The organism is Nitratireductor lacus, assembly GCF_056431025.1.
In genome coordinates this window covers 1-54,638 of record NZ_JBWKMB010000020.1, presented here as the reverse complement: position 1 = coordinate 54,638, position 54,638 = coordinate 1, and the positions used below count along the sequence as shown (strand labels likewise).

Annotated in this window: 60 protein-coding genes and 1 tRNA gene (1 of these 61 running past the window's edge); 31 read left to right on the top strand and 30 right to left on the bottom strand. The window is 62.3% G+C overall.

Annotated features, from left to right (window positions below; translation table 11 throughout):
• The 3 genes in view from AC07E3_RS16805 to AC07E3_RS16795 are tightly spaced (at most 8 nt apart) and all read left to right on the top strand, a layout consistent with a single transcriptional unit that may run on beyond the window.
• Positions 1-451: the 3' portion of an HpcH/HpaI aldolase family protein gene (locus tag AC07E3_RS16805; RefSeq protein WP_478363476.1), read on the top strand. It extends 353 nt beyond the left edge of the window; 451 of the gene's 804 nt are visible here — the last part of the coding sequence; the start codon falls outside the window, past its left edge; the stop codon is at positions 449-451.
• Between the two features lie 8 nt (positions 452-459).
• Positions 460-1,455, top strand: coding sequence for a dihydroxyacetone kinase subunit DhaK (locus AC07E3_RS16800; protein ID WP_478363474.1), 996 nt, complete (start codon positions 460-462; stop codon positions 1,453-1,455).
• Position 1,456: 1 nt separating this feature from the next.
• Positions 1,457-2,050 carry a dihydroxyacetone kinase subunit L gene (locus AC07E3_RS16795; protein WP_478363473.1) on the top strand — a complete coding sequence of 198 codons (594 nt, stop codon included), beginning with the start codon at positions 1,457-1,459 and terminating at the stop codon, positions 2,048-2,050.
• Between the two features lie 100 nt (positions 2,051-2,150).
• Here the strand turns inward: AC07E3_RS16795 and AC07E3_RS16790 are convergent, their stop codons facing one another.
• Positions 2,151-2,918 carry a sulfite exporter TauE/SafE family protein gene (locus AC07E3_RS16790; RefSeq protein ID WP_478363471.1) on the bottom strand — a complete coding sequence of 256 codons (768 nt, stop codon included), beginning with the start codon at positions 2,916-2,918 and terminating at the stop codon, positions 2,151-2,153.
• 9 nt (positions 2,919-2,927) lie between these two features.
• The gene (locus tag AC07E3_RS16785; protein ID WP_336070708.1) at positions 2,928-3,902 is read right to left on the bottom strand and encodes a complex I NDUFA9 subunit family protein; all 975 of its coding nucleotides are present in this window, start codon (positions 3,900-3,902) and stop codon (positions 2,928-2,930) included.
• Positions 3,903-4,123: 221 nt separating this feature from the next.
• Between AC07E3_RS16785 and gyrB the strand changes: the two genes are divergently transcribed.
• The 5 genes from gyrB (at position 4,124) to AC07E3_RS16760 (ending at position 9,100) form a co-directional block, all read left to right on the top strand.
• A complete protein-coding gene (gene gyrB, locus AC07E3_RS16780; RefSeq protein WP_478363470.1) occupies positions 4,124-6,571 on the top strand; it encodes a DNA topoisomerase (ATP-hydrolyzing) subunit B in 2,448 nt (815 codons plus the stop codon).
• Between the two features lie 155 nt (positions 6,572-6,726).
• The gene (locus AC07E3_RS16775) at positions 6,727-7,392 is read left to right on the top strand and encodes a dihydrofolate reductase family protein (RefSeq protein WP_478363469.1); all 666 of its coding nucleotides are present in this window, start codon (positions 6,727-6,729) and stop codon (positions 7,390-7,392) included.
• Positions 7,393-7,517: 125 nt separating this feature from the next.
• A complete protein-coding gene (locus AC07E3_RS16770; RefSeq protein ID WP_478363468.1) occupies positions 7,518-8,153 on the top strand; it encodes a CGNR zinc finger domain-containing protein in 636 nt (211 codons plus the stop codon).
• Positions 8,150-8,632, top strand: coding sequence for a hypothetical protein (locus tag AC07E3_RS16765; protein ID WP_478363466.1), 483 nt, complete (start codon positions 8,150-8,152; stop codon positions 8,630-8,632). The genes AC07E3_RS16770 and AC07E3_RS16765 overlap by 4 nt, the downstream gene beginning before the upstream one ends.
• Positions 8,633-8,740: 108 nt before the next feature.
• Positions 8,741-9,100, top strand: coding sequence for a hypothetical protein (locus AC07E3_RS16760; RefSeq protein ID WP_223005869.1), 360 nt, complete (start codon positions 8,741-8,743; stop codon positions 9,098-9,100).
• Between the two features lie 187 nt (positions 9,101-9,287).
• Here AC07E3_RS16760 and lepA read toward each other — a convergent pair whose 3' ends face one another.
• Positions 9,288-11,096, bottom strand: coding sequence for a translation elongation factor 4 (gene lepA, locus AC07E3_RS16755; RefSeq protein ID WP_478363464.1), 1,809 nt, complete (start codon positions 11,094-11,096; stop codon positions 9,288-9,290).
• On the opposite strand from lepA, the gene AC07E3_RS16750 reads away from it, so the two are divergent.
• Entirely contained in the window at positions 11,095-11,673 is a 579-nt protein-coding gene (locus AC07E3_RS16750; RefSeq protein WP_336070694.1) for a MarR family winged helix-turn-helix transcriptional regulator, read from the top strand. The two genes, lepA and AC07E3_RS16750, sit on opposite strands and share 2 nt — an antisense overlap.
• A gap of 22 nt (positions 11,674-11,695) precedes the next feature.
• Here the strand turns inward: AC07E3_RS16750 and AC07E3_RS16745 are convergent, their stop codons facing one another.
• The 3 genes from AC07E3_RS16745 to AC07E3_RS16735 all read right to left on the bottom strand — a co-directional run bounded on the left by AC07E3_RS16745 (position 11,696) and on the right by AC07E3_RS16735 (position 14,645).
• Positions 11,696-12,490 carry a DUF2189 domain-containing protein gene (locus tag AC07E3_RS16745; protein ID WP_478363461.1) on the bottom strand — a complete coding sequence of 265 codons (795 nt, stop codon included), beginning with the start codon at positions 12,488-12,490 and terminating at the stop codon, positions 11,696-11,698.
• A gap of 131 nt (positions 12,491-12,621) precedes the next feature.
• Complete coding sequence (locus AC07E3_RS16740) at positions 12,622-13,830, bottom strand: cation:proton antiporter domain-containing protein (RefSeq protein WP_478363459.1); 1,209 nt, start codon at positions 13,828-13,830, stop codon at positions 12,622-12,624.
• Entirely contained in the window at positions 13,830-14,645 is an 816-nt protein-coding gene (locus AC07E3_RS16735) for a YiiX/YebB-like N1pC/P60 family cysteine hydrolase (RefSeq protein ID WP_478363457.1), read from the bottom strand. The genes AC07E3_RS16740 and AC07E3_RS16735 overlap by 1 nt, the downstream gene beginning before the upstream one ends.
• 137 nt (positions 14,646-14,782) lie before the next feature.
• Here AC07E3_RS16735 and AC07E3_RS16730 point away from each other — a divergent pair, with 137 nt between their 5' ends.
• The 5 genes from AC07E3_RS16730 (at position 14,783) to mbfA (ending at position 19,576) form a co-directional block, all read left to right on the top strand.
• Complete coding sequence (locus AC07E3_RS16730; RefSeq protein WP_478363455.1) at positions 14,783-15,484, top strand: CerR family C-terminal domain-containing protein; 702 nt, start codon at positions 14,783-14,785, stop codon at positions 15,482-15,484.
• Complete coding sequence (locus AC07E3_RS16725; RefSeq protein ID WP_478363453.1) at positions 15,481-16,434, top strand: HlyD family secretion protein; 954 nt, start codon at positions 15,481-15,483, stop codon at positions 16,432-16,434. The genes AC07E3_RS16730 and AC07E3_RS16725 overlap by 4 nt, the downstream gene beginning before the upstream one ends.
• The gene (locus tag AC07E3_RS16720) at positions 16,431-17,348 is read left to right on the top strand and encodes an ABC transporter ATP-binding protein (RefSeq protein WP_478363451.1); all 918 of its coding nucleotides are present in this window, start codon (positions 16,431-16,433) and stop codon (positions 17,346-17,348) included. Before AC07E3_RS16725 ends, AC07E3_RS16720 begins: the two co-directional genes overlap by 4 nt.
• A complete protein-coding gene (locus AC07E3_RS16715) occupies positions 17,345-18,478 on the top strand; it encodes an ABC transporter permease (protein ID WP_478363449.1) in 1,134 nt (377 codons plus the stop codon). Before AC07E3_RS16720 ends, AC07E3_RS16715 begins: the two co-directional genes overlap by 4 nt.
• A 114-nt stretch (positions 18,479-18,592) precedes the next feature.
• Positions 18,593-19,576: an iron exporter MbfA gene (mbfA, locus tag AC07E3_RS16710; protein ID WP_478363447.1), complete on the top strand. Its 984-nt coding sequence runs from the start codon at positions 18,593-18,595 to the stop codon at positions 19,574-19,576.
• A 6-nt stretch (positions 19,577-19,582) separates the two neighbouring features.
• Here mbfA and AC07E3_RS16705 read toward each other — a convergent pair whose 3' ends face one another.
• From AC07E3_RS16705 to AC07E3_RS16695, 3 genes are all read right to left on the bottom strand, one after another.
• Positions 19,583-19,930: an antibiotic biosynthesis monooxygenase family protein gene (locus tag AC07E3_RS16705; protein WP_336070674.1), complete on the bottom strand. Its 348-nt coding sequence runs from the start codon at positions 19,928-19,930 to the stop codon at positions 19,583-19,585.
• Entirely contained in the window at positions 19,927-20,259 is a 333-nt protein-coding gene (locus AC07E3_RS16700) for an NIPSNAP family protein (protein WP_478363512.1), read from the bottom strand. Before AC07E3_RS16700 ends, AC07E3_RS16705 begins: the two co-directional genes overlap by 4 nt.
• A 63-nt stretch (positions 20,260-20,322) precedes the next feature.
• Positions 20,323-20,538: a DUF1127 domain-containing protein gene (locus AC07E3_RS16695; RefSeq protein WP_478363444.1), complete on the bottom strand. Its 216-nt coding sequence runs from the start codon at positions 20,536-20,538 to the stop codon at positions 20,323-20,325.
• A gap of 71 nt (positions 20,539-20,609) precedes the next feature.
• On the opposite strand from AC07E3_RS16695, the gene AC07E3_RS16690 reads away from it, so the two are divergent.
• The 3 genes from AC07E3_RS16690 to AC07E3_RS16680 all read left to right on the top strand — a co-directional run bounded on the left by AC07E3_RS16690 (position 20,610) and on the right by AC07E3_RS16680 (position 22,785).
• Positions 20,610-21,293, top strand: a complete 684-nt coding sequence (locus tag AC07E3_RS16690) for an ArsR/SmtB family transcription factor (protein WP_478363442.1) — start codon at positions 20,610-20,612, stop codon at positions 21,291-21,293.
• 99 nt (positions 21,294-21,392) lie between these two features.
• On the top strand, positions 21,393-22,439 hold the full coding sequence (locus tag AC07E3_RS16685; RefSeq protein WP_459439901.1) for a M42 family metallopeptidase: 1,047 nt from the start codon (positions 21,393-21,395) through the stop codon (positions 22,437-22,439).
• A 211-nt stretch (positions 22,440-22,650) separates the two neighbouring features.
• Positions 22,651-22,785: a hypothetical protein gene (locus tag AC07E3_RS16680; protein ID WP_255606418.1), complete on the top strand. Its 135-nt coding sequence runs from the start codon at positions 22,651-22,653 to the stop codon at positions 22,783-22,785.
• Between the two features lie 9 nt (positions 22,786-22,794).
• On the opposite strand, the gene AC07E3_RS16675 is transcribed toward AC07E3_RS16680, so the two are convergent.
• The 4 genes from AC07E3_RS16675 to dut form a co-directional block, all read right to left on the bottom strand.
• Complete coding sequence (locus AC07E3_RS16675; RefSeq protein WP_336070663.1) at positions 22,795-23,154, bottom strand: DUF1850 domain-containing protein; 360 nt, start codon at positions 23,152-23,154, stop codon at positions 22,795-22,797.
• Positions 23,151-25,268, bottom strand: coding sequence for a TRAP transporter permease (locus AC07E3_RS16670; protein WP_478363439.1), 2,118 nt, complete (start codon positions 25,266-25,268; stop codon positions 23,151-23,153). Before AC07E3_RS16670 ends, AC07E3_RS16675 begins: the two co-directional genes overlap by 4 nt.
• A gap of 160 nt (positions 25,269-25,428) precedes the next feature.
• Positions 25,429-26,385, bottom strand: coding sequence for a TAXI family TRAP transporter solute-binding subunit (locus tag AC07E3_RS16665; protein WP_336071144.1), 957 nt, complete (start codon positions 26,383-26,385; stop codon positions 25,429-25,431).
• A 226-nt stretch (positions 26,386-26,611) separates the two neighbouring features.
• Positions 26,612-27,097, bottom strand: coding sequence for a dUTP diphosphatase (gene dut / locus AC07E3_RS16660; RefSeq protein ID WP_336070659.1), 486 nt, complete (start codon positions 27,095-27,097; stop codon positions 26,612-26,614).
• Between the two features lie 200 nt (positions 27,098-27,297).
• Here dut and AC07E3_RS16655 point away from each other — a divergent pair, with 200 nt between their 5' ends.
• The 7 genes from AC07E3_RS16655 to AC07E3_RS16625 all read left to right on the top strand — a co-directional run bounded on the left by AC07E3_RS16655 (position 27,298) and on the right by AC07E3_RS16625 (position 32,096).
• Positions 27,298-28,887, top strand: a complete 1,590-nt coding sequence (locus AC07E3_RS16655; protein ID WP_336070657.1) for a peptide chain release factor 3 — start codon at positions 27,298-27,300, stop codon at positions 28,885-28,887.
• A gap of 188 nt (positions 28,888-29,075) precedes the next feature.
• Positions 29,076-29,735, top strand: coding sequence for a peroxiredoxin (locus AC07E3_RS16650; protein WP_336070656.1), 660 nt, complete (start codon positions 29,076-29,078; stop codon positions 29,733-29,735).
• A 150-nt stretch (positions 29,736-29,885) separates the two neighbouring features.
• The gene (locus AC07E3_RS16645; protein WP_478363436.1) at positions 29,886-30,236 is read left to right on the top strand and encodes an MliC family protein; all 351 of its coding nucleotides are present in this window, start codon (positions 29,886-29,888) and stop codon (positions 30,234-30,236) included.
• A 69-nt stretch (positions 30,237-30,305) separates the two neighbouring features.
• On the top strand, positions 30,306-30,701 hold the full coding sequence (locus tag AC07E3_RS16640; RefSeq protein WP_478363434.1) for an ArsR/SmtB family transcription factor: 396 nt from the start codon (positions 30,306-30,308) through the stop codon (positions 30,699-30,701).
• Complete coding sequence (locus tag AC07E3_RS16635) at positions 30,698-31,249, top strand: SRPBCC family protein (RefSeq protein WP_336070650.1); 552 nt, start codon at positions 30,698-30,700, stop codon at positions 31,247-31,249. Before AC07E3_RS16640 ends, AC07E3_RS16635 begins: the two co-directional genes overlap by 4 nt.
• A 34-nt stretch (positions 31,250-31,283) precedes the next feature.
• Positions 31,284-31,694 (top strand): VOC family protein, encoded by a 411-nt coding sequence (locus AC07E3_RS16630; RefSeq protein WP_478363432.1) that lies wholly within the window; start codon positions 31,284-31,286, stop codon positions 31,692-31,694.
• A 9-nt stretch (positions 31,695-31,703) separates the two neighbouring features.
• A complete protein-coding gene (locus tag AC07E3_RS16625) occupies positions 31,704-32,096 on the top strand; it encodes a VOC family protein (RefSeq protein WP_478363430.1) in 393 nt (130 codons plus the stop codon).
• A gap of 46 nt (positions 32,097-32,142) precedes the next feature.
• Here AC07E3_RS16625 and AC07E3_RS16620 read toward each other — a convergent pair whose 3' ends face one another.
• From AC07E3_RS16620 to ubiE, 7 genes are all read right to left on the bottom strand, one after another.
• Positions 32,143-33,060 (bottom strand): pirin family protein, encoded by a 918-nt coding sequence (locus AC07E3_RS16620; protein WP_336070644.1) that lies wholly within the window; start codon positions 33,058-33,060, stop codon positions 32,143-32,145.
• A gap of 81 nt (positions 33,061-33,141) precedes the next feature.
• Entirely contained in the window at positions 33,142-33,717 is a 576-nt protein-coding gene (locus AC07E3_RS16615; protein WP_478363428.1) for a GNAT family N-acetyltransferase, read from the bottom strand.
• Positions 33,714-34,958 (bottom strand): bifunctional phosphopantothenoylcysteine decarboxylase/phosphopantothenate--cysteine ligase CoaBC, encoded by a 1,245-nt coding sequence (gene coaBC / locus AC07E3_RS16610; protein WP_478363426.1) that lies wholly within the window; start codon positions 34,956-34,958, stop codon positions 33,714-33,716. Before coaBC ends, AC07E3_RS16615 begins: the two co-directional genes overlap by 4 nt.
• A gap of 14 nt (positions 34,959-34,972) precedes the next feature.
• A complete protein-coding gene (locus tag AC07E3_RS16605) occupies positions 34,973-35,398 on the bottom strand; it encodes a type II toxin-antitoxin system VapC family toxin (RefSeq protein ID WP_478363424.1) in 426 nt (141 codons plus the stop codon).
• Positions 35,382-35,636, bottom strand: a complete 255-nt coding sequence (locus AC07E3_RS16600) for a FitA-like ribbon-helix-helix domain-containing protein (protein ID WP_336070638.1) — start codon at positions 35,634-35,636, stop codon at positions 35,382-35,384. Before AC07E3_RS16600 ends, AC07E3_RS16605 begins: the two co-directional genes overlap by 17 nt.
• A gap of 269 nt (positions 35,637-35,905) precedes the next feature.
• Entirely contained in the window at positions 35,906-37,483 is a 1,578-nt protein-coding gene (ubiB, locus tag AC07E3_RS16595) for a 2-polyprenylphenol 6-hydroxylase (protein ID WP_478363422.1), read from the bottom strand.
• 10 nt (positions 37,484-37,493) lie between these two features.
• Complete coding sequence (ubiE, locus tag AC07E3_RS16590; RefSeq protein WP_478363420.1) at positions 37,494-38,270, bottom strand: bifunctional demethylmenaquinone methyltransferase/2-methoxy-6-polyprenyl-1,4-benzoquinol methylase UbiE; 777 nt, start codon at positions 38,268-38,270, stop codon at positions 37,494-37,496.
• 108 nt (positions 38,271-38,378) lie between these two features.
• On the opposite strand from ubiE, the gene AC07E3_RS16585 reads away from it, so the two are divergent.
• The 3 genes from AC07E3_RS16585 to AC07E3_RS16575 all read left to right on the top strand — a co-directional run bounded on the left by AC07E3_RS16585 (position 38,379) and on the right by AC07E3_RS16575 (position 40,835).
• Positions 38,379-39,359, top strand: a complete 981-nt coding sequence (locus AC07E3_RS16585; RefSeq protein WP_478363418.1) for an adenosine deaminase — start codon at positions 38,379-38,381, stop codon at positions 39,357-39,359.
• Between the two features lie 174 nt (positions 39,360-39,533).
• Positions 39,534-40,163 carry a uracil phosphoribosyltransferase gene (gene upp / locus AC07E3_RS16580; protein ID WP_025031130.1) on the top strand — a complete coding sequence of 210 codons (630 nt, stop codon included), beginning with the start codon at positions 39,534-39,536 and terminating at the stop codon, positions 40,161-40,163.
• 96 nt (positions 40,164-40,259) lie between these two features.
• Entirely contained in the window at positions 40,260-40,835 is a 576-nt protein-coding gene (locus AC07E3_RS16575; RefSeq protein ID WP_478363416.1) for a retropepsin-like aspartic protease family protein, read from the top strand.
• A gap of 19 nt (positions 40,836-40,854) precedes the next feature.
• On the opposite strand, the gene deoA is transcribed toward AC07E3_RS16575, so the two are convergent.
• The 6 genes from deoA to AC07E3_RS16545 are packed head-to-tail and all read right to left on the bottom strand — an operon-like array spanning position 40,855 to position 47,021.
• Complete coding sequence (gene deoA / locus AC07E3_RS16570; protein WP_478363510.1) at positions 40,855-42,174, bottom strand: thymidine phosphorylase; 1,320 nt, start codon at positions 42,172-42,174, stop codon at positions 40,855-40,857.
• 7 nt (positions 42,175-42,181) lie between these two features.
• Positions 42,182-42,988 carry a purine-nucleoside phosphorylase gene (locus AC07E3_RS16565; RefSeq protein ID WP_065816644.1) on the bottom strand — a complete coding sequence of 269 codons (807 nt, stop codon included), beginning with the start codon at positions 42,986-42,988 and terminating at the stop codon, positions 42,182-42,184.
• On the bottom strand, positions 42,985-43,380 hold the full coding sequence (locus tag AC07E3_RS16560) for a cytidine deaminase (RefSeq protein WP_007010600.1): 396 nt from the start codon (positions 43,378-43,380) through the stop codon (positions 42,985-42,987). Before AC07E3_RS16560 ends, AC07E3_RS16565 begins: the two co-directional genes overlap by 4 nt.
• Positions 43,380-44,351: an ABC transporter permease gene (locus AC07E3_RS16555; protein WP_478363414.1), complete on the bottom strand. Its 972-nt coding sequence runs from the start codon at positions 44,349-44,351 to the stop codon at positions 43,380-43,382. Before AC07E3_RS16555 ends, AC07E3_RS16560 begins: the two co-directional genes overlap by 1 nt.
• A 1-nt stretch (position 44,352) precedes the next feature.
• On the bottom strand, positions 44,353-45,492 hold the full coding sequence (locus AC07E3_RS16550; protein ID WP_478363412.1) for an ABC transporter permease: 1,140 nt from the start codon (positions 45,490-45,492) through the stop codon (positions 44,353-44,355).
• On the bottom strand, positions 45,489-47,021 hold the full coding sequence (locus AC07E3_RS16545; protein WP_478363410.1) for an ABC transporter ATP-binding protein: 1,533 nt from the start codon (positions 47,019-47,021) through the stop codon (positions 45,489-45,491). The genes AC07E3_RS16550 and AC07E3_RS16545 overlap by 4 nt, the downstream gene beginning before the upstream one ends.
• Positions 47,022-47,199: 178 nt before the next feature.
• On the opposite strand from AC07E3_RS16545, the gene AC07E3_RS16540 reads away from it, so the two are divergent.
• A complete protein-coding gene (locus tag AC07E3_RS16540) occupies positions 47,200-47,403 on the top strand; it encodes a SlyX family protein (protein ID WP_007008515.1) in 204 nt (67 codons plus the stop codon).
• 849 nt (positions 47,404-48,252) lie between these two features.
• Here AC07E3_RS16540 and rpsA read toward each other — a convergent pair.
• From rpsA to aroA, 4 genes are all read right to left on the bottom strand, one after another.
• Positions 48,253-49,956, bottom strand: a complete 1,704-nt coding sequence (gene rpsA / locus AC07E3_RS16535; protein ID WP_065816637.1) for a 30S ribosomal protein S1 — start codon at positions 49,954-49,956, stop codon at positions 48,253-48,255.
• 149 nt (positions 49,957-50,105) lie between these two features.
• The gene (gene cmk, locus AC07E3_RS16530; protein WP_478363408.1) at positions 50,106-50,756 is read right to left on the bottom strand and encodes a (d)CMP kinase; all 651 of its coding nucleotides are present in this window, start codon (positions 50,754-50,756) and stop codon (positions 50,106-50,108) included.
• 4 nt (positions 50,757-50,760) lie between these two features.
• Positions 50,761-51,465: an SDR family oxidoreductase gene (locus AC07E3_RS16525; protein WP_478363406.1), complete on the bottom strand. Its 705-nt coding sequence runs from the start codon at positions 51,463-51,465 to the stop codon at positions 50,761-50,763.
• Positions 51,466-51,492: 27 nt separating this feature from the next.
• Positions 51,493-52,830, bottom strand: a complete 1,338-nt coding sequence (aroA, locus tag AC07E3_RS16520; RefSeq protein ID WP_478363404.1) for a 3-phosphoshikimate 1-carboxyvinyltransferase — start codon at positions 52,828-52,830, stop codon at positions 51,493-51,495.
• Positions 52,831-53,131: 301 nt separating this feature from the next.
• Here aroA and AC07E3_RS16515 point away from each other — a divergent pair, with 301 nt between their 5' ends.
• From AC07E3_RS16515 to AC07E3_RS16505, 3 genes are all read left to right on the top strand, one after another.
• A complete protein-coding gene (locus AC07E3_RS16515; RefSeq protein WP_336070613.1) occupies positions 53,132-53,530 on the top strand; it encodes a TIGR02300 family protein in 399 nt (132 codons plus the stop codon).
• A gap of 175 nt (positions 53,531-53,705) precedes the next feature.
• Positions 53,706-53,781, top strand: a tRNA-Ala gene (locus AC07E3_RS16510).
• Between the two features lie 92 nt (positions 53,782-53,873).
• Positions 53,874-54,575 (top strand): DUF6538 domain-containing protein, encoded by a 702-nt coding sequence (locus AC07E3_RS16505; protein WP_478363402.1) that lies wholly within the window; start codon positions 53,874-53,876, stop codon positions 54,573-54,575.
• The last annotated feature ends 63 nt before the right edge of the window (positions 54,576-54,638 follow it).

Genomic DNA, 54,638 nt, shown 5'->3' with positions numbered 1-54,638 from the left:
TGCAGCTCCCATCGTGCGCGGCTCGCTTTACGGGCGCAGGGCCGATTATGCGCAGAAGGCTCATGAAGACCTGCTGGTGATGGTGCAGTGCGAGCATGTCGATGCTGTGGCGCATCTGAAGGATATCGCGGCTGTCGACGGGATCGACATGGCGTTTGTGGGCCCCAACGATCTGTCGGGCTCCATTGGCCTTCTGGAGCAGCTTGAACACCCCGAACTGAAGAAGCTGAAGCAGCAGATCGAACAGACCGCGCGAGAAGCCGGCCTGCGCCTTGGCACGATCACCGGTGGCGGCCGCAGCTATGCCGAACTGCGCGAAGCCGGTTACCGGTTCATTGTCGGGCCGAGCGATGTGGGCCTTCTGTTCGGTGCCGCGCGCCAGGCTCATCAGGAAATGCTGGCCGAACTTTCGCCGGGTGCCAAAGCCGTTTCTCCCAGCCTGACCTATTGAGGAATGTCATGAAGAAGATCCTGAACGATCCCCAGAACTATGTCGATGAAATGCTCGACGGGCTCGTCGCGGCGCATCCTGAAATTTATGCGAAACCGGCGCATCGGATCATCGTGCGCTCCGGTGAAAAGACCAAAGGCAAGGTCGGTATCGTGACCGGAGGCGGCTCCGGACATCTGCCGGTCTTTACCGGCTATGTCGGCAAGGGTCTGCTGGATGGCTGTGCCATCGGCAACGTCTTCGCCAGCCCGTCAGCGGACCAGATGGCGGAAACCATCCGCGCGGTCGATGCCGGGGCAGGGGTTCTCTGTCTCTACGGCAATTACGGCGGCGATGTCATGAATTTCGACATGGCGGCGGAGATGGTGTCCTTCGAGGATGACATCCGCACGGCCTCCCACGCGGTCAGCGACGATGTCGCCTCCGCGCCGCGCGGCGAGATGGAGAAGCGCAGGGGCGTTGCCGGCATGATCTATGCTTTCAAGATCGCCGGCGCAGCCGCCGAACGCATGGCGGATCTCGACGAGGTTGCCCGGCTTGCCAGAAAGGCTTCCGACAACGTCGTGTCGATGGGTATGGCAATGACGCCCTGCATCATCCCGCAGCTTGGAAAGCCAAGTTCCGTCATCGGCGATGACGAGATGGAGATGGGTATGGGCATCCACGGAGAGCCCGGCACCTGGCGCGGTCCGATCAAGCCCGCAGACGAAATCCTTGATGAGATGTTCGACACATTGCAGGCAGACCGTCCGCTCGGCAAGGGTGATCGCGTTTCCGTGCTGGTCAATTCTCTGGGCGCTACGCCGCACGAGGAACTGTACATTCTCTACCGCCGCCTCGCCGGGCGTCTCTCGGAGATTGGTGTGGATGTCGTCATGCCCCTGGTCGGGCGCTATGCGACCTCCATGGAGATGACGGGCGCCTCATTGAGCATTCTCAGGCTCGACGAAGAGCTTGAAGACCTGCTTACGGCACCCGCCAACTGTGCTTTCTGGAGAGTCTGAAATGGAGATCACCTCCAGTGAGCTGAAGGCGGCAGTCGCCCGCATTGCCGAGCATGCGCGCGAGAATCGCGAGTTTCTGTGCCAGGCCGATGCGCAACTGGGCGACGGAGATCTTGGAATCACCGTTGCCGAGGGCTTTTCGGCCTGCGTAAAGCTCGACCTGAGCGATGACGTTGGCCGGGCCTTCTTTGAGATGGCCAAAACCTTCCAGCAGGCGTCTTCATCTTCATTCGGTACGCTGGTGGCCACCGGGTTGATGGCGGCAGCGAAGGCCCTGAAGGACAGAACGGAGTTCAGGCCTGATGAAATTGCCGGGCTCCTGGCGCAGGCGCGTGATGCCATGCTGGCCCGGGGTAAGTCATCTCTGGGCGAGAAAACCGTTCTGGATGGGCTGGACGCCCAGGTTCGCGCCCTTGAGGCCGAACGGTCCGGCGCCTTGATCGAAACCGCTGTGACGGCCGCCAGGGATACAGTCGAGAAATTCACGCAAAAGCCCAATCAGGCTGGACGCGCGCGCATCTTTGCCGAGAAATCCGTAGGCCTTCCCGACCCAGGACAACTGGCGCTCGTGGTGATCACGGAGGGGCTTCGCTGAGGCGGAACCGCATACCCGCATTCATTCCTGTCGCCTTCGGATCAGGTCTAAAGGTGTGCGGTGTCGTGCTCTCGGTATTGAAGCGCGGGAAGTTACGGCTCTACACCATCCCCGCAAGGCCTCGGCGGATGAGATCGAGCGCGAGCAGCGTGAGGCCGATCCTGAACCAGCGCCGAAACGTCTCTTCCGGGAGTTTTTCAAGAAGCCTGCTGCCGTAAATGGTTCCCAGATAGCCCGAAGCGATCATCAGCGCGATGAAGGGAAGCCAGCGCCAGAAGGCGAAGCCGGCAAGCGCGAATGCGATCACCTTGAGGGCGTGCTGCACCGTCATGCCGGCGGCATGGGTGGCGATGAGCGCTTTGCGGTCGTCGGCAATGAGCTGCGCGAAGAAGGCCGAGAGCAGCGGTCCGGTGGCTCCGACAAACATTGTGGCAAGCGCGAGAACCGCGCTGCCGGCTGCAAGGCCTGCATGGCTGAGCTGCGCCGCTCCGGGAATTTTCGTCCAGGTGACGGCGATGACGAATACACCCAGAACGAGCTTCAACAGCGCGTCGGGAAGCTGCACCACGACATAAGCACCGACAGTGGCGCCGATCAGGCTGCCGACGATGAACGGCGTAGCGATCGCGAAGCGGATATGCGCGCGCTGATGCCAGGCGCGACCGGTGTTGGAGCCGAGCTGGACGGCGCCATGGACCGGAATGAGGGCTGCGACCGGGATGAAAAGGCCGAGCAGCGCCAGCATGGCCACCCCGCCGCCAACGCCGAAGGCAGCGGTCAGTGCCGAGGTGAAGAAGCTGGCGATGACGAGAAGAAGCGCCGGGACCGCGCCCAGCGTTTCCGGCAGAAGCGTCTCCCAGCCGCCCAAGGACCCGCCTTACAGGAACTGCTTGCGGGTAAACTGACCTGCCGGGCGGTAGCGCCACAGATAGGTGGGCAGAATGGCCGCCAGCGAATGCTTCTGGATGCCAAGACCGTCGAGCGTGCGCCCGGCCGCCTTCGCTTCCTCGGAAACGACATTGTCGGTCTTCAGCAGCTTCACCTGATCGAGGGTCAGCATGGGTTTGGGCAAAAGGCCAAGAATGCGGGCCTGAATGCGTGCGACGAACCAGGGCAGGGAAACGAACCAGCGCTTGCGGTAGGTCGCTTCGAGCATCTCCTCGAGGCATTCGCGGAAGGAGAGCACTTCCGGCCCGCCCAGCTCGTAGATCTGGCCACCTTCCAGATCGCCGTCAACGGAGCGGGCATAGGCCTCGGCCACATCGCCCACATAGACTGGCTGGAACTTCGTCTCGCCACCGCCGATGAGCGGCAGGAAGGGCGAGAAGCGCGCCATGTTGGCAAAGCGGTTGAAAAAGTCGTCTTCCGGGCCGAACACGATGGACGGGCGGATGATCACCGCATCCTTGACGGTTTCCAGCACTGCCTGTTCGCCGAGAGCCTTGGTGCGGGCATAGTCGGAGTCGGACTCAGGATCGGCGCCGATGGCCGAGCCATGGGTCAGCTTCGCACCGGCGGCGCGGGCGGCTTCCGCCACGGCGCGGGCGCCGAAATGCTGAATCGCATCGAAGGACTGGCGGCCGGATTCATAGAGGATGCCAACGAGATTGATCACATGGTCCGCCCCTTCCACGGCCCGGTCGACCGAGGCGCGGTTGCGAAGGTTCGCCTGCACGGTCTGCACCTGGCCGACATTGCCGAGCGGCTGCAGATGTATCGCTGTATTGGGGTTGCGGCATGCGACGCGCACCCGGTGGCCGCGCCTGGTGAGGGCCTGCACCAGATGGCGGCCGACAAAGCCGTTGCCGCCAAAAATGGTGATGAGCTTAGGTTTCTGGCTGATGGTGGCCATTTGCCTCGGTCTCCGATTTCTCAAGGGCTACATAATCGGTTTCGCGCCAAAGGCAAAGGGTGCTCGGGCGTTGTTTTCCTCCCCAGGCGGAAATCGCTGCAAAACTTGGAAAAAAGCCCTGAAACGCCTATATCTTGGGGGATAGGCGCCGGATGATTCGCGGCGTGGATTTCCCATGCCCTAAAGGGGGTTCCCCCAGGGCTCCTGAGCGAAAGAATTTGATGAGCGACACGCCCGAAACTCTCCCAGGCGAACCGGCCGAATACGGCGCTGAATCCATCAAGGTTTTGAAGGGATTGGACGCTGTCCGCAAGCGCCCCGGCATGTATATCGGCGACACGGATGACGGGTCCGGCCTGCATCACATGGTCTACGAGGTGGTCGACAACGCGATCGACGAGGCGCTGGCCGGCCATGCGACGCTGGTGACGGTAACGCTCAATCCCGATGGCTCCTGCACGGTGACCGACAATGGCCGCGGCATCCCGACTGACATGCACGCCGAAGAGGGCGTGTCTGCGGCCGAGGTTATTATGACGCAGCTTCATGCCGGCGGTAAATTCGACCAGAACTCTTACAAGGTTTCCGGCGGCCTGCATGGCGTGGGCGTGTCTGTGGTGAACGCGCTTTCCATCTGGCTCAAACTCAAGATCCGCCGCAAGGGCAAGATCCATGAGATGAGCTTTACCCATGGTGTGGCGGATGAGCCGCTTGCCGTGACGGGCGATGCCGGTGACGAGACGGGAACGGAAGTGAGCTTCCTGCCCTCACCCGACACCTTCACCATGACGGATTTCGACTACGGCACTCTGGAGCACCGCCTGCGTGAGCTCGCTTTCCTGAATTCGGGCGTGCGCATTCTTCTTACCGACAAGCGCCATGCCGACGAGAGGAAGCAGGAATTCCTCTTCGATGGCGGTATTGTCGAGTTCGTGAAATATCTGGATCGCGCCAAGAAACCGCTGATCGACGCGCCGATTTCCATCGGCGGCGAAAAGGATGGCATCACGGTGGAAGTGGCCATGTGGTGGAACGATTCCTACCACGAGAATGTGCTGGCCTTCACAAACAACATCCCACAGCGCGACGGCGGTACGCATATGGCCGGTTTCCGCGGTGCGCTGACGCGGCAGGTTACGGGTTATGCAGAAAAGTCAGGCCTGACCAAAAAGGAAAAGGTTTCGCTCACCGGTGACGATTGCCGCGAGGGCCTGACAGCGGTTCTCTCGGTGAAGGTGCCGGACCCGAAATTCTCCTCCCAGACCAAGGACAAGCTGGTCTCCTCTGAGGTGCGCCCGGTGGTGGAAAGCCTCGTCAACGAGGCGCTCGGCACCTGGTTCGAGGAACATCCGACGGAAGCCAAGACGCTGATCGGCAAGGTGGTGGAAGCCGCCGCCGCACGCGAGGCTGCCCGCAAGGCACGCGAACTGACACGCCGCAAGGGCGTGCTGGATATTACCTCGCTGCCGGGCAAGCTGGCCGACTGTCAGGAGCGTGATCCGGCGAAATCCGAAATCTTCATCGTCGAGGGTGACTCCGCTGGCGGCTCGGCCAAATCCGGCCGTTCGCGCAAGAACCAGGCGATCCTGCCGCTGCGCGGCAAGATCCTGAACGTGGAGCGTGCCCGCTTCGACCGCATGCTTTCCTCCGACATGATCGGCACTCTGATCACGGCGCTTGGCACGGGTATCGGCAAGGACGAGTTCAACGCCGAGAAGCTGCGCTATCACAAGATCATCATCATGACGGACGCCGACGTCGACGGCGCCCACATTCGCACGCTGCTTCTCACCTTCTTCTTCCGGCAGATGCCGGAACTGATCGAGCGCGGGCACCTCTATATTGCCCAGCCCCCGCTCTACAAGGTGACGCGCGGCAAGTCGGTCCAGTACATCAAGGATGAGGCGGCGTTTGAGGAATTCCTGATCGATTCCGGCCTTGAAGAGGCCTCGCTGGAACTCTCCAACGGCGAAGTTCGCGGCGGACAGGACCTGAAACAGGTGATCGAGGATGCGCGCGGCGTACGCTCGCTGATCAACGGCCTGCACACCCGCTACGACCGTTCCGTGGTGGAGCAGGCGGCGATTGCCGGTGCGCTCAACGCGGCGGTGCTGGCTGACCCGGGCCGGGCGGCCGAAGCTGTAAAGCACGTGGCGGAGCGGCTCGACATGATCGCCGAGGACACGGAACGCGGCTGGGAAGGGCGCGTGAACCCCTCCAACGAGGGCGCGGGCGGCTATCTTTTTGAGCGCACGGTGCGTGGCGTGCGCGAGGTGGTGGTGCTCGACTCGGCGCTGGTCGCTTCTGCCGATGCGCGCGCGATCGACCGCTACACCCCGCGCCTGCAGGAGATTTACACCAAATCGCCCGTACTGCGCCGCAAGGACAAGTCCGAAGTCATTTCCGGGCCGATGGCACTGCTTGACCAGGTCTTTGCGACCGGCCGCAAGGGCCTTACCATGCAGCGCTACAAGGGCCTTGGTGAGATGAATGCCGAGCAGCTCTGGGAGACGACGCTCGACCCCGATGCCCGCTCGCTGCTTCAGGTGAAGGTGACGGACGCGACGGACGCGGATTCGCTCTTCTCGCGCCTTATGGGCGACGAGGTGGAGCCGCGCCGCGAATTCATTCAGGACAATGCGCTGTCGGTGGCAAACCTCGACATCTGACTGTTTTCCATAGAGAAAATTATCGAGCGGCGCCGGGAGACCGGCGCCGTCTTTCGTTTCCGGCAGGGGAATTCCAGTGCCTTGTCGGGTTGCGTGCCCGATCCACGTCCTTGAGGGGAAGCCGGAATTGTCCGGCCCGGAACGGGAGAGAAGACATGCGAAAAGTCATCGTGAGTGCGATGGTCAGCCTCGATGGTGTCATGCAGGCGCCGGGCGGACCCGAGGAAGATCCGACGGGCGGCTTCCCTTTTGGAGGGTGGGTCGAACCGCTCGCCGACGAAGGGCTGGGTGAGGCCATCGGCGAGATGTTCTCAAAGCCCTTCGACCTGCTGCTCGGGCGCAAGACCTACGACATTTTTGCCGCCTACTGGCCCTATCAGGACGAAGGCGACCCGATCGGGAGTATTTTCGACCGCGTGACAAAATATGTCGCCACCCGCAATCCCGACCTGAAGCTCGACTGGCAGAACAGCCGGACCCTCGGCGCGGATGCGGTGGCTGCGGTAAAGGCGCTCAAAAGCGAGGATGGTCCGGCTTTGCTCACACAGGGGTCCACGGATTTCCTGCAGACCCTGTTTGCGCACGAGCTCGTCGACGAGCTGACCATCACCACATTTCCGGTGGTGCTGGGCAAGGGAAAGCGGCTGTTCAGGACCGGCACAGAAGTGGCTCCGGGCACGTTTCGGCTAACGGGCTCCAGAACCACCGAGGCCGGCACGCTGGTCAACCGATACACCCGCGCGGGCGAGGTGAAGACGGGAACCTTCGCGATAAAACCCCCATCAGATGCCGAAATCGAACGGCGTCGGACGCTGGTCTGAGCGAACAGTCGCAGCCGCAGGGTTACAGGACCGGCGACACCCGGGTGCGCCGGTTCTCCCGTCTTCGCGCTTTTGTTGACTAACCGGCAAAACTGCTTTAGCTGGTTGGGCTAAAGGAGCGTGCGATGCATGATGCCCGAATTGCCGCGTGGCCGGTTCCGTTCTTCTTCGGTGGTCGGACCTGCCTGGACTTCGTCAACACGGTCAACAGCCGCTCGCGGCCGGCAACGAAGGATTACCTGTCCGACTATGCTGCTCTGCTGGGCTGGTCCGGGCAGGTAGACCTCTTTGACGCGCCGTCGCTCGCGCGTCTGCGTACGCTGGCGGAGGCGGACAGGCGCGGGGCGGAGGCGTCCCATGTCAGGGCGATCCGGTTCCGTGAAACGCTCTTCGCCCTTTTTCGAAGCGTGATCGAGGGCTGCGATCCGCCGGAAGGCGGGCTGGAAGAGCTGAGCCGGCTTGCCGGCGAAGCCCGGCAGCGACAGCGGCTTGCACGGGAACCGGCCGGCTTTGCCTGGAACTGGGACGAGTGCCGCCTCGACCTCGATGCGCCGCTCCATGTGGTCGCGCTTTGTGCCGAAGCGATGCTTACAGGCGACGATCTTGCGCGGCTGAAGGCCTGTCCCGGACCGGAAGGCTGCGGATGGCTCTTCTTTGACGAAACAAAGAATGCGTCGCGCCGCTGGTGCAGCATGGATCATTGCGGCGGCACGGCAAAAGCGCGCCGGCATGCCGCCCGTGTAAGGGAGAAACGGGCGTGAAATCCATCTCTTTGCGAAGCATAATCATTGCCGCGCTGGCGCTCTGCGCCGTGCTTTTCGCCATCGGCTGGTTCACCCGCAACGACCCCTCTCAGGATCCCTATGTAAAGATCCTCGGTGGCGGCTTCATGTTCAACTATCGCGAGGCGGAGGTCTTCTACGGTTTTACCGCTCAGGTGGTGCGGCCGCTGGCCAGCGGCTCGATCATCGAAGCGACATTCGACGATCCGGCCGGCGGTGCGCCGCTCGTGGTATCGGAGCGGGTGAGCACGATGACCGACCGCTACGCGCTGCGCACGCCACCCGTTCGCGGGGTCGAGGCCAGGAAGCCCTATCATGTGTCAATCCGTGTCTACGACCGGCAGAAGACCTCTCTGCTCTGGCAGACCGAGATGGATTTCACGAGCCAGATCAGCGACCGGGTGGTGCCGGACAAACCGCTCACCATCGGTCCGGGTTATCATCTCAATCCGGATTGAGAGTCCGCAGCCTACCTGAATTTTTTCATGAACCTTTCTCCAGGCCACGGCAACTGACGGATGCCGGGGCGCGATTGCCCCATCCTGAAACCCGTACTGGAGATGACAATGCCCTACTCGTTCAAGACAAACCGGATCGCCGTGGCCGCAGCTTCGCTCGTGATGCTTTCGGCGACGGCCATACCGACCGCCGGCGTCGCCGGCCAGTTCGCGCTCGCCCCGCAGATGGCGGGCCCCTCGATGAACTGCTCGGTGCCCAACCATGTGGTGTGCACCATCAGCAGCACGAAGGGTCTGAAGCTGGTGAAGATCACCGCCAACACGCCGCAGGGAAGCGTGAACCTCGTCAACAAGACGTATCGCAGCTGTCCGAAGTCGGTGAAGGTTTCGTGGGACTCAGCCTACCAGATGGCCGGCAAACAGATCGTCGAATGTAGTGGCGGCGGTTTCAAGCTGAAAGCGCGCTGAACCGCCGATCCTTGACCAACACCCGCCAGAGCGCACGCGCTGCACCAGTAGCCAGGGTCAGCACTCCCGCTGAGCTGGACAAGAGACGATGTCGCCGGGCCCGGGTGGCGGGGCAGCCCGTATCAGCGGCATCGAGGGTGGGTTTGTCTGCCGTTGCAGCAAGCCCACCCGTTTTCGTCCTTAAGTGCTAGTCGCTCATCTTCAGCGCCTGGATGAAGGCTTCCTGCGGAATCTCCACCTTGCCGAACTGGCGCATGCGCTTCTTGCCCTCTTTCTGCTTCTCGAGCAGCTTGCGCTTGCGGGTCACATCGCCGCCGTAACACTTGGCCGTCACATCCTTGCGCATGGCCGAAATGGTCTCGCGGGCGATCACCTTGCCGCCGATCGCCGCCTGGATCGGGATCTTGAACATGTGACGGGGGATCAGCTCCTTGAGCTTCTCGCACATGACACGCCCGCGTTTTTCAGCGGCCTGCCGGTGCACCAGCATCGAGAGCGCATCAACCGGCTCTTCGTTGACGAGGATCGACATCTTCACCAGATCGCCTTCACGATAGCCGGTGAGCTGATAGTCGAAGCTGGCATAGCCCTTGGTGATGGACTTCAGCCGGTCGTAGAAATCGAACACCACCTCGTTGAGCGGCAGCTCATAGGTGACCATGGCGCGCTTGCCGACATAGGAAAGATCCGTCTGGACGCCGCGCCGCTCCTGACAGAGCTTGAGGATCGAGCCGAGATAGTCGTCCGGTGTGAGGATCGTGGCTTTGATCCAGGGCTCTTCGATGGAGGCGATCTTCACCACGTCCGGCATGTCGGCCGGATTGTGCAGCTCGACCTGATCGCCCGAGGTCAGGTTCATGCGATAGACCACCGAGGGGGCGGTGGCGATGAGATCGAGATTGAACTCGCGCTCAAGCCGCTCCTGGATGATCTCAAGATGCAGGAGGCCGAGGAAGCCGCAGCGGAAGCCGAAGCCGAGGGCAGCCGAAGTCTCCATCTCGAAAGAGAAAGAGGCGTCGTTGAGGCGCAGCTTGCCCATGGCGGCGCGCAGGTCTTCAAAGTCCGCTGCATCGACCGGAAAGAGGCCGCAGAAGACAACCGGCTGCGCCGGCTTGAAGCCCGGCAGGGGCTTGGCCGTCTGGCGCTTGTCTTCGGTGATCGTGTCGCCGACGCGGGTGTCTGCCACTTCCTTGATGGAGGCGGTAATGAAGCCGATCTCACCGGGACCGAGCTCTTCAACCATGACCATCTTCGGGGTCATGACGCCGACCCGGTCAACCGGGTACCTGGCGTCCGTGCCCATCATGCGGATGGTCTGACCCTTCCTGAGCTTGCCGTCGATCACGCGGACCAGCACGATAACGCCCAGATAGGCATCGTACCAGCTGTCGACGAGCAGTGCCTTGAGCGGCGCCTCCCGATCGCCGTCCTTCGGCGCCGGGAGACGGGTGACAATGGCTTCGAGCACCTCGTCGATGCCCACGCCGGTCTTGGCCGAAATCGGGATTGCATCGGAAGCGTCGAGGCCGATCACCTCCTCGATCTGCTCCTTGACGCGGTCGGTGTCGGCAGCCGGCAGGTCCACCTTGTTGAGCACGGTCACGATCTCATGATCGTTGTCGATTGCCTGGTAGACATTGGCAAGCGTCTGGGCTTCCACACCCTGGCTGGCATCGACCACCAGAAGCGAGCCCTCGCAGGCCGAGAGCGAGCGAGAAACCTCATAGGCAAAGTCTACGTGGCCGGGCGTGTCGATCAGGTTCAGCACATAGTGCTCGCCGTTGCGCGCGTCGTACTCCAGTCGCACGGTCTGCGCCTTGATCGTGATGCCGCGCTCGCGCTCGATATCCATCGAGTCGAGGATCTGATCCTTCATCTCGCGGTCTTCCAGCGAGCCGGTCATCTGGATCAGCCGGTCGGCGAGCGTCGACTTGCCATGGTCGATATGCGCGACGATGGAAAAGTTGCGAATATGGGAAAGTGGCGTGTTCGTCATGCCGCTGGCCTTAGCAGGCGGCCCGTTCTTCGACAAGCAGATTGCTGCAGGGGAGGAGCCGAGCGCCGTGTCAGGAGGAAAAAACAGCAACATTGCGGATGCGATCGGGCGACCATATATCCCGCGCATGTGCGATCCTGACCAAAACAAGCTGGGTTTCCTGATCCATGACGTTGCGCGCCTCATGCGCAAGCGCTTTCTGGAACAGGACAATGAATTCGGACTTTCATCTGCCCAGTGGCGGCTGCTTTTCCGGCTATTGAAGGAAGATGGTGTTCCGCAGGTGCGGCTGGCCGAGCTTCTGGAAGTGGAGCCGATCAGCGTTTCGCGAATGGTCGACCGGCTGGCAGAGAGCGGCTGGGTGGAACGTCGCCTTGCCAGAACGGATCGGCGCGTGCGCATGATCTATGCGACGAGAAAAGCAAGGGACGCCTGTGGCGGCATCCAGGAAATCAGCGCTTCGGTCTATGAAGAGGCCCTTTCCGGCCTGGCTGACGATGAGCGCCGGGTTCTTTTCGGGGCGTTGGGCAAGATGGCGCAGAACCTCTACGGACCTGAAGCCGCAGACAGGGCGTGACCGCGCCTTGCCGTCGCGGGTTTCAATCGGCGACCAGCTTGCGGTAAAGGTGCCATGTGGCGTGGCCGAGAATTGGCATGACCACGGCAAGACCGGCAAAGAGCGGCAGCGACCCGATGATCAGTCCACCCGCCACCAGCACGCCCCAGAGCGCGATGGGTAGCGGATTGACGCTGGCGGCTCGGACCGAGGTGACGATTGCGGCGACGGCGCCGCAGTCGCGGTCAAGCAGCATGGGGAAGGCGATGGCCGTGGTAATCAGCACCACGAGGGCAAAAATGAAGCCAATCGCATTGCCGAGCGTGAGCAGCATGAAGCCGGCGTCGGTGGTGAACAGGCTCTCAAGGAACAGCGAGATCGATGCCGGCGGTTCCGGACCGAGCAGGCGCACATAAAGCCCCTGAGCAACCAGCAGCCACGTCACGAAGATGGCGAACAGCATTGCCCCAACTGCGATGATGGATGGTATCGCGGGTGACTTGAGCACTGCCAGCGCGTGCCGCCAGGATGTATCGAGCCCGGCTTCGCGTCTTCGGCTGATTTCGTAGAGGCCGATGGCTGCAAATGGCCCGAGCAGCGCAAAGCCGGAGGCCAGGGGGAAGAGTAGCGGAAGCGCGTTTGCGTCCGAAGCCCAGTAGATCAACACCACCCCGACAAGCGGGTAGATGAGGCACAGGAACGCGTAGTGTGAAGGTTTCTGCCAGAAATCATCGAGCCCGCGCCCAAGCGCATCGATGACATCGGACGTGCTGATCTTGCGAACAGCCGGCAAGGACAGAGTCTTGTCGGTTCCGGCCATGACATGAAAATCCGCCATTTCAGACCTCCCGGATCTGCCGGGACGCAGACCGCACCCCGACGGCAAACCAAGCCCGGATTATAGGGCCTGAGCGGCATCGCGGCGAGACAGGCGTCGGTCACATCTTCTGGAGCGGGCAGTGAGCGGCGTCAGGATCGCGCGGGGAAGAATGTCCTTTTGGCGAAGGGTGCGGTGGCGCCGTGCAGGATGACGGACAGAAGGATCGTGAAGACGGCAATGTTGGTGATTGCGTCCGCCACGTCGAAGCCGGACTGGTCGACCACGAGAATGAGATAGAGCACGGAGGCGAGGCCGCGCGGGCCGAACCAGCCGACGAAAAGCCGTGCCCGTGTTCCTGTTCCGGTTCCCAGCATGGCGATGAAAACGGGAACGATGCGAATGACGGTGAGGCTGAGCACTGCATAGAACAGAGCCGGCAAGGCGGGCGCTTCCAGCGCCTGCGGCAGCATGGCCGCGCCGAACAGGAGAAAGGTGAGATTGGTGAGGATCGATCCCTCGGTCATGGCAAAATTGCTCGCCTTCTCCACCGTTTCGGCAGGCAGCCGCCAGCCAAAGGCCAGCCCCGCTGCAAAGGCGGCAAGAAACCCGTTGCCGCCTGCCAGTTCTGCGCCGAGATAGGCTAGCCCGGCTAGCCCGACCATGATGGGCGTGCGCCCGGCCGGGTTGGAAAAGGCGCGTGTAAAGGCAAAGTCGGCGGCGACTGCGCCGAGATAGCCAACGGCGAGCCCGACGAGCGGTCCGAAAACCACCTGTTTCAGAAAGAAGGCCGCGTGCCCGGCCATGCCTTCACCGCCACCGGTGTCGGCGGCGAGCGCCAGTGCAATGAGCAGCAGGGGCAGGCACAGCCCGTCATTGAGCCCGCTTTCCACGTCCAGGGCTTCGCGCTCGACTTCGGGCAGTCCGTCATTGCCGAAAACCGGCTGCGCCAGCGCCGCGTCGGTCGGGGTCAGGACGATGGCGAGCACAAGCGCGCCAAAAAGGCCGAGCGCGGGAAAGAGAAACATCCCCGCGGCAGTGCCGGCAAGGATGGTGAGCGGAATGCCGATGAAGAGGAGCCGTGCGGAAAGGAGGGCGGTCGCGCGCTCGGCCATCACGCCTGAAATTCGGATGTTCGCAGCATCGCGATAGAGGATAATCGCGAGCGTCGCCGTTGCGAGGAACTCGACGACCGAATTGTCGAGCGGTGAGGTCAGCGTGGCATCCGTGAGATGGAAGCCATAGCCCAGCGCGGTGAAGAGCATGGGGCCGGAGAGAACCGAGGCTTCAAGCTTTCGAGAGACCAGTGAGTAGGCGGTGAAAGCGATGAAAAGAAGAACCAGCGCCACGTGAACGTCCATCAGTTTGATCCCCTGTCTTCCGCAGCCGCGTTATCGCCCCGCGGTTTCCCCCAGTTCAGCGTCTTGTAGTCGAAGCCGAAAGCCAGGGTCGGTTTGACGATGGCGAAATAGGGCGAGAGATCGAAATCGCGCGGCGTGAAGAGGCTGTGGTGGCGGATGTGCAGGATTTCCTGCCGCGAATAGGTGGATTCGGCCGAGGCGTGCCCCTTGGCCTTGGTGATTTCAGGCAGGATCGGGTAGCCGACTTTCTGAAAAGCCTGAGCGATGAGCGAAGAGCAGATGGCGCGCGTCGGATCGCCCGAGCCGATGGCGATCATGCGCCGGCGCCAGCGTACTGGCACGGGGGGCGTCGGCAGGAAATAGCGCAGCAGGTCGAAGATGTTGCGCATGTCGTAGTGCAGGCCGAGCTTTTCGATCATGAAGCCGACGATCAAATCCCGATCGTCAGGCGTAAGGCCGTTCGCCCGGCAGATGCGCGTGTTGTAGGTCTTGTACTTGGAAAGCGGCACGGCAATGCAGCCATCGCCCAGGATGACCTCGACGAGACGGGGGCGTTCGGAGCCGTCTTCAGGCTCCGGCAGCGCATCGCCCACATAGAGCGCTGCATGGCTCCAGGTGGACTGGGTCAGATATTTGATCGCCGCCGAAATGCGCTGATTGCCTTCGATCAGCAGAATATCGCCGGGCTGCAGGGTGCGATGCAGCGTTTCGGGGTCGGACGGCGTGTAGGGTTGATACCCAGAGGATTCGCTTTGCAGCCGCCGTGCCAGAAAGCGGCCGAACCGGTCGAGCAGGGTGCTGGGTTGTTCGCTCATTCGCTCCCGTCCGCGATTCTTCGATCAATGGCAGGTGGAACTTAGAGGTTTTATCGCGTCGGGCAAACGGCCTGATGTGGCTCGAGGCAAACAGACACTGGCTTGACTTAATTCAAACGTTTGATTAAATCGAGGACATGATGCATGACAATGGCAGTACACAGAATGTCGAAACACGGCTTTCATCGGCGGATCACACGCGGCTTTCGCTCATCCGCGCGGGGCTGAAGCTCTTCGGCGAGAAAGGGTTCGACGGCACGACAACGCGCGAGATCGCGCGCGCGGCCGGTGCGAATATTGGCTCGATCTCCTATCATTTCGGCGGCAAGGAAGGCCTGCGCGCGGCTTGTGCCGATTACATCGTCGAATTGATCGGCAGGATTGCCGGCAGTGCCCTCAATCTCAAGCCGGATCACGGCGCAACCCTGACGCCATCCGAGGCCCGCGCCGTCTTGATGCAGGTGCTCGACACGATGACCGGGTTCATCGCCGCGCGGCCCGAAGCCGGGCTCATCGTCAAATTCGTGCTGCGGGAACTCTCCCACCCCACGGTCGCACTCGACCGCATTTATGAAGGCATATTCGCCCCGGTTCACAAGCGCCTCTGCGCGGTCTGGGAGGCGGCGACCGGAGAACCGGCGGAGAGCGACGAGACGCGGCTGACCGTGTTCACACTGATCGGCCAGCTCGTCTATTTCCGCATCGCCAGCGAAGCGGTGCAGCGGCGCATGGGCTGGAGTGAAATCGGCGCACGCGAAGCAGCGGCCATCACGGCCATAGCCGGGGGCAACCTCGACGCCATACTCGCCGCGCGGACGCGTGGAAAGGAAACATCATGAGCATGCTCTGCGCCATACCGGTTCTCGCCGGGCTGATTTCCGGTTGCGGTTCCGCGGAGCCACTGGCCGTGGGCTATGTGGAAGGCGATTATGTGCTGCTCGCACCCACGGAAGTAGGGCAGTTGAGCGCCGTTCCGGTGCGGCGCGGCGCCTTTGTGGAGAAAGGCGCGACGGTTGCCGTGATGGATGACACGGATGCGCGCATCGCCGTTCGGCAGGCTGAGGCGGGACTGGCAGAAGCGGAAGCACAGCTTGCCGACCTCAAGGAGCCGAAGCGACCCGAAGAGATCGCCGTTCTGGAGGCTGCCCTTGCATCGGCAAAGGCCGAGGCGGCGGAAGCCGGCCGCGTGCTCTCACGAACCGAAGATCTCTCGCGCCGCGGCATCGCTACGCAGGCCGAGCTCGACAAGGCACGCACGGCAAAGGAACTGGCGGACACGCGGGTCGGCCAGGCCGAGGCCAATCTGTCGGTGGCAAGACTGCCTGCCCGTGCTGAAGCGATCAAGGCTGCCGCCAGGCGCCGCGACCAGATGGAGGCAGCACTGGAACAGGCGCGCTGGCGCCTTTCGGAACGCGCCATCACAGCCCCATCCGCCGGCCGTATCGACGATGTGATCCGCAATGCGGGCGATGTGGCAGGACCCTCGGCGCCGGTCGTCTCACTGCTGCCCAATGGCGGCGTGAAGCTCAAGGTCTATGTGCCGGAAGCGGCGTTTTCCAGCCTGAAACCCGATGCGCTTCTGGCCGTGAACTGCGATGGCTGCGAGGCGGGTTTGACAGCGCGCATCACCTACATTTCGCCGGATCCGGAGTTCACGCCGCCGGTGATCTACTCGCTCGAGACGCGGCAGAAGCTCGTCTATCTGGTCGAGGCGCGGCCTGAGGGCGACGCGCGCAGTCTGCAGCCTGGGCAGATCGTGGATGTGCGCCTGAAGGCGAATGCGCCATGAACGCGATCGATGTCCACGGTCTTGTGAAACGCTTCGGCGACAAGACGGTCGTCAACAATGTGACAATGCAGGTGGCCAGGGGCGAGATTGTCGGCTTTCTCGGCCCGAACGGTTCCGGCAAGACGACAACGATCCGCATCATGTGCGGGCTTCTGACGCCGGATGAGGGCGATGGCACGGTGCTGGGCTTCAACCTGCGAACCGAGGGGCTGAAGATCAAGCGCGAAGTCGGCTACATGACCCAGCGCTTCTCCTTTTACGAAGACCTGACAATTGCCGAGAACCTGGCCTTTGTCGCAAGGCTCTATGATCTCAAACCGGTAGGCGCGCATGTGGACCGGACGCTGGAGGACCTCGGCCTTTCCTCGCGTCGCAACCAGCTGGCCGGCACGCTTTCGGGCGGATGGAAGCAGCGGCTGGCGCTGGCGGCCTGCATCATGCATCAGCCGAAACTTCTCCTGCTCGATGAGCCGACGGCGGGTGTCGACCCGAAGGCGCGGCGCGATTTCTGGGACGAGATCCACCGCCTTGCCGCAGACGGGCTGACGGTTCTGGTCTCCACCCACTACATGGATGAGGCCGAGCGCTGCCACCGCATCTCCTACATCTCCTACGGCACCATGCTGGCCACGGGGTCTGTGACAGATGTGGTGCGCGATGCCGGGCTTGTCACCTATCTCGTTGACGGGCCGAAGCTTGAAAAGCTGGCCGCCGAGTTGCGGGAGCGGCCCGGCGTGGAGCAGGTCGCGCCCTTCGGCGCAAGCCTTCATGTGGTGGGATCGGATGAAGAAGCGCTCAAGGCGGCGCTACAGGATCTCGACGGGCGCGAGGGCGTGAGCGTGTCACGCGGCGAAACGAGCCTCGAGGATGTCTTCATCCAGTTCATGGCCAATTCCACGGACAACATGCAATGAACGGCTTCTTTTCATTTAGTCGGCTCATGGCGCTGCTTATCAAGGAGTTCATCCAGATGCGGCGCGACCGCATCACCTTCGGCATGATGCTCGGCGTTCCGCTCATGCAGCTCGTCCTGTTCGGCTATGCGATCAATTCCGACCCCAAGGCGCTGCCGGCGGCACTCGTGTCGCTGAGCCAGGATCACTACAGCCGGGCGATGGTCTCGGCGCTAGAAAACACCGATTATTACCGCTTCGATCATGTGGTGGAGAGCGCGGCGGAGGCCGAGCAACTCATGGCGAGCGGCAAGGTGGTCTTTGTGGTCACCATCCCCTCGGATTTCGCCCGCCGTGTCGACCGGGGGCAGCGGCCGCAGATCCTGATCGAGGCGGATGCGACCGATCCGTCCGTCGCATCAGGAGCGATTTCCACACTCGGAACGGTTGCCTCGGAGGCGCTTTTGCGCGAGCGCGGCGTGCCGGCTTCGGAGGCAAATCCGACAGACCGGCTGGAGGTTATCGTCCACCGCCGCTACAATCCCGAAGGGCTTTCGCAATACAACATCGTGCCGGGGCTGCTTGGCGTCATCCTGCAGATGACCATGGTGATGATGACATCCATCGCGCTCACCCGCGAACGCGAGCGCGGCACGATGGAGAACCTGCTCGCCATGCCCGCCAGCCCGCTGGAGATCATGATGGGCAAGGTGCTGCCCTATCTCGTCGTGGGCGCCGTGCAGGTTGCCGTCATCCTTGGTGCGGCGAAGCTGCTTTTCGGTGTGCCCTTCGTTGGCAGCATATGGCTTCTCCTGACGGCGGTACTCATCTTCGTTCTGGCGCTCGTTCTGCTTGGTTACACGATCTCGACCGTCGCCCGCACGCAGATGCAGGCCCTGCAGCTCACCTTCTTCTTCTTCCTGCCGTCGATCCTGCTCTCCGGCTTCATGTTTCCGTTTCGCGGCATGCCCGAGTGGGCGCAATGGCTGGGAGAGATCTTTCCGCTCACCCATTTTCTGCGCGTCATCCGCGCCATCATGCTGAAGGGGGCAGACCTGCCAGCAGTGGCCTTCGAGACGGGTATTCTCGTTCTCTTCATCCTGATTTATGCCGGCCTGGCGCTGATGCGGTTTCGCCGGACGCTGGATTGAGATCGCCGGTTGGAGCCATGTGTGAATTCACATTTTAGAATGGTTCTAATATATTGACGGCGATAGAGCCGGCCCTTATCTTAGAATTATTCTAAATAACGGATTGCCTCTGTCATGTTTTCTCGCTTTTTCGGTTCCCACCGCCGTCCATTCTCCTCACTCGATGAACAGGAGATTCTCGCTCTTGCCATCTCTTCGGAAGAGGACGACGCGCGCATCTATCGCGCCTATGCCGATGGCCTGCGCGACGAATACCCGCATTCGGCGGCCGTGTTCGATGACATGGCGGAGGAAGAGGACGGACACCGTGCGGCGCTTATCGAGGCGCACAGGGAGCGCTTCGGCGAGCGCATTCCCCTGATCCGCCGCGAGCATGTGCGCGGCTATTACGACCGCAAGCCCGACTGGCTGGTGCGCCCGCTCGGGCTCGACACGGTGCGTTCGCAGGCCGAGCAGATGGAGGAGCAGGCGCATCGCTTCTACGTGGAAGCGGCCAAGCGGACCGAGGACGCCGGCATCCGCAAACTGCTTGGCGATCTGGCCATAGCCGAAAAGACACATGAATCTCTGGCGCACCGGCTTTCCGAGAAGCATCTGGGCGAAGACGAACGCGCCGAGGAAGAGCAGACCGAGCGCAAGCAGTTCATCCTGACCTATGTGCAGCCTGGCCTTGCCGGCCTGATGGACGGCTCGGTCTCAACGCTTGCGCCCATCTTCGCTGCCGCATTTGCCACGGGCGACACATGGCAGACCTTTCTCGTCGGTCTTGCCGCGTCCATCGGTGCCGGCATCTCCATGGGTTTCACGGAAGTGGCCTCCGACGATGGTGTCATCTCGGGGCGTGGCTCGCCGATCAAGCGCGGTCTTGCCACGGGCATCATGACGACCGTGGGCGGCCTTGGCCACGCGCTTCCTTATCTGATCCCGCATTTCTGGACCGCGACGATCATTGCATTCGTCATCGTTTTCATCGAGCTGTGGGCGATCGCCTGGATCCAGAACCGCTATATGGAAACCCCGTGGAGCCGCGCCACCTTCCAGGTGGTGCTTGGCGGTGCGCTGGTCTTCGCCACGGGCATGCTCATCGGCAATGCCTGACGCCGCTCATGCGTCATGCAGCGCGCGGCTGTCTTCCGGCGCTTCCGCGCGCTCGGCCATGCCATAGTCGCGCAGGACATGGGCGATGCGCAGACGGTAGCCGGCAAATATCCCGCCGCGACCCGCGCGCTGGGCCTGCCTGTGCTCCTCCGTGTTGCGCCAGGCCTTGACCGCCTCCTCGTCGCGCCAGAAAGACAGTGAGAGAATGCGGCTTTCGTCGTTGAGGCTCTGGAAGCGTTCGATGGAAATGAAGCCGTCGATCCTGTCGAGCAGCGGACGCAGATCGGCGGCGATGCCGAGATAGGCATCGCGCCTGCCATCAGCCGGCTCAACCTCGAAGATGACCGCGATCATGGCCGCACCCATTCGGCATGGGGCGTGGAAGCGCGTTTCAGGAACATGCGATCCTCCTTGAGAATAAAGCGCTCGCGCCTTGCGAACTCGTAATTCGCGCGACCCTCGGGGCTCGCCGCAAGCCGTGTCCGATAAGCCTCATAGGCAGCGAGACTGTCGATATTATAGACGCCATAGGCGGTCGTCGCCGACCCCTCGTGTGGCGCGAAATAGCCGATGAGGTCGACACCGGCGCGCGGGATCGCCTGCCCCCAGTTGCGGGAATACTCTTCAAAGGCATCCCGTTTGAACGGGTCGATCTCGTAGCGGATGAAGCATGTGATGGTCATGGGTATGATCCCTTTCTGCTGGCATGCTTCGATGAGCATGGAAGCGTTTTCCTGTTTTCTGTGTCAGACGTCCCAGAAGGGCTTTGCGCATTCGCGTTCCACGTCACGGCGGGTGAGGCCGACATCGCGGAGTTGCTCGTCGGTGAGATCGGAGAGGTCGCGCCGCTGGCGGTATCGCTCCGAAGCAAGCGCGAGCCGGTAGAACCACGACAGGATCGAGGTTCGGCGGTTTTTGGCCTGTTCCACGGGGGGAATGATCGATCTCTCATATGCCCGCATCGCTTCTCTCCCTGTTCGATGGTCCGAGAATAGCGCTTGTCGAACATTCATACTTTGGTTAGCATCGAACTATGAAAGCAGGAACGGACCTCGCCCAGATCGCAAGCCTCGTCGGCGACCCGGCGCGCGCCAATATGCTGGCGGCGCTGATGGGAGGCACGGCCCTCACGGCCAGTGAACTGGCGATGGAAGCCGGCGTCACTTTGCCCACAGCCAGTGCGCATCTCGCCAGGCTGTCAGATGGCGGGTTGCTGCGCATGACGCGGCAGGGCCGCCACCGCTATTACGCACTGGCGGATCATCAGGTGGCCGCCATGCTTGAATCCATCATGGGCGTGGCGGCGGCGCTGGGGCCGCGAAAGGTGTTGCCCGGCCCGCGCGATACGGCCATGCGCGAAGCCAGAATCTGCTACGACCATCTGGCGGGCGAGGCAGGCGTCGCCATGTTCGACGCCTTTGCCGGGCGCGGGTTGATCGCCATCGATGGAGACGACGTGAACCTCACGGACAAAGGTGCCGGATTCTTCAGCGATTTCGGTCTCGACATTGAGGCGATGCGCGGGAAACGCCGCCCGATATGCCGCTCCTGCCTTGACTGGAGCGTGCGGCGCTCGCATCTGGCGGGAAGTCTGGGAGCCGGGATGCTCGACCGGTTTATGGCGCTGAAATGGGCACGGCGGGAAAAGAACAGCCGCGTAATCCGCTTTACGCCGCCCGGACGCGCAGCCTTTGAGCGGCTACTGCGCGAAGCCTGAACCAGCGCGAAACGGAAACGTGGCCGTTTCCTTCGGCGATTGTTTGCGCCATGGTCGCGCTTCACGAATGATTCCAACACCTCTCTGCCGGGGACGCTGATGAACACCGAACTGCTGCGCAGGCTCTGCGAAACGCCGGGTGCGCCGGGCCACGAAACGCGCGTGCGCGCACTGATCGAAAAGGAGATCGAGGGTCTTTTCGATGAGGTGCGGACCGATCCGATGGGCTCGCTCCTGTGCGTGCGCAAGCCACGCAAGAAGGTGAAGGGCGACCCGCTCAAAATCATGCTTCTGTGTCACATGGACGAGATTGCCTTTCTCGTCACCCATGTGACGGAGAAGGGCTTCCTGCACCTCGACCCGGTAGGCGGCTTCGATCCGCGCAACCTGTTTTCCCGCCGCGTGCTCGTCTGTACCGAGAGCGGCGACTACAAGGGTGTGATGAACCCCGCCGGCAAGCCCATTCACATCCAGAGTGCGGAAGAACGCAAGAAGGTGCCCGAGCCCGGTGACTTTATCGTCGATATGGGGCTCGGCGAAAAGGCGCGCGATCTCGTTCAGGTTGGCGACTTCGTGGTGATGGACGAACCATTCCTTGAGATGGGCGAAAAGTTCGTTTCAAAGGCGCTCGACAATCGCGTCGCCTGCTGGCTCGGCATCGAGGCGATCCGTGCGCTGGAAGAAGCGGGCGAAAAGCATGCGTGCGAGATCCATGTGGCGTTCACCGCTCAGGAAGAGGTGGGGCTGCGCGGCGCGCGCACGGCTGCCTATGCGGTCAAGCCCGACATCGGCCTCGGCATCGACACGACGCTCTCATGCGACACGCCGGGCATCGGCGAGCACGAGGCGGTGACGAAGCAGGGAGAAGGCTTCGGTCTTCATGTGAAGGACTCTTCCTTCATCGCAGATCAGGCGCTGGTGCGCGAGGTCGAGCAACTGGCAAAGAAAAAGGCGATCCCCTATCAGCGCACGATTCTGGCCCGGGGCGGGCAGGATGGCGCGGCAGCCCAGCAGGCGGCCGCCGGCGCGCGCGCCGTGGGCATCGTGGTGGGCACCCGCTACATCCACACAGTGACCGAAATGATCGACCGCAACGACCTTCAGGCCGCGCTCGACATCATCGTCGCCTATCTCGGCGAAAACTAAAGCTGAAGCGCCGCCGCGCTGCATAAAACTGTGGCGCGGCGGCCACACTGCGCGCTCTTCCGCAACAAGACCCGATTTACGCCATCAAAGCGGCACAAATCCCGGCGAAATCCGGCCGGCATTCACGGAGCGTTCACTTCGTGCGTGTACTTTTGGCCCGATACTTCACACAGGCGGTTTTGGAGGAGCCGCCACCGGTTGGACATGACCCATGGCTCTGATTATTCGCCTCGTTGCCGTTCTTCGCGATTTCTTCGCCCCGCGCTATCACCCCGAGCGTCATTATATGCGTGGCCCCGGCCCTGCCTGCCAGAAACGTGGCGGCGGTTCGGCCACGGCAGCCTGACGGCAGCGCTCACTCACAATATCTGACGATCACCGGCTTTCCGGCTGCCGCGCCCAGTTCGTGGCATTCATCTGCTGCGCACAATTGCCAGCCGGAGCCTGTTGTGCCCGAAGCCGCAAGGGCAAGTTCGCTCTGCGGTGGCAGGGAAGGGCGATAGCGCCACCAGCCATCTTCAAAGTGCGCGTCAGGCGGCGGCTCCATGCCCGCGCCCGATCCCTGAACCCTCGCCTCGACAAGTTCGAGCCCGGCGGGACCTGCCCGCCAGTCTTCCTCCCAGCGGATTTTCTCCACCGAATGCGTCCATGACAGGGTGAAAAGCGCTGCCCCGAGGGTCAGCGCTTTTCCGCCCGCCAGAACGCATATGCTCATGCGTCGGCCTTTGTGTCTTCCGAAGCGTGCGCCGTGCGCGTGCGATACCAGTGCTGGCCGAGGAACAGGGCGGCAAGCGCGAAGCCGAGTTCATCGGTAATGGGAAGCGCCGCAATCAGCGTAAAGGCCGCTGCGGCTGCAAGAATGCGCTCCCAGACGGCAAGCTTCGAGCGCAGGAAGCCGATCACCGCCGCGCCCCAGAGCGCAATGGCGAGCAGCGCCTTGAAAACGATATAGACGACCGCCGGATAATAGCCCCAGGCCTCCGCCAGCGGTCCGCCGTCCTGCAGCATCAGCGCCGGTGTGTAGACCGCCATGAAGGGGATCACGAAGCCGGCGGCAGCCACCTTGATCGCTTCCATGGAAATCTTGAGGCCGTTCTCCTTGGCGATCGGACCGGCTGCGAAGCATGCAAGCGCAACGGGCGGCGTCAGGTCCGCCAGAATGCCGAAATAGAACACGAACATGTGGCTGACGATCAGCGGCACACCAAGCGCCAGGAGCGCCGGCCCGGCAATCGAGGATGTGATGATGTAGTTGGGAATGGTCGGGATGCCCATGCCGAGCACGATGCAGGTGATCATGGTCAGCACGAGCGAAAGGAACAGGCTGGTCTCGCCCACGGAGACGATGAACTGGCCGAACGTGTTGGCAACGCCGGTTAATGTCATCGTGCCGATGATGATGCCGACCACGGCGCAGGCCACGCCGACCGGAAGCGCCGTCTTGGCACCCTCGGCAAGGGAATCCCGGCAGACGACGAGCGTTCTGCGCCCGCCATCGACGAAGAGGTTGGCGAGGATCAGGGCAAGGGCGGCGATAAGGATGGCCGTGATGCCATAGCGAAAGAAGCTCGCGGCAACGAGACCAAGGCCAACCCAGAAGATCACCCGCAGCACCTGGCCGGGAAGACCGAGCGCGACCGAGCCGCCGAGGATCAGCAGCACTGTCAGCGACAGGCCGATCGTACCGGCGAAGAGCGGCGTGTAGCCGGAGAAGAGAAGGTAGACGAGCACGGCCAGCGGCAGGATGAGATACCAGCCCTTGCGCAGTGCCTTGCGTGGAGACGGTAGCTCCGAGCGCGGCAGGCCGTGCAGGCCGTATTTGCCGGCTTCCAGATGCACCATCCAGAAGGCGGAGGCGAAGTAGAGCACGGCGGGAATGATCGCCGCCTTGACCACTTCGTAATACTCGATGCCCAGCGTCTCGGCCATGATGAAGGCCACCGCGCCCATGACCGGCGGCATGATTTGCCCGCCCATGGAGGCGGTGGATTCCACGCCGCCGGCGAAGGCCGCGCGATAGCCGAAGCGTTTCATCAGCGGGATGGTGAACTGGCCGGTGGTCACCACATTGGCGACGCCGGAACCCGAGATCGTGCCCATCAGGCCCGACGAAATGACCGACACCTTGGCCGCGCCACCGCGCGCATGGCCAACAAGGCCGAGCGAGACATCGGTGAAGAGCTTGATCATGCCGGCGCGTTCGAGGAACGAGCCGAACAGGATGAACAGAAAGATGTAGGTGGCCGACACGTAGATCGGAATGCCGTAAATGCCTTCCGTGCCATAGGCCATGTGGTCGATGACCTGGCTGAAATCATAGCCGCGATGGTTCAGCGGCGAGGGCAGATACTGGCCGAACAGGCAGTAGGCGAGAAACGCGCCGGAGATGATCGGCAGGGCCGGGCCCATCAGCACATAGGCGGCGGCAAAGACGGTGACGAGCGCGATCACGCCGAAGACGATGTCGAGCGGCAGGGGATCGCCGGCGCGCAGGAGCAACGGCTTGTACTCGATGTATTGATAGAGCGCGACGGCCACACCGGCGAGCGCCAGTGCCCAGGCCAGCGCCTTGATGGGAGGGGCGCTGTCACGCGCCTGCGCCACCAGCGGGAAAACCAGGAGCGTCAGGAAACCGACGTGGAAGGCTCGGACGACCTGGCTCGGCAGGCTGATCACATGCGCGGCGGTGGCAATCTGGTACAGCGAGAAAACCACCGCGATCCAGAAGAGCAGCCGGCCGATGCGATCGGTCCCGAACTCACCATGCGTATGGTCGTGCAATTCAGCCTCGGCCGGGCTCGCGGCCTGGCCAGTTTCGGTATTGGTCATCGGGCGCTCCGCTTCCCATGCTACGCGTCAGGGCCTTGCCGATTGTCCGCTCGGGTGCATGGCACGCGCGAGGGCTCGACATTTCGGGCCTTCCTGTCACGCCCCGCCCCGGGATGTGACAGGAAGGCCCCGTCGCTGGACGGGGCCTCGCAGGACTGGCCTAGAGCAGGCCCTTTTCCTTGTAATAGCGCTCTGCGCCGGGGTGCAGCGGCAGCGGCAGGCCCTTGGGGCCATTCTCGGCAGAGATCGCCTTGGCAGCGGCGTGTGCGGCCACCATGTCGTCGAGATTCTCGAAGAGCTGCTTGGTCATCTCGTAGGCAACCTCGTCGGACACATCCGAATGGGTGACGAGAATGTTGGTGATGGCCAGCGTCGGCACGTCCTCGCTCTGGCCCTCATAGGTGCCGGCGGGGATGGTGGCGGCGATGAACGGCGCACCGAGCGTCTCGGCCACGCTGTTGGGCACCGACACGATGGTCACCGGGAGCGAGAGCGCGAGATCCTTGATCGAAGCAACGCCAAGGCCGGCCGACTGGAGGGTCGCATCGAGCTGGCGGTTCTTGATCAGCTCGACGGATTCACCGAACGGAAGATACTCGGTCTTGCCGAGATCGTCATAGCTCATGTCCATGGCGCCGAAGATGCGCTGCGCGTTGAGCTCGGTGCCGGACTTCGGCGCACCGACGGAAAGGCCCTTGCCCTTCAGATCCGCGAATTCCTTGATGCCGGATTCCTGCGAAGCGACGATCTGGATGTAGTTGGGATAGATCGCGGCGATGGCGCGCAGCTTGTCGAGCTTCTGGTCGAAACCCGCTTCCGCATCGCCTTCCCAGGCCGACTTGACGGAATCGCCGAGCGCGAAAGCAATTTCGCCACGGCCCTGCTGCAGCAGGTTGAGGTTCTCGACCGAAGCCTTGGTCGACTGCACCTGCGTGCGCACGCCGTCGATCTTTTCGCCATAGATTTTGGAAAGCTGAGAGCCGAGCGGGTAATAGACGCCCGAAGTGCCGCCGGTCAGCACGTTGATGAAGTCCTGCGCCACGGCGCCGGCGGGTGCAAGACCCAGCGACAACGCCACGGCACCGGCTGCGAGATACTTCCTGCTTGCATGTAACATCATGTCTCCTCCGCAATGTAGCTGCTCCGCAGGCATGACCGCCTGCGCTGCCCATGACTGTAGACAACCGCGCGCGCTTGCCAACAGGAAAGCGACCGGCAAGGGGGCGAACGGCCTGTGAAAGCCGATAATCGGACAAAAAACCGCGTGCAACCCCCTTCAGCTTCGCTAAGAGCCTGTACGTCTTATACCAAAGTCTAGGGCAAAAGCGGAAAGGAGCCAGGCGTCAGGCGATACCGGTCGAGCCAAACCCGCCAGCACCGCGTGCAGTGTCGCTGGCATGGCTGCGCTCTTCGAGCCTGGCCTGCACCACCGGGGCAATCACGAGCTGAGCTATCCTGAGGCCGCGCGTTATGGCGAAGTCGTCTTCACCATGGTTGATGAGGAGAACCTGAAGCTCGCCGCGATAGTCGGCATCGATGGTGCCGGGCGCGTTGAGGCAGGTGATGCCATGTTTGAGCGCGAGGCCGGAGCGCGGGCGCACCTGCCCTTCAAGGCCTTCAGGCAGTTCGAGGATGAAGCCGGTCGGAACCAGCACCCGCTTACCGGGAAGCAGCACGATGCGCCGGTCTTCCGGCACGGCGGCGCGCAGGTCCATGCCGGCGGCGGCCACGGTTTCGTAGGCCGGCAGCGGCAGTCCTTCTCCATGCGGCAGGCGGACGATGCCGGCGGTGGGGCCGATGACGGGCATGGAGGAAACGGTGTTGGACATGGCTTGATCCTGTGCGCTGCAATCCGGGGGCGGTGATCACGACCCTTTCCGTCTGGCCCGTTTTGCCGATGAATTCAACCGCGGCGTGGCTGGCAGGCGCATCTCTTCACCATTATGTGGACCGGGAGGCGTCCACTTTCTGTTCGACACGCGCCCTGCTGCTTGTTACAAGCGCCCGGCTTCAGGAAAACCAGATCAAGATGACCGACAAAATCGCCGATGCGGTGTCGCGCCGCCGTACATTCGCAATCATTTCGCACCCGGACGCGGGTAAGACCACGCTGACCGAGAAGCTGCTTCTTTTCGGCGGCGCGATCCAGCTTGCCGGCGAGGTGAAGGCGAAGAAGAACCGCGTCCAGACCCGTTCGGACTGGATGAACATCGAGCGCGAGCGCGGCATCTCTGTCGTCACATCGGTGATGACATTCGAGTATGGCGACCACGTCTTCAACCTGCTCGACACGCCGGGCCACGAGGACTTCGCCGACGACACCTATCGCACGCTGACCGCCGTCGACAGCGCCATCATGGTGATCGACGCGGCCAAGGGCATTGAGCCGCGTACGCTGAAGCTGTTCGAGGTGTGCCGCCTGCGCGACATCCCGATCGTCACTTTCGTCAACAAGCTCGACCGCGAAAGCCGCGATCCGTTCGAGATCCTCGACGAGATCGAGCAGAAGCTGGCGCTGGACACCGCCCCCGTCACCTGGCCGATCGGTCGGGGCAAGAGCTTTGTCGGCACTTACAATCTTGCCAACAATACGATGCGCCGCTCCGACGGCGATGTGGAGCCCATCGCTGTCAACGGGCCGGACTCCGATGCCGTTGCCGGGCTCCTGCCCGAACATGAGCGTGAGATGCTGGTGGAGGAGATGCTGCTGGGCAAGGAAGCCTGCCGCCCGTTCGACATGCGGGCCTTCCGCGAGGGGCATCTGACGCCGGTCTATTTCGGTTCGGCGCTGCGCAATTTCGGTGTGCGCGACCTGATCGAGGCACTTGGCAGCTTCGGTCCCGCGCCGCGCGCGCAGGATGCGGATTCGCGCAGGGTGGAAGCGACGGAGGAGAAGATGACCTCCTTCGTTTTCAAGATCCAGGCCAATATGGACCCCAATCACCGCGACCGCATCGCCTTCGTGCGCGTGTGCTCCGGCAAGCTCCAGCGCGGCATGAAGGCCAAGCTGGTGCGCACCGGCAAGCCGATCAGCCTGTCGGCACCGCAGTTTTTCTTCGCCAAGAGCCGCATCACCGCCGACGAGGCCTTTGCCGGCGATGTGGTGGGCATTCCCAATCACGGCACGCTGCGCATCGGCGACACGCTGACCGAGGGCGAGGAGCTTCTGTTCCGGGGCGTGCCCAATTTCGCGCCGGAAATCCTGCGACGCGTGCGTCTTGGCGACGCCATGAAGGCCAAGAAGCTGAAGGAAGCCCTGCAGCAGATGGCCGAAGAAGGCGTCGTGCAGCTCTTCACGCCCGAAGATGGCTCACCCGCCATTGTCGGTGTGGTTGGCGCGCTGCAGCTCGATGTGCTCAAGGAGCGGCTGAAGATCGAATATTCGCTTCCTGTGGATTTCGAGATGGCGCGTTTCAGCGTGTGCCGCTGGATTTCGTCCGACGAGCCAGGCGAAGTGGATCGATTCATCGCCAGTCATCGCGGCGACATTGCGCGCGATCTGGACGACGATCCGGTGTTTCTTGCGCCGCACGAGTTCGGTCTGAACTACGAGGCCGACCGCTGGAAGGCCGTGCGCTTCGCCACGGTGAAGGATTACCAGACGCGCAAGGCTGCCTGAGCGAACGGATTCGCTGATCATTCACCGGTCGGGATGAATTTTTCTCAATAGGCAGATTCTACGGAATTAAATTCCAAGCGAATGGTTCAAATAGCGCCTAGATGAGGTTCATCTGTGCGTGTGCGGGTTGCTATCCTGCAGCGTCAGGAACACCAATCGCGTTTCATCTCACCCAGGAGGAGAGAACGATGAGCCTTCGCATCAACGACACCGCGCCGGATTTCAGCGCCGAGACGACCCACGGAACGATCAACTTCCATGACTGGATCGGCGATGGCTGGGCCGTTCTTTTCAGCCATCCCAAGGATTTCACGCCCGTTTGCACGACCGAGCTCGGTACGATGGCGGGGCTCGAGGGCGAGTTCAAGAAGCGCAACACCAAGATCATCGGTATCTCGGTCGATCCGGTCGAAGACCATGTGCGCTGGAAGGACGACATCAAGTCGGCCACGGGCCACGCCGTCGATTATCCGATGATCGGCGACAAGGATTTGAAGGTCGCCAAGCTCTATGACATGCTGCCGGCCGATGCGGGCGACAGCTCCGACGGCCGCACCGCGGCCGACAATGCGACCGTGCGCTCGGTCTACGTTGTGGGACCCGACAAGAAGGTCAAGCTTGTGCTCACCTATCCCATGACCACGGGCCGCAATTTTGCAGAAATCCTGCGCGCGATCGATTCCATCCAGTTGACGGCAAAACATCAGGTGGCGACGCCCGCCAACTGGCAGCAGGGCGAGGATGTGATCATCACGCCTGCCGTTTCCAACGAGGACGCCGAAAAGCGTTTCGGGTCGTTCGAGACGATCCTGCCCTATCTGCGCAAGACCAAACAGCCTGCGGGCTGATCATTTAGCAGGACAGGTATCAGGAACATCGGCCCCGGAAGCCCGCTGCTTCCGGGGCTCTTCATATGCGCGCCAGGCCCGGCCTTGTCTTCAAATCGACACGCTGTCACGGTCTCATGATTCTGTGTGAAACCGTTACAGGAGCCCGCCATGCGCCACCCCGCTCTGTCACTGATCGCCCTCCTCGCAATCGGTTCCCCGACCCATGCGGCAACGCTTGAGATCGATCTGCCCGATGCGGAAAGCGTGGAGACCGTCGCGGTAACCTATGCGTGCCCGGACGGCGATATCGACGTCACCTATTATAATGCCGAAGACAATTCGCTTGCGGTGGTCATGATCGACGGCGGCCCGGTGGTGATGAGCAGCGTTCTTGCCGCCTCGGGTGCGAAATATGCCGGCGGCCCCTATGTCTGGTGGACCAAGGGTGACGATGCCGATCTCTACGATCTGATGAAGGGCGAGGGCGCGGAACCGGTGCCCTGCACCGCAAAAGACTGACCTGACCGGACGGTAAAGAAAGTAAACCATTAGGTTGACTATCTGCTTTGCGGCTGATAAATAAACCATATGGTTGAATATCAGTCGCCCCATCTCGATGCCGTTTTCCACGCCCTGTCGGACCCGACCAGGCGGGCCATGCTGCACCGTCTTTCCGGCGGTGAGCAAAGTGTCTCGCAGCTGGCGCAGCCCTTCGACATGTCGCTGGCCGGCGCCTCCAAACATGTGAAGGTTCTGGAAGGGGCGGGCCTCGTCAGCCGGCGCGTGGACGGCCGCACCCACTATTGCCGGCTGGAGGCGGCGCGGCTTGCCGAAGCACAGGCGTGGTTCCGCTACTACGAACGCTTCTGGTCCAACCGGCTCGACACGCTGCAGGCGATCCTGGAAGCGGAGGATCGGGAGAGTTCGCCGGAAGAGACTGACGTCCCGCTCCCTCAGCCACCTCAACCGTTGAGAGGAAGATGATGAGACAGATCGAGGAAAGTGATTATGGCGTCGCTACGGCACCCAATGAGGTTCGCTTCGAAAGATCTCTCCCGGGCCCTGTCGAGCGCGTTTGGGCCTATCTGACCGAGGCGGACAAGCGCCGGCAATGGCTGGCGGGCGGAGAGATGGAGCCGCGTGCAGGCGGTTCCGCAAAACTCCTGTTCCGCCATTCCGAATTCACCGACGAGGACCCGCCTGAGGTCTATAGGGAAATGAACGAGAAGGGATTTCTCTCCGAGGGGCGGATCATTGCCTGGGATCCACCGCGGCATCTGGCCATGACCTGGCCGGGAGACGGTGCCGATAGCCAGGTTGAGTTCGAGCTCTTTCCCGAGGGCGACAGGGTTCTCCTTGTCGTGACCCACAAACGCCTCGCCGACCGGGACGAGATGATCAATGTCTCTGGTGGCTGGCACGCGCATCTCGCAGTTCTGGAAGCGGTGCTTTCGGGCGAGAAGGCGCCGCCATTCTGGTCGCAGATCACGGCGCTGGAAGCCGCTTACACCGCACGCTTCAACGAACGGTGAGACCCCTTTCGCTATTGGCACCAAGGAGGATGACATGAACGTTTCCGCTACGCCTCCCAAGGCTGGCGCCCAGCCCGATACCGCACCGAAGCTTTCCGGCGGGCGCAACATCGCCATGAAGGTGCCGCCGCATCAATATGACGAGACGGTGCGCTTCTACCGGGATGTTCTCGGCATGGAGCAGATCGAGGAGCTTCTGCCCGCTGTCGGCTTCCGCTTCGGAGCCAACCAGCTCTGGATCGATAAGACCCCTGGCATGAGCCAGTCGGAACTCTGGCTCGAAATCGTGACCGATGACACGAAGGCCGCAGCCGCGCGGCTCGAAGCGGCGGGCATCGTGCGCTGCGACGAGATCGAACCGCTGGGCGAGAGTTTCGACGGGTTCTGGATATCGAGCCCCGCGCAGATCATCCATCTTGTCGACAATAAATCCGGCGCCTGGTGAGGAGGAGACATGCTCAGGATCGCACTGACGAGCATCCTTGTGGACGACCAGGACAAGGCTGAGGCATTTTACACGGACGTGCTCGGCTTTCGGAAGAAGCAGGACTTTCCGACCGGCGGTGCCCGCTGGCTGACTGTCGTGACACCGGGAGCCGAGAACGGCACCGAGCTGCTGCTGGAACCCATGGGGTACGACTTCGCGCGCACCTACCAGAAGGCGCTCTATGATGCCGGCATACCCTGCACGACTTTTGCCAGCGAGGACGTGCAGGCAGAGTATGACCGGCTGAAAGCGCGCGGCGTGGTGTTTCGCGCAGAGCCGACCCGGATGGAGGGGATGCCCACCATCGCCGTGTTCGAGGATACGTGCGGCAACCTCGTTCAGATGTTCGAGGCATCTTGAGAAGAAAGGGCGGACACAAGGCGTCCGCCCTCCATTCAGTCTGACGTCAGAACTTCGCGCCTTCGCGGATGAACGTGCCGGCATTCAGTTCGTTGAACGCCTGCACCAGTTCCTGGCGCGTGTTCATGACGATGGGACCGTGCCAGGCGACGGGCTCCTGGATGGGCTTGCCCGAAACGAGCAGAAAGCGGATGCCTCGTTCGCCGGCCTGCACCACCACCTCGTCGCCCGTGTCGAAAACCACGAGCGTGCGGTCACCGCTCATGTCGCGCAGATGCACTTCCTCGCCTGCGACCTCCTTTTCGACCAGCACCCCGAATGGTTTCGAGGCATCGCGGAACGTGCCGGACCCTTCGAAGATGTAGGCGAAGGCGCTGCGATAGGTGTCGACGGGCAAGACCTTGCGCTTTCCGGGCGGCACCCAGACATCGAGATATTGCGGGTCGGCGGCAATGCCGTCGACGGGACCGCGCTTGCCCCAGAACTCACCGACCACGACACGCACCCGCGTGCCGTCATCGTCGATCACTTCGGGAATGTCGCCGGCCTTCACGTCCTGATAGCGTGGCGTCGTCATCTTCTCGCTTGAGGGCAGGTTGGCCCAGAGCTGGAAGCCGTGCATACGGCCAAGCCTGTCGCCATGCGGCATCTCCTGATGAAGGATACCGCTGCCGGCCGTCATCCATTGCACGTCGCCGGCGCCGAGCGAGCCGGCATTGCCGAGACTATCGGCGTGATCGACACTGCCCGCCAGCACATAGGTGATCGTTTCGATGCCGCGATGCGGATGCCAGGGGAAGCCGGCCTGATAGTCTTCCGGCCGATCATTGCGGAAATCATCGAGTAGCAGGAAGGGATCGGCCAGCTTCGGATCGCCAAAGCCGAACGCTCGATCAAGTCGAACACCTGCACCTTCCATCGTGGGCTGGGCCTGCGAAATCTGCTTTACGGGACGAATGGACATGATCGTCTCTCCATCTGTTGCTTGCAGCCAAGATAGGCCGTGCATGCGGTCATCGCATCCGCAACAGCGAAGACATGCTGTTCACATATTGGAGACAATCGGCGGCATTGACGCTGTGCGTGGTCCAATGCTCTGGTCACGCCAGAACACGATTGTCGGGCGGTCCTTGTACTCGGTGCGCGCCTTTTCAACAAAGCCGAGGCGCCCCGCGAGCTTGCGCGACGGAGCGTTCTCCTCATCGATGATGCAGGTGATGGCCTTGTCTCGGTGTGCCCGCGAGCACCAGGAAAACACGGCTTCCATGGCTTCTCTCGCATAGCCCCTGCCGTGGACTTCCGGGAGGAAAACCCACCCGGCTTCGAGTGTGTCTTCCAGCGAGGGAGTGATGACGCGCCGCGCTTCCTGAACGCCGGCATCGCCCAGAAAAGAACCCGTCGCCTTCTCCGTCACGGCAAAATAGCCGAAACCCATCAGGTCCCACATGCCGCGATGCATGGCGAGACGGCGCCAGGCATCTTCGCCGGTGAGCGGCTTGCCGGAGGTAAAGCGCGTGGCTTCAGGCAGCGACCAGAGGCGCGCGAAGGCATCGAAATCTGCGATGGAGTGCGCACGCAGCACGAGGCGCTCTGTTTCGAGAACCGGAGTCTGCAGGGTCATTCTTTTGGTCCGAGCCGATCCGCGATCAGTTGTGCCAGGCGTTCTGCAACATCGTCCTTGCCCATCTCCGGCCATTCGTCGTGTCCGTCCTGGCTGACGATCACCACGCTGTTGCGGTCGCCACCCATCACGCCACCGGGGCCGACGCCGCTGTCATGCGAGACGTCGTTGGCGACGATGATGTCGGCACCCTTCTTGTTCAGCTTTGCGCGCGCATTCTTGAACAGGTCCTGCGTTTCGGCAGCGAAGCCGATGACGAGCGCAGGGCGCTTCTCATGGTGGCCGACACCGGCAAGAATGTCCGGGTTCTCGGTGAGTTCGAGCGTGGGGGCACCTTCGCCCTGCTTCTTCTTGATTTTTTCGGCGGTCTCGACAGCCGGACGCCAGTCGGCGACAGCAGCGACGAAGACACCGGCATCTGCCGGAAGTGCGGCTTCCACCGCTTCGCGCATCTGGCGTGCCGTCTCCACATGGGTGGTCGTGACACCCTGCGGGTCCGGAATGGAGACGGGGCCCGAAACGAGGTGAACCGAAGCCCCGAGGCGGGCAAGTGCCGCAGCGATGGCGTGTCCCTGTTTGCCCGAAGAACGGTTGGCAATATAGCGGACCGGGTCGATCACCTCATGGGTCGGTCCCGAGGTAACGATCACCTTGCGCCCCGCAAGCGGCTTTTCGCCGGTGTCGAGCAGGGTCTCTATGGCCGCAACAATCTCCAGCGGTTCGGCCATCCGGCCATCACCGGCTTCGCCGCTTTCGGCCATCTCCCCCCGGTTGGGACCAACGAAATGCACCCCGTCTTCCCGGAGCGTCCTGGCATTGCGCTGTGTGGCCGGGTGCTCCCACATGTGGGGGTTCATGGCCGGTGCCATGAGAACGGGCTTGTCGGTGGCAAGCAGCACCGTCGATGCGAGGTCATTGGCCTGGCCGGTGGCGAGCTTTGCCATCAGGTCGGCTGTCGCGGGCGCGACGACGAGAAGGTCGGCCTCGCGCGAAAGACGGATATGACCGACATCGTGTTCGTCCTGACGGTCGAACAGATCGGTGAAGACATGGTCCGCCGAGAGTGCGCCCACGGAAAGCGGGGTGATGAACTCCTGTGCGGCCTTGGTCATCACACAGCGCACGCTTGCCCCGCGCTCGCGCAGGCGGCGGATCAGGTCGAGGCATTTATAGGCTGCGATACCGCCCCCGATCAGAAGCAGGATGCGCGATTTGCGAAGGGTCTGCTGCGGGGCTGTCATGGATGCAGGCTCTCTTACGACGGCTTCATGGCTGGCTCGATATCGGTATGAACGAAATCGTCGCCCTTGAAAAGAAGCGGCAGGTTAGCGCTGCGGGCAAGCGCGTAAGCGAAGCAGTCTCCGATGTTGAGCGCGGCTTTGTGGCCGGTGCCCGGACCATAGATCGCGTATGCCTTGCGGGCGATGCTCAATTGCCGGTCGTCGAAGTCGATCGTTTCCGCGTCGAGAGCCTTGAGCAGCGTGTTGAGGCGTGCGGTTCCCTCGATCATCGCAATGTGCCTGGCAACGCAGTGCGCCTCGAAGGTGGTGGTGCTGCTAATGAGAATCTGCTCGGCCTGCACGAAAGCCTGCCGAAACATGTCCGCATCCGCATCGCCGTTCAGAACGGCGATCAGCGCCGACGTGTCGACGACGAATTTCGCTTCACAATGTACGGCCATTCCAGATCTCGTCGGTGATGGCTTTTAGGTCGAAAGGGCCGATGGGTCTGACCGAGATCGATTCGATCAGCTCGATGCGATGACGGATTTTCTGAGTGCGGGTATTCTGGTGAGGCTGCACACTTTTTGCGAGTATGCGACGGACCTCTTCCTCCATCGAGACGTCGTTTTCAGCGGCGCGTTTCTTCAGGGCGCGCCGAACCTTCTCGTCCACATTTCGAATGGTCAGTGTCGCCATTGTTACTCCGTTACAAAACACTTCAACCTCAACGCTGCGGCAGGCATGGTGCACGCCACCCCAGGCAGCCACATTCACGTCTGGGCATAACGCACTGACAGCATGACTGTCAGTGCTGGCGTTGCATTATGCACACTTCTTCGGCGTGGAATAATGAAGCGAATCCGTGCCTTAGGTGTGGTTTGCTAGCATTGCTGTCATTGCCTTCAGGGCAAGCCTGGCGCGACTGAAAGCCGATGCTCGAGCGAACGGATACGGGCTGGATTGGATCAGGACATCTGCCAGGCGATGGCGACAAGGGCGATCGCGATCACCCATAGCGCCAGGCGCCCGCCGCGCGAATGGCGCGCTTCCGCCCTGCCGATCGCCTCGGCCGTCTCGGGATCAAAACGCAGCCCCTTCTGGGCCATCGTGTCGATCTCGCGGGAGAGGCGCTCCGTACGGGCGGCCAGGTCCGGGGCCTGACGAACGAGCGCGACGAGCGCTCCCACCCCCTCGCGGGCATCGTTCAGCATGCCGCGCGGTCCGAGATTGGCGGCAATCCAGTCGGACACGACGGGCTCGGCCGTCTTCCACATGTTGAAATGCGGATCGAGCGTGCGCGCCACGCCCTCGACCACGACCATGGTCTTCTGCAGCAGCAGAAGCTCGGGCCGGGTCTGCATGTCGAAGAGCTCGGTGACTTCGAAGAGAAGTGTTAGAAGCCGCGCCATGGAGATGGTCTCGGCCGACTGGCCGTGGATCGGCTCGCCGATGGCCCGCAGCGCCTGCGCGAACGCGGCGACATCGTGATGCGCGGGAACATAGCCCGCCTCGAAATGCACCTCCGCCACCCGGCGGAAATCGCGGGTAATAAAACCGTAGAGGATCTCGGCCAGGAAATGCCGCTCTTTGCGTCCAATCCGTCCGGTGATGCCGAAATCGACGGCAACGATGGTGCCGTTATCCTCGACAAACAGGTTCCCGGGATGCATGTCGGCGTGAAAGAAGCCATCGCGCAATGTGTGGCGCAGGAAGGACTGGATCAGTGTCCGGGCGAGCGCATCGAGATCGTGGCCCGCCTCACGCAGCGCGTCGATGTTCGACATCTTCGTGCCGTTGACCCATTCGAGCGTCATCACGTCGCGACCGGTACGCTGCCAGTCCACAGCCGGTACGCGGAAACCCGGATCGTCCTTTGTGTTTTCCTGTATCTCTGAAATGGCGGCGGCTTCCAGTCGCAAATCCATCTCGATCTTCGTCACCTGCGCGAGCGTCTCCGCCACCTTCACGGGCTTGAGACGGCGCGTGGACGGCATGAACCGCTCCTGCAGATGCGCGGCCAGAAAATAGCTTTCCAGATCGTTCTGGAAGCGGCGCCTGACGCCAGGCCGAATGATCTTGACGGCCACCTTTCGCGGCTCGGCTTCGCCCGCATCGACGCGGGCCTCATGCACCTGCGCAATCGACGCGGCAGCAACCGGCCCGTCGAACTCGACGAAGAGTTCTTCGACGGGCAGGCCGAGTGAACTCTGAATGGCCATCCTTGCCTGGGCTTCTGGAAACGTGTCCATCCGGTCCTGCAGGAGGGAAAGGTCGCGGGCCATGTCATGACCAACGACATCGGGCCGTGTCGCCAGGAACTGGCCGAGCTTCACATAGGAGGGTCCGAGCCGGTTCACGGCCTGCGCAAGGCGTTCAGGTCGGTCGCGCCGAGCCGAGCGTCGCCGCGACATCAGCTTTGCGACACGCCAGCCAAAGCGCGGCATGCCTTCCAGCTGATCGCCGGGCATGGCTGCAACCACACCTTCACGAACGAGAATCCAGCCCGCGCGTGCAAGCCTCAGATATGCGCCGACCGTGCTCATGAATATGCCGTCAAATCTTCCAGCCGGAGTGCAGGGCGGCGATGCCGCCCGTGTAGTTGCGCCAGGTTACGCGCGAAAAGCCCGCATCGGTGATCATGGCGCCAAAATTCTGCTGGTTGGGGAACTTGCGGATGGATTCGATCAGGTAGCGATAGGGTTCGCCATCGCCCGTCACCGCCTGCCCGATGCGCGGAATGGCATGGAAGGACCAGTTCTCATAGACCCTGTCGAGAAGCGGCATCTCGACTTCGGAAAACTCGAGGCAGAGAAAGCGCCCGCCGGGTTTCAGAACGCGGAAAGCCTCATCCAGCGCCCGATCGATATGCGGAACATTGCGAATGCCAAAGGCAATCGTATAGGCGTCAAAACTGTTGTCCTCGAAGGGCAGTTCTTCTGCGTTGGCTTCGACAAAGGTCAGGTTTTCGGCAATGCCCTTCTTCTCGGCGCGTTCGCGGCCGACTTCCAGCATCGAGCCATTGATGTCGAGAACCGTCACCTCGGCGTTGCGGCGGGATGCCTCGACGATGCGGAAGGCGATGTCGCCCGTACCGCCAGCCACATCCAGCGCGCGATAGCCCGGCTGTTTTGAAGGGGCGAGCCATGAAATCATGGCATCCTTCCAGACCCGGTGCAGACCTGCCGACATCAGGTCGTTCATCACGTCGTAGCGTTTTGCAACGCGGTGGAACACAGTGTTGACCAGACCCTGCTTCTCGTTTTCGTCTACCTGACGAAAACCGTAGGCCGTCTCCATGCCGCCATGGGCGGTGGTCCGCTGATCTGACATTGTCACCCTTTCGAAATCGCCGGGACCATAGCTCATTGCCGCTTCTGGCGCTATTGTCAAAAGCGCGATGAACAGCCGCGCCGGCGGACTGGTTAAGACGGAGCCCACATGGTCCCCAAAGCCGAGCTTCACTGTCATATCGAGGGCGCGGCCTCGCCCGACCTCGTTCTGTCCCAGGCGCGCAAATACGGTGTCGATACATCGGATTTCCTGCGCGACGGGGCCTATCACTGGTACGACTTCACGAGTTTTCTTGCGGCCTATGACGCGGCGGCAAACCTCTTCCGAAGCGAAGAGGATTACGCGCTTCTGGCCGAGGATTATCTGACGGGCCTTTCAAGCGAGGGAGCCGTTTACAAGGAGATATTCACCTCGCCCGATCATGCCGAGCGTGCCGGGCTCTCCCGCATGGCCTACACAAATGCCCTGGGTGAGGGGATCGAGCGAGCGCGCAAGGCAACCGGCATTGAGGGGCGGATCATTATAACGGGCGTGCGCCATTTCGGAGCGGGTGCGGTCGAGGATGCGGCCCGCTTTGCCGCTGCCTGCGGGCACAGGCTGGTGACCGGTTTCGGCATGGCCGGCGATGAGCGTTTCGGCAATATGCGTGACTACGAAAACGCCTTCGAGATCGCACGCGAGGCGGGGCTCGGTCTGACTGTCCATGCGGGGGAGTTCAGTGGCTGGGAGAGTGTGGAGGCAGCGCTGAACCACATTCGCCCCGCGCGCATCGGTCATGGCGTGCGCGCCATCGAAAATCCCGATCTGGTGCGTCGGCTCGCCGGGGAAGGGGTGGTGCTGGAAGTGTGTCCGGTCTCCAACATCGTGCTGAAAGTCTTTCCGGACTATGCCAGTCACCCGCTGCCTGCCCTGCTCGGCGCGGGTTGTCGCGTTACGCTCAATTCGGATGACCCGCCCCATTTTCACACCTCGCTCGGTCACGAATATCAGGTGGCGCGGGAGCATTTCGGCCTTGACGATGCAGCATTGCGCGCCATGACACGCACCGCCATAGAGGCTGCCTTCGTCGATGAAACCACCCGCACACGCCTGCTCGGCATTCTTGACGACAAAACTGTGGCTCAATGAGGCTTGCGGTATGCGGAAACGTTTGCGGCGGTTAGATCGCCGTGCGTCCATCCGGACGCACAAAGGACGATCTAAACTATTGATGGAGCATCGGAACAGCCGAAAACCGGATTCCACTTTTCGGTCCGATGCTCTAGTATCGGCACCAAGAAATCAGCATCCGGGGAACATCATATGCAGGGCGTTACAGTCGTCGATCATCCGCTTGTCCAGCACAAGCTCACCATTATGCGCGACAAGGAAACATCGACTGCTGGCTTCCGGCGTCTCCTGCGCGAGATTTCGCTCTTGCTCTGCTATGAGGTCACGCGCGATCTGGAACTGACCACCAAGCGAATAGAAACACCCCTTCAACCCATCGATTCGCCGACGCTAGAGGGCAAGAAGCTCGTCTTCGCGTCGGTGCTGCGCGCCGGCAACGGGCTGCTCGACGGCATGCTGGACCTGGTGCCGGCGGCCCGCGTGGCGCATGTCGGCATGTATCGCGATCACGAGACGCTGGAAGCGGTTGAGTATTTCTTCAAGGCACCGAGCGACCTTGGCGACCGGCTGGTGATCGTCGTCGATCCGATGCTGGCGACTGCCAACTCCGCCATCGCTGCAGTCGACAAGCTCAAGGAGCGCGGCGCCACCAATCTGCGCTTCCTGTGCCTGCTGGCCGCACCGGAGGGTGTCGACAATTTCCGGAAATCTCATCCGGACGTTCCGATCTTTACGGCCTCGATTGACGAGTGCCTGAACGAGAAGGGCTATATCGTGCCCGGCCTCGGCGATGCGGGCGACCGCATGTACGGCACCAAGTAACCCGCACTTAACCAACCGGGACGGTTGTCGCTTCCGTTAAGCGAATGATCGGCGGCTCTTCTTATGGTTCTTCCGGACGCAGGCTGGAAGGAACCGATGTTTCGCAAGATGATCATGCTGGGGGTCGTGGTTGGCGCGGCAGCGGGCGTTCCCGCCCTCTATCAGAGCAATCCGGATTTCTACCGGGGCCTCCTGCAAGCGGCGCTGAGCGGAAGCGGGGACGACGCTCCAGAAGAGGTCGCAGTCGCGCGCCCGTCTTCCAGCGCTTCAAAGATGCGCGGTGAGACCTCCGTCCTCCTTGGCAAGAAGGTCAGCATAGCGGCTGACAAGACCGGTCACTTCGTGGGGCGTTTCAAGCTGAATGGCCGCGAGATGAGCGCTATGATCGACACGGGCGCGACCTATGTGGCGATCAATCGGGAAACGGCCCGCCGGATCGGCGTAAAGCTGAGCCCGTCCGATTTCAAATATGAGGTGAATACGGCCAACGGAAAGGTTCGCGCTGCAGCCGCCGCGATAGAAAGCCTCCAGATCGGCCGCATCTATGTCGAGAACATCGACGCCGTTGTGCTGGACGACCGGGCGCTGGACAAGGTTCTGATCGGCATGAGCTTTCTCGGGCGCCTCTCGCGCTTCGAGGTGGAAAACCGGGCTCTGGTGCTCGAGCAATAGCGATACATCTAAGGTATTGTCAGGCCTCGGCCGTCACGCGGCGCAGGATTGTCTTGCGCGCGCGCGGCTTGGTCTCAGCAATTTCATAGGCGTTGCGCACGGAACGCACTGCGCGCTGTGCGGCGTCTTCCGATGAGGCATGCACCATGCAGATCGGCTCACCGCGTCGGGCTTCCGCACCGACGGGGAGAAGGCCGGTCAGGCCGACCGAATGGTCGATCCTGTCTTCGGGCGTGCGCCGCCCACCGCCAAGCTCGATGACGCCAATGCCGACCGCCCGGGAATCGATCGCCCCGACAAATCCGTCCCTTTCGGCGGGAACAGGCAGGATGACTTTCGCACCCGGCAGGTGTTTCTGTGGGCTTTCGACAAAATCCGCCGGTCCGCCGAGGGCGGACACCATCTTGCCGAACCGCTCGGCAGCACGGCCGCTCTCGAGCGCATCATGGGCCCGGTCGAATGCCTCGCGCGTGGTTGCGGCAATACCGGTGGCAAGGAGCATTTCGCTCGCGAGTGCGAGTGTGACATCCTCCAGCCGCCGGTCACGTCCCCTGCCGGTCAGGAAGTCGACGGCATTGAGAACTTCAACCGCGTTGCCGGCGGCAGGGGCGAGCGGCTGGTTCATGTCGGTGACGAGTGCGGTGGCCGAAAGGCCGGCTTCGCCAGCGACACGCACCAGATTTTCGGCGAGTTTGCGCGCCGCCCGGGCATCGTCCATGAAGGCACCGTTGCCTGATTTGACATCGAGCACCAGCGAGGAGAGGCCTGCGGCAAGCTTCTTCGACAGGATCGACGCGGTGATGAGCGGGATCGATTCCACGGTGCCCGTCACGTCGCGCACGGCATAGAAGCGTTTGTCGGCTGGCGCGAGATCCGCTGTCTGGCCGATGATCGCACAACCCACCTGGCGCACGGTGTCGGCAAAGCGCTGCTGGCCCGGCTGGCTCGTGTAGCCGGGAATGGAATCCATCTTATCGAGCGTGCCGCCCGTGTGGCCGAGGCCGCGCCCGGAGATCATCGGCACGAAGGCTCCGCAGGACGCCACGATGGGAGCGAGCATGAGGGAGACATTGTCGCCCACGCCACCGGTGGAATGTTTATCGGTCACTGGGCCGGGCAGGTCCGACCAGTCAAGCACGGCGCCCGAATCGCGCATGGCGAGCGTGAGGGCCGCACCTTCCGAGGCATCCATACCGTTGAGGAAAATGGCCATGGCAAGAGCGGCGATCTGCCCTTCGCTCCATGTGCCACCGGCCAGCCCGCCGGCGAACTCGGCGATTTCCTCGCCCGTCAGCGCCTTGCCGTCGCGCTTTCTGCGGATGATCTCCTGCGGCAGCATCGCGCCCTCAGCCGGCTGGGAGGCCATCGGCGCACAACTGGCCGAGGATGGTGGCGAGCCGCTGCCCGCCAATGGGCGCCATATCCTTTGTTTCCTGATGCGAAAGCTCGCCCGCGCTCATGCCGGCACCCAGATTGGTGATGACAGAGCAGGCCGCGACGCGAAGGCCGAGATAGCGCGAAAGAATGACCTCGGGAACCGTCGACATGCCGACAGCATCGGCCCCCAGCGTGCGCGCCATGCGGATTTCCGCCGGGGTTTCGAAGGTGGGGCCGGAGAACCACATATAGACGCCCTTGTGCAATTGCGTGCCCGTCTTCTGCGCGGCTTTCTGAAGGCTCGTGCGCAGGCCCGCATCATAGGCCTCACTCATGCCCACGAACCGGCGGTCGCTGCCTTCACCGATCAGCGGGTTGGCGCCCGAGAAATTGATGTGATCCTCGATCAGCATGACCGAGCCGGGCGGCATGTCCTCACGCAGAGAGCCGGCGGCATTGGTGAGGATGAGTTGCGTGATGCCTATGCCCCATAAGGTTTCGAGTGCCGGGCGCATGGCGGCGGGGTCGCCGTGCTCGTAATAATGGGCGCGGCCCGCCAGCATCAAAACCGGTGTACCGGAAAGCCGGCCGGCGACGATCTCGCCCGCATGGCCGGTGACGCCGCTTTGCGGAAAGCCCGGTAACTCGGAATAGGAGATACGCACGGCATCGTCCACATCGTTGACAAGCCCGCCGAGCCCGGAGCCCAGCACCAGCGCAAGCTGCGGGGCAAGCCCGTTGAGCCGCTCCGTCAGACGATCGACCGCCTGTTTCATTTGCCATCCTCGAAGCTGAATCCGCGCGGAAAGACCGCAGAAAACGGCACCGTTTCCAGAACGCCGTTGGTGTCGCACAGATGCAGCACCGCATCTTCCGTAGCGAATTCCGCCAGCCGCTGCCGGCAGCCGCCGCAGGGCATGATCTTCGGCATCTTTTCCGCCACCACGGCGATCTCGGTTACGCGACCGCCGCCCGCCATGACGAGATGGCCGAGCGCGGTGGTCTCCGCACACCAGCCTTCGGGATAGGAGGCGTTCTCGATGTTGCAGCCGGCATGGATGGTGCCCGCCTCGGTCCTGACCGCGGCCCCCACGGGAAAGCGCGAATAGGGGGCGTAGGCGTTTTTCATGGCCGCACTGGCGGCGGAAAAAAGATCTCTGGCGCTCATCAACGCTCCTTCACATAGGGCACGCCACCGGCGCGCGGCGGCACGGCCTTGCCGATAAAGCCGGCCAGAAGCACCACGGTGAGGATATAGGGCAGGGCCTGCATGAATTGCACCGGCACCTGGCCGACAAGCGGCAGGGGCGTGCCCTGAATGCGGATTGCGAACGCATCGAGAAAGCCGAACAGAAGGCAGGCGAACATCACCGGCACGGGCTTCCATTTGGCGAAGATGAGGGCTGCCAGCGCGATGAAGCCCCGGCCTGCCGTCATGTCCTTCACAAAGCCGGCATTCTGCGCCAGCGACAGATAGGTGCCGGCCATGCCGGTGAGGATGCCGGTGCAGATGACGGCGCGATAGCGCAGCCATGAGACGGAGATGCCTGCCGTGTCGACCGCTGCCGGGTTTTCCCCCACCGCCCGCAGTCTGAGGCCGAAACGCGTTCGAAACAGCACCCACCACGTGAAGGGCACGAGCAGGAAGGCAGCATAGGTGAGAAGCGAATGGCCGGAGATGAGCTCGGAATAGATGTCACCCAGGATGGGCACGTCGCGCAACGCCTCGGCAAAGGGCAGCTCGATGGCGCCAAACCGGGCATCACCCGGCAGCGAGGGGGTGCGCCCGCCCTGCCGGAACCATGCCTGGCCGAGAATGATCGTGGAGCCCGCGGCAATGAAATTGATCGCAACGCCGGAGACGATCTGGTTGCCGCGATGGGTGATCGAGGCGAAGCCATGCATCAGAGCAAGGAAGATGGAGATCAGCATCGCGGCGCCGAGCCCGGCCCAGGCGGAGCCGGTGACGGCCGCCGCCGCGCCGGCCGCAAATGCGCCGGCCAGCATCTTGCCCTCAAGGCCGATGTCGAACACGCCCGACCGCTCCGAATAGAGCCCGGCGAGCGCCGCCAGAAGCAGCGGTATGGATAACCGTACCGTCGAATCCAGAACGAGGATCAGGGAATGAAAGAAATCCATCTCAGCCACCCTCTCCCTGCTGCGCCTCGATGCCTGCAGAGCGCGGGCTTAGGCTGGCGAAAAGCGCCTGTATCGAAGGCCGGAACATGTGCTCCAGCGCGCCGGCGAACAGGATGACGAGACCCTGAATGATGACGATCATGTCGCGTGAGATGTTGGGCATCTCGAAGGCGAGCTCGGCACCGCCCTGATAGAGCATGCCGAACAGGATGGCCGCCGGCACGATGCCCGCCGGATGCGAGCGCCCCATCAGCGCCACGGCGATGCCGACGAAGCCGGCCCCGGTGACGAAATCGATCTGCAAACGGTTCTGGTCGCCCATCACCGGGTTGAGCGCCATCATGCCGGCAAGCGCGCCGGAAATGAGCATGGTGATGATGATGATCTTCGTCTCGCTGACACCGGCATAGCGCGCCGCCTTGGGGCTGAAACCGCGCATGCGGATCTCATAGCCGAGCCGCGTGCGCCAGATCAGAACCCAGACGAAAAACGCCGCCAGAAGCGCCAGCAGAAAGGAGAGGTTGAACGGGGCGGAGCGGATGGAAAAGCCCATCGCCTCCAGCACCCAGTTGAGCTTGGGCAATTGCCCGCCTTCAAGAAAATTGCGGGTCTGCGGGGCCTGCGCGCCGGCTGGCTTCAGGACATTCACCAGCAGATAGACCATCAGGCTTGCGGCAATGAAATTGAACATGATCGTCGTGATGACGATATGCGAGCCGCGCTTTGCCTGGAAATAGGCCGGGATGAAGGCCCACGCCGCACCGAACAACGCAGCACCCACAATGGCCAGCGGAAACACCAGCCACCAGGGCAGAATGCTGTCGAAGGCGAGGCAGACCACCGCCACGCCCAGCCCGCCCACATAGGCCTGCCCCTCGCCGCCAATGTTGAACAGGCTGCAATGGAAGGCGACGGCCACGGCAAGCCCGGTGAAGATGAAGCTCGTCGCGTAATAGAGCGTGTAGGCGATGTTCTGCCCGCGGCCCAGCGCCCCTTCCACCAGAATGGCGGCGGCGCGAAAGGGGTTTTCCCCCACCAGCATCACCACGAGCCCGGCCACCAGAAAGGCGACGGCGAGATTGATGAGCGGGATCAGCCCGTAATCGGCCCAAGCGGGCAGTTTCGCATAAGGCGCACTCATTCCGCCGCCTCCTTCTCCTCGACGCCGGCCATGAGCAGGCCGAGTTCGCCTTCGCTGGCTTCGGGCCCGCGTTCGCCCACCACGCGGCCGGCGAACATGACCAGGATGCGGTCGGAGAGCGAGCGGATTTCATCGAGTTCCACCGAGACCAGAAGCACTGCCTTGCCCTGATCGCGCATGTCGATCAACCGTTTGTGGATGAACTCGATGGCGCCCACATCCACGCCGCGCGTCGGCTGGCCGACGATCAGCACCTTCGGGTCCTGCTCCATCTCGCGCGCCAGCACGATCTTCTGCTGGTTGCCGCCGGAGAAGTTCGCCGTCTTCAGCCGGCAGTCGGGCGGGCGGATATCGTATTTCTCGATCTTCTCGCGCGCATCGGCGCGGATCGCCTCGATGTTGAGGAAGGGTCCGTTGAGGTATTTTGCCTGCCGGTGATAGCCGAGCATGGCGTTCTCGTTTTCCTCAAAGGGCAGGACAAGCCCCACATGATGCCGGTCTTCGGGCACATGGGCCATGCCGCGCGCGCGCAGGTCTGCGGGGTCTGCCGCGCCGGTCAGGTCCACCGGCTCGCCATCCAGCGTCACCGTGCCGGAAACGGCCCTGCGCACGCCGGTGATGGCATCGAGAAGCTGCGACTGGCCATTGCCCGCCACGCCGGCAATGCCGACGATCTCGCCCGCGCGCACATCGAGCGATACATTGTCGACCATGGTGACGCCGCGCGAATCCTTCACGGTGAGATTGCGCACCGAAAGCAGCACCTCGCCTGGGCTTGCCTCGCCCTTTTCCACCTGAAGCAGCACCCGCCTGCCCACCATCAGCTCGGCCAGCTCCTCCACGCTTGTCTCGGCGGTCTTGCGGGTCGCCACCATCGCGCCCTGCCGCATGACCGAGACATTGTCGGTGATCGCCATGATCTCGCGCAGCTTGTGGGTGATGAGGATGATGGTTTTTCCCTCTTCCCTGAGCTGTTCGAGAATGCGGAAAAGGTGATCCGCCTCTGCCGGCGTCAGAACGCCGGTCGGCTCGTCGAGGATGAGGATGTCCGCGCCGCGATAGAGCGCCTTGAGGATTTCCACACGCTGCTGCAGGCCCACGGGCAGATCCTCGATGATGGCGTCGGGGTCCACCTCCAGCCCATAGTCGCGCTCCAGCCGCTCCAGCTCCGAGCGCGCCCTGGCGATGGAGGTGTTGAGCAGCGCCTCGCCTTCGGCCCCCAGGATCACGTTTTCCAGAACGGAGAAATTCTCGACCAGCATGAAGTGCTGATGCACCATGCCGATGCCGAGCGCGATGGCGTCGCTCGGCGTGTTGATCGCGGCCTGCCTTCCGCCCACATGGATCCGCCCGCGATCGGCCTGATAGAAGCCATAGAGGATCGACATCAGGGTCGATTTCCCGGCCCCGTTTTCGCCGATAATGCCGTGGATTGTCCCGGCTTCGATTTTCAGATCGATGTTGCGGTTTGCATGAACCGCGCCAAAGCTCTTGCTGATGCCCTTGAGCTCGATTGCCGTTTCAGCCATCGGCGGCCCGCTTCCCTGTTTTTATCGTTTGGTCAAATTTCTACCATGCCGGCCTGCCGCCTGCCAACCTGTGCGGGAGGCCCGGGCGAAAGGTACCTCAGGCACTCTCGACAAATCAGGCCTTGCTTGTCAATTTCCGCAGGCGAGAATGCACCGAAACCGCAGAAAGAAGCGCGCCATGAGCGAAGACCGCATCACCAAGCTGGAAATCCTGGCCGCCGAGCAGGAAAAGACCATCGAAGAGCTTTCCGCCGAGCTCACGCGCCAGTGGCGCGAGACGGAAGCGCTGAAGAAGAAGCTCGATCGGCTCTCGGAGCGTTTCATGGAGCTGGAGGAGCAGACGGCAGGCGATGTGCCGGTGACCAAGCCGCCGCATTGGTGAGGGGGTGCCGCCTGCTTTCCGGGCGGCAGTGCCTCCCTCGGGGGCGCCAGCCAAGTCCAGCACTTCAGGCAATGAGGTTCTGCGCTGATATCTGGCGTTGATTCACTGCCCAATCCTCACGATCAATGAGGATATCAGCGCAACCAGGCCGATGAAGATGTATCTGAACCCGCCGCTAATGTGGTAATTATCCGATATGTATAGCGCCGCTATAATGGATATTACGACAAATATTATCTTGTATGTCATGGGGAATATTCGGGCGTTTTTTGTAAAAGATATGAATTTTTCATCGTGACCGGCGCGAACAAAGCAATCGGATGTGTGCTGAGTAGCTCTGCTAAGGCTGCGGTCCGCCTATAGAAACGCCGGAACCAGGGCCGTATCCGCCCATGGGATCAGAGCCGATACTGCCGCCGACATCCTGACCTATCGAGGCCGCCGCAGCGCCGAGGCCAATCGCGCCGGCAGGCCCGATGCTGGCACCCAGCGTGGTGCCCACCAACCCGCCGATAGCGGCCCCTATATAGCCTCCTGCAGGATTGCCGGAACCGGGTCTTTCGTTGCCCGGCCTGCTTCATTGCCTGAGCCGCCGCCACCGCCAAAGCTAAAATCCGACGCAAGAGAGGTATCAAAAAATTCCAACGATATAATCATAAATAAAAATTCTCTAAACAATAAAATAAAATCTAGTATCTAGTGGTCATGTATAGGCTGTCAATGATTTTTATTGATTAACTCGTAACAAAATATTATTTTATATAAAATAAGATTTTTTCGAAGCATCAAAAAACCCCGCCGGATTGCTCCGGCGGGGTCTTTCATTGTCGTCCGAAAAAGCACTGAGGCTTATTCGTCGCCGCCCTTGTTCTTCAGGGCTGCGCCGAGGATGTCGCCGAGGGAGGCGCCGGAATCGGTGGAACCGAACTGCGCGACAGCTTCCTTCTCTTCCGCGATCTCCAGAGCCTTGATCGAGACGCTGATGCGGCGGGTCTTCTTGTCGAAGACGGTGACGCGGGCGTCCACCTTCTGGCCGACGGAGAAGCGCTCGGGGCGCTGCTCGGCACGGTCACGCGACAGGTCGGAACGCTTGATGAAGCTTTCGACGTCGTGATCGACAAGGCGAACCTCAAGGCCGCCGTCCTTCACGCCGGTCACTTCACAGGTCACCACGGCACCCTTGCGCAGCTCGCCGGAAGCGGCGGCCTCGCCAATGGCGTCATGGCCAAGCTGCTTGATGCCGAGCGAGATGCGCTCCTTCTCGACGTCCACGTCGAGAACCTGCGCCTTCACCATGTCGCCACGGTTGTACTCCTCGATCACCTGCTCGCCCGGACGGTTCCAGTCGAGATCGGAGAGGTGAACCATGCCGTCCACATCGCCATCGAGACCGATGAACAGGCCGAACTCGGTCTTGTTCTTGACCTCGCCCTCGACAACGGAGCCGACGGTGTGGTTGCGGGCGAATGCCTCCCACGGGTTCTCGAGCGTCTGCTTGAGGCCGAGCGAGATGCGGCGCTTCACCGGATCCACTTCCAGCACCACCACTTCGACTTCCTGCGTGGTGGAGAGGATCTTGCCCGGATGAACGTTCTTCTTCGTCCAGGACATTTCCGAAACGTGGATCAGGCCTTCGATGCCCGGCTCCAGCTCCACAAACGCACCGTAGTCGGTGATGTTGGTGACGCGACCCAGAACCTTCTTGCCAAGCGGGTACTTGCCGCCGATGCCGTCCCACGGATCGGCCTCGAGCTGCTTCATGCCCAGCGAGATGCGGTGGGTTTCCTGGTTGATGCGGATGATCTGCACCTTGACCGTCTGACCGATGTTGAGGATCTCGGTCGGATGGTTGACACGACGCCATGCCATGTCGGTGACGTGCAGCAGGCCGTCGATGCCGCCCAGGTCGACGAACGCACCATAATCGGTGATGTTCTTGACCACGCCTTCGACCACCTGACCCTCTTCGAGGTTCTGGACGATCTCGGAGCGCTGCTCGGCGCGGCTCTCTTCGAGAACCGTGCGGCGGGACACGACGATGTTGCCGCGGCGCTTGTCCATCTTGAGGATTTCGAAGGGCTGCGGGGTGTGCATGAGCGGGGTGACGTCACGGATCGGACGAATGTCGACCTGCGAACGCGGCAGGAAGGCCACGGCGCCGTCCAGATCGACGGTGAAGCCGCCCTTGACCTGGTTGAAGATGAAGCCCTCGACGCGCTCGCCGGCGTTGAACTTCGCTTCAAGCTTGACCCAGCTTTCCTCGCGGCGTGCCTTCTCGCGGCTCAGCATGGCTTCGCCAAGCGCGTTTTCGATGCGCTCGACATAGACTTCGACTTCGTCGCCGACCTTGAGATCGGATTCCTTGCCCTTCGCGCCGAATTCCTTGAGCGGGACACGGCCCTCGACCTTGAGGCCGACATCGACGATCGCCATGTCTTTTTCGATGGCGGTGACGAGGCCCTTTACGACGGAGCCTTCGGCGGCGTCGCGTTCGGTGAAGGATTCTGCGAGAAGGCTCGCGAAATCATCGCGAGACGGATTGAGTTCTGACATTGATGCTCCTGAAAAGCCCCTGTCATTCAAGCGGGGCAAAAGCGCCGGTGGTTCGTGTTGCGTTTGTCCGATCATGCATCCGAGCGGATCGCTCTAAGGCCGCGTGAAGCGGCAGATCCGGCGCAGAGAATGCGTGGCAGACGGTTCTTTCAGTCTTCGTTCCGGGCCGCCAGCCTGGCATCCACCAGTTTGCAGGCCGCCTCGAATGCCGTCTCTATATCCATTTCACTCGTATCGAGCAAGTGCGCATCCGCTGCCGGCCTCAACGGACTGTCCGCCCGGCCCATGTCGCGGGCGTCGCGCTGCTCGATATCGGCGAGGATCTGCGCATAGTCGGCGCTGCCGCCGCCGGCCTCGATCTCGCGCCAGCGGCGCGTGGCGCGCACCTCGGCGCCCGCGATCACATAGAGCTTCACATCGGCATCGGGGCACACCACCGTGCCGATGTCGCGCCCGTCGAGCACGGCGCCGGGCGGGGCGCTCGCAAAGGCGCGCTGCTTGTCCACCAGCGCGGTGCGCACCGATGGCATCACGGCCACTTTCGAGGCTGCCTCGCCGATGCCGTGTTCGGAAAGCACGGCCCGGTCGAGCGCGCCGAGATCGAGCGCGCGGGCGGCCTTTTCGGCAATCGCCTCGTCGTCCAGTGGCTGCCCTGCCTCGATCAGTGCCCGGGCGACACCGCGATAGGTGAGCCCGGTGTCGAGGTGGCGCAGGCCGTAATGCGCCGCCAGCCGCCGGGCGAGTGTGCCCTTGCCGGAGGCGGCCGGCCCGTCGATGGCGATGGTCAATCTTCCGTCCATGTCGTCAGACCGAGCGCGTGATGCCGCCATCGATGCGGATGTTCTGGCCGGTGATGTAGCTGGATTTCTCGTCGGCAAGGAAGGCGATGAGCTCGGCAACTTCCTCCACCGTGCCATAGCGGCCCATGGGGATGCGCGCGCGGCGGTCTTCCTTTTCCGGCAGGGAATCGATGAAGCCCGGCAGCACATTGTTCATGCGCAGGCCCTCGGCTGCGTATTTGTCGCAGAAGAGCTTGGTGAAGGCAGCAAGCCCGGCGCGGAACACGCCGGAGGTCGGGAAAGCCGCTTCCGGCTCGAAGGTGGCATAGGTGGAGATGTTGACGATCGCGCCCGATTTCTGCGCCTGCATGATGGGTGTGACGAGCCGTGTGGCGCGCACCACGTTGAGCAGGTAGACCTCCATGCCCTGATGCCAGTCTTCGTCGGACATGTCGAGCACATCGCCCTTTGGCCCGTGGCCGGCGCCGTTCACCAGCGCGTCGATGCGGCCGAAACGCTCCATCGTCGCGTCGGTGAAGCGTTTGAGATCGTCCGGTGAAAGGTTGGAGCCGGTGAAACCCAGCCCGCCGAGTTCCCTGCCGAGCGCCTCGCCCTTTCCGGAGGACGACATGACAGCGACCTCGAGGCCGCATTTTGCCAGTTTGCGGACCGCTGCGGCGCCCATGCCGCTGCCGCCGCCAATGATCATGGCTACCTTCAGTCCAGTCATCTTTTCTCTCCCATTCCGATCCGGGTGTCAGTCCAGCGTGGCGCCGAGCCGCGTCATGAGCGCGGTGAAATCGGGAAAACTGGTGGCGATCATCGTCTGATCGTCAATGGTCACTGGCTTTTCGGTCGCAAGGCCCATGACGAGGAAGCTCATGGCGATGCGGTGGTCGAGATGGGTCTTGACTGTGCCGCCGCCCAGCCCCTTGCCGCCGGGGCGTCCCGTGACCCTGAGCGAGGCCTCGCCCTCTTCGCAATCGACGCCATTGGCCTTGAGCCCTTCGGCAACGGCGGAAAGCCGGTCGGATTCCTTGACACGCAGCTCTTCCAGCCCCTGCATCACCGTATCGCCCTCGGCAAAGGAGGCCGCCACGGCAAGCACGGGATATTCGTCGATCATGGAGGGCGCGCGGTCTTCCGGAACGGTCACGCCCTTGAGTTCGGAGCCGCGCACGCGCAGATCGGCCACGTCCTCGCCGCCTTCGTTGCGGCGGTCGAGGATCTCGATGTCAGCACCCATTTCCATCAGCGTGGTGACGAGCCCGGTGCGCGTCGGGTTCATGAGCATGTTTTCGATGACCACCTCCGAGCCCGGCACGATCAGGGCCGCCACGAGCGGGAAGGCAGCCGAAGACGGGTCGCCGGGAACGGCGATGGTCTGGCCGGTAAGCTTCGGCTGGCCCTCGATGCGGATATGGCGCACGCCATCGGCGTCGGTCTCCACTTCCAGCGACGCGCCGAAGCCGGCCAGCATCTTCTCGGTGTGGTCGCGGGTCGCCACGGGTTCGATCACCGTGGTCACGCCCGGCGTGTTGAGCGCGGCAAGCAGGACGGCCGACTTCACCTGCGCCGAAGGCATCGGCACCCGGTAGGAGATGGGCGCTGCGTGTTTCGGCCCGCGCAGCGTGATGGGCAGGCGGTCGCCCGGCTCGGCGGAAACCACCTGCAGGCCCATTTCCTTCAGCGGATCGAGCACGCGGCCCATCGGACGCTTGGAGAGCGAGGCGTCGCCGATAAAGCGTGTCGTCATGTCATAAGAGCCGACAAGACCCATCGTCAGCCGCACGCCTGTGCCGGCATTGCCGAAATCGAGCGGCTCTTTGGGTTCCAGCAGGGCGCCGTTGCCGGTGCCGGTGGCGATCCATTCATCGCCGCGCTTTTCGATGGTCGCGCCCATGGCCTTCATGGCTTCTCCGGTGCGCAGCACGTCTTCGCCCTCCAGAAGACCGGTAATGCGCGTCTCGCCGGCCGCCAGGCCGCCAAACATCAGCGCCCGGTGCGAAATCGACTTGTCGCCGGGCACGCGGGCCCGGCCCGAAAGGGCGTCTGATCTTCTGGCGCTCATGGGGCGCGGCTCGGTCGTGTGCATTGTCTGGTCCCTGATGATAGGCGTTCTGCCGGGCGGCAGATTATTCGAGGATTTTGCCTGCTCGCTCTAGCATGATGAGGATAGTCGGTCATCCCCCGGTTGACGGATGGCCCCTGTCGGGGTTGTAAAGAGAGTGGACCTTGGGAGGAGAGGCCTTTCCAGGGTGCGTATTAGGCTTTGACAGGTGCGCGACTTGCCGTTATGGGGACCGAAATTTTCAGTAAGGCAGGAAGCGCTTCCGGTGCCGGCCGCGATGGAGCCGTCGCAGGCTGGGCCGACCGCAAGACGATGAGGCAGCAAGGTGGCTAAACCGGAACTCGGAACAAAACGCGTCTGCCCGGAAACGGGCCGCAAATTCTACGACCTGAACAAGGACCCGATTGTTTCGCCCTATACGGGCCAGACCTATCCGCGCAGCTTCTTTGAGGCCGGCGGCGATACCTCCATGGATGAAGAAGACGAAGTGGAGGAAAAGGAGCTGGACGGCGAGGAAGATGCTCCGGAAGTCGTGTCGCTTGAAGACGCCGACGATGAGGCATCGTCCAGCGACAAGGCCGAGATCCCGGATCTCGACGATGAAGACGATGATGTCGACCTCGGCGACGATGAAGACGACACGTTCCTCGATGACGACGAAGACGACGAAGACGATGATGTGAAGGACTTCATCGGCGTCGGTGACGACGACGACGAGAGCTGATTTTTCAGCACACGCGGGAAGAATGGCTTCGGCCCCCTGTCAAAAGTGACGCGGGGGCGCAAATCGGGGCTTGATCTTCCCGCCGGGCGGGTTTAGAAGCCGCCCACACGGTTGGCCCGGCGGGCCTTCCGGACCTCTTCGCCGGAGACGGCGACCGGCCATATTGCCGGAGTGTGGGGCCATAGCTCAGTTGGGAGAGCGCTTGAATGGCATTCAAGAGGTCAGGGGTTCGACTCCCCTTGGCTCCACCAATCCTCCTCTAAGTTAGTAAAATCTTTAACTTAGTTGGAAATTCAATCACTTGCATCAGGCCATTGGGTTACACGTGTGGTATACACGGGGCATGGAACCGGTGGCAGATACTCTACATCTTATGAAGCGTGGTGACGTTTGGCATTATTATCGTCGCGTCCCGAAGCATCTCGCGCCGATCATCGGTCGAACCTTTATCAAGAGATCACTCGGTGTAACTGCGCGCGCCGACGCGAAGCGGCTGCGTACCATTGAGGACCTGAAGGTCGAGGCCATGTTCGCTGCAGCAGAACAGGGACGCTTGCCTGCCGACCAACGCCCGAAGACTGCGGCTGTTTCACTTGCAATGCTCACCGAGCATATCCGTAGGACTGTTGCCGCACTGGATGAGCGGTCGATACAGCAATTCTGTGAGGAACCACCGGTAGATCGAGACGATCTTAAAGAGCGATTGGAGAGTGCATCAGTCGAACTGTCGATTTTAACCAACCCCGCAGACCCGCGCCGCGACGAATGGATTACCGGCATGTTTCAGCGGATCGTTGGTGAGCTCGGAATAACAGACTTAGATGCCAAAACCGAAAATCGTCTGGTGAACCTTGTTGAACGTGCACTTCTCGAGCTGGGACACAGAAGGATCGCCAGATACGAGCAGCGCTACGACCGGCCATACTTCGATAGCCTGTTTGACCCATCAAGAGCCCCTTCGGTTACCTTAGGTGAATTGAGCGACATTTTTCTCGCGGAGAAGGAGCGGGATGGCCTGCTGCCGGTTTTTCGGACACGAGGTTAAGCTAACATAGCTCGCTCCTCGAACTCCACGGGGCTCAGATAGCCCAGTGTCGAGTGCCTGCGC

Coding starts and splice junctions, on each gene's coding strand:
- AC07E3_RS16800 (WP_478363474.1), top strand. CDS start 460: ATGAAGAAGATCCTGAACGATCCCCAGAACTATGTCGATGAAATGCTC.
- AC07E3_RS16795 (WP_478363473.1), top strand. CDS start 1,457: ATGGAGATCACCTCCAGTGAGCTGAAGGCGGCAGTCGCCCGCATTGCC.
- AC07E3_RS16785 (WP_336070708.1), bottom strand. CDS start 3,902: ATGGCCACCATCAGCCAGAAACCTAAGCTCATCACCATTTTTGGCGGC.
- gyrB (WP_478363470.1), top strand. CDS start 4,124: ATGAGCGACACGCCCGAAACTCTCCCAGGCGAACCGGCCGAATACGGC.
- AC07E3_RS16775 (WP_478363469.1), top strand. CDS start 6,727: ATGCGAAAAGTCATCGTGAGTGCGATGGTCAGCCTCGATGGTGTCATG.
- AC07E3_RS16770 (WP_478363468.1), top strand. CDS start 7,518: ATGCATGATGCCCGAATTGCCGCGTGGCCGGTTCCGTTCTTCTTCGGT.
- AC07E3_RS16760 (WP_223005869.1), top strand. CDS start 8,741: ATGCCCTACTCGTTCAAGACAAACCGGATCGCCGTGGCCGCAGCTTCG.
- AC07E3_RS16750 (WP_336070694.1), top strand. CDS start 11,095: ATGCCGCTGGCCTTAGCAGGCGGCCCGTTCTTCGACAAGCAGATTGCT.
- lepA (WP_478363464.1), bottom strand. CDS start 11,096: ATGACGAACACGCCACTTTCCCATATTCGCAACTTTTCCATCGTCGCG.
- AC07E3_RS16745 (WP_478363461.1), bottom strand. CDS start 12,490: ATGGCGGATTTTCATGTCATGGCCGGAACCGACAAGACTCTGTCCTTG.
- AC07E3_RS16740 (WP_478363459.1), bottom strand. CDS start 13,830: ATGGACGTTCACGTGGCGCTGGTTCTTCTTTTCATCGCTTTCACCGCC.
- AC07E3_RS16735 (WP_478363457.1), bottom strand. CDS start 14,645: ATGAGCGAACAACCCAGCACCCTGCTCGACCGGTTCGGCCGCTTTCTG.
- AC07E3_RS16730 (WP_478363455.1), top strand. CDS start 14,783: ATGATGCATGACAATGGCAGTACACAGAATGTCGAAACACGGCTTTCA.
- AC07E3_RS16725 (WP_478363453.1), top strand. CDS start 15,481: ATGAGCATGCTCTGCGCCATACCGGTTCTCGCCGGGCTGATTTCCGGT.
- AC07E3_RS16720 (WP_478363451.1), top strand. CDS start 16,431: ATGAACGCGATCGATGTCCACGGTCTTGTGAAACGCTTCGGCGACAAG.
- AC07E3_RS16715 (WP_478363449.1), top strand. CDS start 17,345: ATGAACGGCTTCTTTTCATTTAGTCGGCTCATGGCGCTGCTTATCAAG.
- mbfA (WP_478363447.1), top strand. CDS start 18,593: ATGTTTTCTCGCTTTTTCGGTTCCCACCGCCGTCCATTCTCCTCACTC.
- AC07E3_RS16705 (WP_336070674.1), bottom strand. CDS start 19,930: ATGATCGCGGTCATCTTCGAGGTTGAGCCGGCTGATGGCAGGCGCGAT.
- AC07E3_RS16700 (WP_478363512.1), bottom strand. CDS start 20,259: ATGACCATCACATGCTTCATCCGCTACGAGATCGACCCGTTCAAACGG.
- AC07E3_RS16695 (WP_478363444.1), bottom strand. CDS start 20,538: ATGCGGGCATATGAGAGATCGATCATTCCCCCCGTGGAACAGGCCAAA.
- AC07E3_RS16690 (WP_478363442.1), top strand. CDS start 20,610: ATGAAAGCAGGAACGGACCTCGCCCAGATCGCAAGCCTCGTCGGCGAC.
- AC07E3_RS16685 (WP_459439901.1), top strand. CDS start 21,393: ATGAACACCGAACTGCTGCGCAGGCTCTGCGAAACGCCGGGTGCGCCG.
- AC07E3_RS16680 (WP_255606418.1), top strand. CDS start 22,651: ATGGCTCTGATTATTCGCCTCGTTGCCGTTCTTCGCGATTTCTTCGCC.
- AC07E3_RS16675 (WP_336070663.1), bottom strand. CDS start 23,154: ATGAGCATATGCGTTCTGGCGGGCGGAAAAGCGCTGACCCTCGGGGCA.
- AC07E3_RS16670 (WP_478363439.1), bottom strand. CDS start 25,268: ATGACCAATACCGAAACTGGCCAGGCCGCGAGCCCGGCCGAGGCTGAA.
- AC07E3_RS16665 (WP_336071144.1), bottom strand. CDS start 26,385: ATGTTACATGCAAGCAGGAAGTATCTCGCAGCCGGTGCCGTGGCGTTG.
- dut (WP_336070659.1), bottom strand. CDS start 27,097: ATGTCCAACACCGTTTCCTCCATGCCCGTCATCGGCCCCACCGCCGGC.
- AC07E3_RS16655 (WP_336070657.1), top strand. CDS start 27,298: ATGACCGACAAAATCGCCGATGCGGTGTCGCGCCGCCGTACATTCGCA.
- AC07E3_RS16650 (WP_336070656.1), top strand. CDS start 29,076: ATGAGCCTTCGCATCAACGACACCGCGCCGGATTTCAGCGCCGAGACG.
- AC07E3_RS16645 (WP_478363436.1), top strand. CDS start 29,886: ATGCGCCACCCCGCTCTGTCACTGATCGCCCTCCTCGCAATCGGTTCC.
- AC07E3_RS16640 (WP_478363434.1), top strand. CDS start 30,306: ATGGTTGAATATCAGTCGCCCCATCTCGATGCCGTTTTCCACGCCCTG.
- AC07E3_RS16635 (WP_336070650.1), top strand. CDS start 30,698: ATGATGAGACAGATCGAGGAAAGTGATTATGGCGTCGCTACGGCACCC.
- AC07E3_RS16630 (WP_478363432.1), top strand. CDS start 31,284: ATGAACGTTTCCGCTACGCCTCCCAAGGCTGGCGCCCAGCCCGATACC.
- AC07E3_RS16625 (WP_478363430.1), top strand. CDS start 31,704: ATGCTCAGGATCGCACTGACGAGCATCCTTGTGGACGACCAGGACAAG.
- AC07E3_RS16620 (WP_336070644.1), bottom strand. CDS start 33,060: ATGTCCATTCGTCCCGTAAAGCAGATTTCGCAGGCCCAGCCCACGATG.
- AC07E3_RS16615 (WP_478363428.1), bottom strand. CDS start 33,717: ATGACCCTGCAGACTCCGGTTCTCGAAACAGAGCGCCTCGTGCTGCGT.
- coaBC (WP_478363426.1), bottom strand. CDS start 34,958: ATGACAGCCCCGCAGCAGACCCTTCGCAAATCGCGCATCCTGCTTCTG.
- AC07E3_RS16605 (WP_478363424.1), bottom strand. CDS start 35,398: ATGGCCGTACATTGTGAAGCGAAATTCGTCGTCGACACGTCGGCGCTG.
- AC07E3_RS16600 (WP_336070638.1), bottom strand. CDS start 35,636: ATGGCGACACTGACCATTCGAAATGTGGACGAGAAGGTTCGGCGCGCC.
- ubiB (WP_478363422.1), bottom strand. CDS start 37,483: ATGAGCACGGTCGGCGCATATCTGAGGCTTGCACGCGCGGGCTGGATT.
- ubiE (WP_478363420.1), bottom strand. CDS start 38,270: ATGTCAGATCAGCGGACCACCGCCCATGGCGGCATGGAGACGGCCTAC.
- AC07E3_RS16585 (WP_478363418.1), top strand. CDS start 38,379: ATGGTCCCCAAAGCCGAGCTTCACTGTCATATCGAGGGCGCGGCCTCG.
- upp (WP_025031130.1), top strand. CDS start 39,534: ATGCAGGGCGTTACAGTCGTCGATCATCCGCTTGTCCAGCACAAGCTC.
- AC07E3_RS16575 (WP_478363416.1), top strand. CDS start 40,260: ATGTTTCGCAAGATGATCATGCTGGGGGTCGTGGTTGGCGCGGCAGCG.
- deoA (WP_478363510.1), bottom strand. CDS start 42,174: ATGCTGCCGCAGGAGATCATCCGCAGAAAGCGCGACGGCAAGGCGCTG.
- AC07E3_RS16565 (WP_065816644.1), bottom strand. CDS start 42,988: ATGAAACAGGCGGTCGATCGTCTGACGGAGCGGCTCAACGGGCTTGCC.
- AC07E3_RS16560 (WP_007010600.1), bottom strand. CDS start 43,380: ATGAGCGCCAGAGATCTTTTTTCCGCCGCCAGTGCGGCCATGAAAAAC.
- AC07E3_RS16555 (WP_478363414.1), bottom strand. CDS start 44,351: ATGGATTTCTTTCATTCCCTGATCCTCGTTCTGGATTCGACGGTACGG.
- AC07E3_RS16550 (WP_478363412.1), bottom strand. CDS start 45,492: ATGAGTGCGCCTTATGCGAAACTGCCCGCTTGGGCCGATTACGGGCTG.
- AC07E3_RS16545 (WP_478363410.1), bottom strand. CDS start 47,021: ATGGCTGAAACGGCAATCGAGCTCAAGGGCATCAGCAAGAGCTTTGGC.
- AC07E3_RS16540 (WP_007008515.1), top strand. CDS start 47,200: ATGAGCGAAGACCGCATCACCAAGCTGGAAATCCTGGCCGCCGAGCAG.
- rpsA (WP_065816637.1), bottom strand. CDS start 49,956: ATGTCAGAACTCAATCCGTCTCGCGATGATTTCGCGAGCCTTCTCGCA.
- cmk (WP_478363408.1), bottom strand. CDS start 50,756: ATGGACGGAAGATTGACCATCGCCATCGACGGGCCGGCCGCCTCCGGC.
- AC07E3_RS16525 (WP_478363406.1), bottom strand. CDS start 51,465: ATGACTGGACTGAAGGTAGCCATGATCATTGGCGGCGGCAGCGGCATG.
- aroA (WP_478363404.1), bottom strand. CDS start 52,830: ATGCACACGACCGAGCCGCGCCCCATGAGCGCCAGAAGATCAGACGCC.
- AC07E3_RS16505 (WP_478363402.1), top strand. CDS start 53,874: ATGGAACCGGTGGCAGATACTCTACATCTTATGAAGCGTGGTGACGTT.